The sequence below is a fragment of the Streptococcus cristatus genome (assembly GCF_008369405.1).
Classification (GTDB): Bacteria; Bacillota; Bacilli; order Lactobacillales; family Streptococcaceae; genus Streptococcus; species Streptococcus cristatus_G.
Genome location: NZ_VSJJ01000004.1, coordinates 1 through 57,671 on the forward strand (window position 1 = coordinate 1; position 57,671 = coordinate 57,671).

The window sequence follows — 57,671 nt, forward strand, 5'->3', positions numbered from 1 at the left end:
GTAGCTCAGTTGGTAGAGCAATGGATTGAAGCTCCATGTGTCGGCGGTTCGATTCCGTCTCGCGCCATATCTTTAGAATTTCGGAAGGGTAGCGAAGAGGCTAAACGCGGCGGACTGTAAATCCGCTCCTTCGGGTTCGGGGGTTCGAATCCCTCCCCTTCCATGCTTAACGGGCATAGTTTAAAGGTAGAACTAAGGTCTCCAAAACCTTCAGTGTGGGTTCAATTCCTACTGCCCGTGTTTTGGAATATGGCGGGTGTGGTGAAGTGGTTAACACACCAGATTGTGGCTCTGGCATGCGTGGGTTCGATCCCCATCACTCGCCTATTTCTTTTGATTATTGGGGTATCGCCAAGCGGTAAGGCAAGGGACTTTGACTCCCTCATGCGTTGGTTCGAATCCAGCTACCCCAGTTACTTTGCCGGCGTGGCGGAATTGGCAGACGCGCTGGACTCAAAATCCAGTGTCCGCAAGGACGTGCCGGTTCGACCCCGGCCGCCGGTATAGTATTAAAGACAAGGTTTTCGAATCTTGTCTTTTTTTACAAATTTTTATTTTTGATTTGTTTGAGATTATTTATTTTATAATCATTCTTTTACTTTATCTACAAATTTTTTCTGGCTGTTTAGATACTAGTAAGGATTCTTGTTTGTAATAGTAAATGACTTATCCAAGTCTTTCTAAGGAGAGAAGCAAATGGCAATGATAGAGGTGGAACATCTTCAGAAAAATTTTGTGAAGACAGTCAAGGAACCGGGGTTGAAGGGGGCTTTGCGCTCCTTTATTCATCCTGAAAAGCAGACTTTTGAAGCGGTCAAGGATTTGACTTTTGAGGTTCCAAAAGGGCAGATTTTAGGATTTATCGGGGCCAATGGTGCAGGAAAGTCAACAACCATCAAAATGCTGACAGGGATTTTGAAACCGACATCAGGATTTTGTCGGATTAATGGCAAGATTCCGCAGGATAATCGCCAAGACTATGTCAAAGATATTGGAGTGGTCTTTGGGCAACGCACCCAGTTATGGTGGGATTTGGCTCTGCAAGAGACCTATACAGTCTTGAAAGAGATTTACGATGTGCCAGATTCGCTCTTCCACAAGAGAATGGATTTTTTAAATGAAGTCTTGGATTTGAAGGATTTTATCAAGGACCCCGTGCGAACTCTTTAACTTGGGCAACGGATGCGTGCGGACATTGCGGCTTCCTTGCTCCACAATCCTAAAGTTCTCTTTTTAGATGAGCCGACCATTGGTTTGGATGTGTCGGTCAAGGATAACATTCGTCGGGCTATTACTCAGATCAATCAAGAGGAAGAAACAACCATTCTCTTGACTACTCATGACCTGAGTGATATTGAGCAACTTTGTGATCGGATTTTTATGATTGACAAGGGGCAGGAGATTTTTGACGGAACGGTTAGCCAGCTCAAGGAAACCTTTGGCAAGATGAAGACTCTTTCTTTTGAACTGGTACCAGGTCAAAGTCATCTAGACTCTCATTTTGAAGGCTTGCCTGATATGACCATTGATAGACAAGGAAATAGCCTCAACATTCAATACGATAGTTCCCGCTATCAGTCAGCTGATATTATCAAGCAAACCTTGTCTGATTTTGAGATTCGCGATTTGAAGATGGTGGATACGGATATTGAGGATATTATTCGTCGCTTCTACCGAAAGGAGCTCTAAGATGGTCAAATTGTGGCGACGTTATAAACCCTTTATCAATGCAGGGATTCAGGAGTTGATTACCTATCGAGTCAACTTTCTTCTTTATCGGATTGGCGATGTCATGGGTGCTTTTGTGGAATTTTATCTCTGGAAGGCTGTCTTTGATTCCTCGCAAGAGTCTTTGATTCAGGGTTTCAGTATGGCAGATATCACCCTCTACATCATCATGAGTTTTGTGACCAATCTTCTGACTAGGTCGGATTCTTCCTTTATGATTGGTGAGGAGGTCAAGGATGGTTCCATTATCATGCGTTTGTTGAGACCAGTGCATTTTGCAGCTTCTTACCTCTTTACGGAACTTGGATCCAAGTGGTTGATTTTTATCTCTGTTGGACTGCCATTTTTAAGTGTCATCGTATTGATGAAAATTTTATCTAGGCAAGGGGTTGTAGAAGTGCTGGGATTAACCATCCTTTATCTCTTTAGCTTAATCCTAGCCTACCTGATCAACTTTTTCTTTAATATCTGCTTTGGATTTTCAGCCTTTGTGTTTAAAAATTTATGGGGCTCTAATCTGCTTAAGAATTCTCTGATTGACTTTATGTCTGGGAGTTTGATTCCCTTGACCTTCTTTCCTAAAATCGTTTCAGATATTCTGTCCTTTTTGCCTTTTTCATCCTTGATTTATACTCCAGTTATGATCATTGTTGGGAAATACGATGCCAGTCAGATTCTTCAAGCACTCGTTTTGCAGTTTTTCTGGCTCTTAGTGATGGTGGGCTTGTCTCAGTTGATTTGGAAACGAGCCCAGTCATTCATCACTATTCAAGGAGGTTAGTATGAAAAAATATCAGCGTATGCATCTGATTTTTATCAGACAATACATCAAGCAAATCATGGAATACAAGGTTGATTTTGTGGTTGGTGTGCTGGGAGTATTTCTGACCCAAGGGTTAAATCTCTTGTTTCTCAATGTCATCTTTCAACATATTCCATCCCTAGAAGGATGGACCTTTCAAGAAATTGCTTTTATCTATGGCTTTTCCTTGATTCCCAAGGGACTGGACCATCTCTTTTTTGACAATCTCTGGGCTCTGGGGCAACGCTTGGTGCGAAAAGGGGAGTTTGACAAGTATCTAACGCGTCCTATTAATCCTCTCTTTCACATCCTAGTTGAGACCTTCCAGATTGATGCCTTGGGCGAACTCTTGGTCGGTGGTATCCTACTGGGAACAACAGTGACTAGCATTGCTTGGACTCTTCCCAAATTCTTGCTTTTCCTAGTCTGTATTCCTTTTGCGACCTTGATTTATACTTCCTTGAAAATTGCGACAGCCAGTATCGCTTTTTGGACCAAGCAGTCAGGCGCCATGATTTACATTTTTTATATGTTCAATGACTTTGCCAAGTATCCTATTTCCATTTACAATTCGATTCTTCGTTGGTTGATTAGTTTCATCGTGCCTTTCGCCTTTACGGCCTACTATCCAGCTAGTTATTTCTTGCAGGACAAAGATGGACTCTTTAATATTGGTGGTTTGATTTTGATTTCCCTTGTTTTCTTTGTCATTTCCCTTAAATTATGGGATAGGGGCTTGGATGCCTACGAAAGTGCTGGTTCCTAAGAGGGAAATGTAATGATGGGAGAGATTTAGTTAAAAACTCCATTACTGTCTGAAGAATTTGCAGAAGAGCATTCTTTGTTGATTGTCTATTTAGCAAGATCAGATAGTGAGGTATGAATAAGTGATCAATGAGATGCAGTATAAAGACAAGGTTTGCTGCCTTGTCTTTTCTAATACATTTTAAGGTATCTATCTTTCAAATTTTTGCTTTTGGAATGAATAAATTCTACTTATCTCGCTAAAATGGTAGAATAGGTTTAAGATTTGTCTGATAAGTAAGAAGGAGAGCCTAATGAAATTGAGATTGGAAAATAAAGAATCTGAACGTGTCCAAGAACTTGGAAATTTAATCCGAGCTTATAATCGCTCTAAACGGGAAGCTTCAACAAGTGAGCCACTCAATATCTTTGTCGAAGATGAGGATGGAAATTTAATGGGCGGCCTAGTAGCCGAAACGTTTGGCTACTGGCTTGAAATTGAGTATTTATATGTGAGTGAGGCGTTACGAGGGCAAGGGCTTGGCTCGGATATTTTGCAAAGGGCGGAAGAGGAAGCTCGTGACAGGAAGTGTAAGTATTCATTTGTGGATACCTTCCATTTCCAAGCGCCAGATTTTTATAAAAAGCATGGCTATGAGGAAGTATTTAGATTAAAAGAATATCCTTATACAGGTGAGCGATATTATTATACGAAAGCGTTATAATTTATCCAAGGATAGATAGCAGATTTCTACCTGACAAATGTAGCGATTTTTGGTATAATATCATGAGGTGATTTTATGGCAAATTTGAATAGATATAAGTTTACATTTGGAAGCAAAACCTTAACTTTAACAACAGAACACGATAATCTTTTCATGGAAGAAGTGGAGCGGGTTGCTAAGGAAAAATATAAGGCCATCAAAGAGCAGATGCCTGCGGCAGATGATGAAGTCTTGGCCATTTTGTTGGCGATTAATAGTTTATCTACCCAGCTCAGTCGCGAGATTGAGTTTGATGATAAGGAAAAAGAATTGGAAAGTCTTCGTCACAAAATGCTTAGCGAATTAAGAGAAAAGTCAGCTAATACAGGGGAAAGATAGTGTTTGCGATTATTATTTTACTAATATTAGCTTGGAGCTTTTATATTGGCTACTCGCGTGGGATTGTTCTGCAGGGATATTATGCTGCTATGACGATTGTATCCATGCTGGTGGCTGGAGCTCTATATCAGGGCTTGGCTAAGTCTATCAGCTTGTGGGTGCCCTATGCTAGCGCTGTTAAAGGCAGTTCGACTTATTTCTTTGCAAATTCCCAACTTTTCCATTTGGATAAGGTTTTTTATGCGGGGCTGGCTTACCTACTTGTTTTCAGTCTTGTTTATATAATAGGCCGCTTTTTTGGGATTTTCGTAAATTTAATTCCCTATCCGAATAAGTGGGATACCAAAGTTTTTAATATGGTTAGTGGGGCTATTGCGATCTTCATCTCACTCTTTGTCATCGAGATGGGACTAACTATTTTAGCTACTGTGCCCATGTCCTTTATACAAGACCGCTTAAATTCGAGTTTGCTGATTCGGTTTATTATCAATCACACGCCTGTAACTTCATCCATTTTACATGACCTTTGGGTCACAAAAATTATCGGATAATTAAGACTCAGTTGCCCTGTAGCTGAGTTTCTTTTTCAGTTTAAATCATATAGAAATAGAATGAACATGATGAATCATAAAATTTTAGAAACTTTGGAATTTGAGAAAATTAAGGAGCTTTTTTCTCCCTATCTACTGACTGAGCTGGGAGGGTTGGAGTTAAAGCAGCTCCAGCCAAGCAGTAAAAAAGAATCAATTGCTGCTGCTTTTTTGGAAATGTCCGATATGCGGCAGATTTTTGTGCAACATCCGCACTTTAGTTTGGGAGCGATTCAGGATATTAGGGGCTTGACCAAGCGCCTAGAGCTGGATAGTGACCTGAATATTGAGGAGTTTTTAGCCCTCAAGCGGGTCTTGGCTGTGACGCACGAGCTGGTGTCCTTCTACGAGGACTTGGAAAATGTCCAATTAGAGCGTTTGGATCGCCTTTTTAACAATCTAGTAGAGTTTCCTAGTATTCAGGGAAGCCTGCAAGCTATCAATGATGGGGGCTTTCTCGAAAGTTTTGCTAGTGAAGAGTTGAGTCGTATTCGCCGGAAAATTCAAGAAAATGAAGTTCAGGTTCGAGATATCCTGCAAGAGATTCTCAAAACCAAAGGAGATATGCTGGCAGACCAAGTGGTGGCCAGTCGGAATGGTCGCAATGTACTGCCTGTAAAAAATACCTACCGTAACCGTATTGCAGGCGTCGTTCACGATATTTCAGCCAGCGGTAGTACGGTTTACATTGAGCCGCGGGCGGTGGTCAATCTCAATGAAGAGATTGCTAGCAGTCGGGCGGACGAGCGCTATGAAATTCAGCGGATTTTGCAGGCCATGTCGGATATGATACGTCCCCATGCAACTGAAATTGCCAACAATGCTTGGATTATCGGACATCTGGACCTGGTGCGTGCCAAGGTCCGCTTCATGCAGGAGACAGGAGCGGTGGTGCCAGACCTGTCGGAGGAGCAGGATATTCAACTGCTTAGTGTCCGCCATCCCTTGATTGAAAATGCAGTGGCTAATGACCTGCATTTCGGACCAGACTTGACAGAGATTGTTATTACCGGTCCTAATACGGGTGGTAAGACCATCATGCTGAAGACCTTGGGCTTGGCTCAGATCATGGCCCAGTTAGGTCTGCCGATTCTTGCGGACAAGGGGAGCCGCGTCGGGATTTTCAGTCAGATTTTTGCAGACATTGGTGATGAGCAGTCCATTGAGCAGAGCCTGTCGACTTTCTCCAGTCACATGACCAATATCGTCTCTATTTTAGAGCAGGTTGATAGCGAGAGTTTGGTCCTGCTGGATGAGCTGGGAGCTGGGACTGACCCGCAGGAGGGTGCAGCTCTGGCTATTGCTATCTTAGAAGATTTGCGGCTAAGACAGATTAAAACCATGGCGACGACCCACTATCCTGAGCTCAAAGCCTATGGGATTGAGACGGATTGGGTGGAAAATGCCAGCATGGAGTTTGATACAGATAGTTTAAGGCCGACCTATCGCTTTATGCAGGGAGTGCCTGGCCGCTCCAATGCCTTTGAAATCGCTCGACGTTTGGGCTTGGCAGAAGTTATCGTTGGCCATGCCCAAGAGCAGACCAACACAGACAGTGATGTCAATCGGATCATTGAGCGCCTAGAAGAGCAGACGCTGGAAAGCCGCAAGCGCTTGGATAATATCCGCAAGGTGGAGCAGGAAAATCTCAAATTTAACCGAGCCCTCAAAAAGCTATATAATGAGTTTAACCGAGAAAAGGAAACCGAGCTCAATAAGGCACGCTTGGAAGCCCAGGAAATCGTGGATATGGCTTTGTCAGAGAGCGAGAGCATTCTCAAAAATCTCCATGATAAGTCTAGTCTCAAACCGCATGAGATTATCGAAGCCAAGGCCCAGCTTAAAAAGTTGGCACCTGAAACCGTTGATTTATCAAAGAATAAGGTGCTGCAGCAGGCCAAGAAAAATAGGGCGCCCAAGGTGGGTGATGATATCCTAGTCACCAGCTATGGTCAGCGGGGAACCTTGGTCAAGCAGCTCAAGGACGGCCGCTGGGAAGCTCAGGTCGGTCTGATTAAGATGACTCTAGAAGAGCAGGAATTTAATCTTATCAAGGCTGAAAAGGAGCAGCAGCCTAAGCGCAAGCAGGTCAATGTGGTCAAGCGAACTAATACCAATGGTCCAAGAGCCAGACTGGATCTGCGTGGCAAGCGCTATGAAGAGGCCATGGAAGAGCTTGATGCCTTCATCGATCAGGCCCTCCTTAATAACATGGCTCAGGTGGATATTATCCACGGTATCGGAACGGGTGTTATCCGTGAAGGGGTGACTAAATATCTCCGTCGTAACAAGCAGGTCAAGTCCTTCGGCTATGCCCCGCAAAATGCCGGCGGCAGCGGCGCGACGATTGTCATCTTTAAGTAGGGAAGCATCGGACACTCCGTAGCAAATATTTTCTTTTCCTCTGTGTTTGGTGTACAATATTATCAAAAGTAAGCTATTCAAAGGAGAAGATTTATGGTAGCAGCAGTTACAGATGCAACATTCGCTGAAGAGACAAAAGACGGACTGGTTCTGATTGATTTTTGGGCAACTTGGTGCGGTCCATGCCGCATGCAGGCGCCTATCTTGGAGCAGTTGGCAGGGGAAGTTCATGAGGACGAACTGAAAATCCTCAAAATGGATGTGGATGAAAATCCAAATACTGCCCGCGAATTTGGCATTATGTCCATTCCGACACTTCTGTTCAAAAAAGACGGTCAAGTCGTTAAGCAAGTAGCTGGTGTTCACACGAAGGAGCAACTGAAGGCTATTTTGGCAGAGTTAAGCTAAGAGAGAAGCCTCAGGGCTTCTTTTTGTATATTCAAGATCAAAAACGTTTACATCTTCAAAGTTTTTCATAAAACATTGACAAAAAACGAATATTATTTTAAAATAATAGAAAATTTAGAATAAACACCGAATGAAGTTTTTCAGAAATAAGCGTTTGCGCCTTATGACTGTGAAATGGACGGAACTCTGGAGAGACCATGATTGGCACCGAAGGGGCAAGGCAGGCAACTGCTCAAACTCTCAGGTAAAAGGACAGAGCAAGGGAAGGACAGGAGTCGGTCATTCTCAGGCATCCAGAGTACATGTGTAAACATGTACTTTTCTTTTTCTCGGTGTGGAGAAGGAGCATAAGACTTATGTTGAAGTTGCTGAATCAAATTGATTCATTGGTCTGGGGGCCTCCCCTTTTGATTTTATTAGTTGGAACGGGAATTTATCTGACTTTTCGTCTAAAGTTGCTACAGATTTCGCGTCTTTCTCGAGCCTTTCGCTTAATTTTTGTATCCGGAGAGGATCATCATGGAGACGTGTCAAGCTTTGCTGCTCTTTGTACAGCATTGGCAGCCACGGTTGGAACGGGGAATATTATAGGTGTTGCGACGGCCATAAAAGTTGGTGGACCGGGTGCCTTGTTTTGGATGTGGTTAGCTGCTTTCTTTGGAATGGCAACCAAGTATGCCGAAGGTTTATTAGCGATTAAGTATCGTTCCAAGGATGCCCACGGAGCAGTTGCTGGTGGCCCCATGCACTATATTCTGTTGGGAATGGGAGAAAAATGGCGTCCGCTAGCCATCTTCTTTGCTGTTGCGGGTGTCTTGGTAGCTCTTTTAGGTATTGGAACCTTTACGCAGGTCAACTCCATCACAGAAGCCATGCATAATACTATTCAGCTACCTTCAGCTGTGACAGCCTCTATCTTGGCTATTTTGGTGGCTTTGGTTATTTTCAGCGGCATTCAGTCCATTGCGCGAGTGTCGACCAAGGTTGTGCCTTTTATGGCAGCTATTTATATATTGGGAACCATAACCATTTTGCTTCTTAACTTTGATCGGCTTGGGGCAACTTTGCAGCTGGTCTTCACTTCTGCTTTTAGTCAAACAGCAGCGGTGGGTGGCTTTGCTGGTGCAAGCATGCGGATGGCCATTCAAAATGGGGTAGCTCGTGGCGTCTTTTCAAATGAATCGGGCCTAGGATCAGCACCTATTGCGGCGGCGGCAGCTAAGACCAAGGAGCCTGTCGAGCAAGGCTTGATTTCGATGACGGGAACCTTTATTGATACCCTCATTATTTGTAGCTTAACTGGTCTGACAATCTTAGTCACTGGCGTTTGGAATAGTGATTTGAACGGTGTTAGATTGACACAAGCGGCATTTTCTACGGCATTCTCTAGTTTCGGTCCTGTTCTTCTCACTATTTTTCTGGTTCTTTTTGCCTTTACTACAATTTTAGGCTGGAACTATTACGGTGAGCGTTGCTTTGAGTTCCTGTTTGGTGTCAAATATATTCGCTTGTACCGAATCATTTTTGTCGCTATGGTGCTCTTAGGAGGCTTTATCGAGTTAGAAGCAGTTTGGGTTATTGCCGATATTGTCAATGCCTTGATGGCCTTGCCAAATCTGATTGCTCTTTTGGTCTTATCTCCTGTTATTATTGCTGAGACCAAAAAGTATTTTGACAAAAAGGGCTGAGTTTTTAGTTGCTGGATTTTTGAAAGAAGATTACCTTGCTAAAGCTGCTTTGTCAGCTTTAGTTTTTTTATGGGCGAGAAATCTCTCGTCTTTTGTTATTGGTCAAAACATGGTATAATGAAGTATTAAGATTCTAGGAGGAAATGACATGCGTTGTCCCAAATGTGGCGGAAGCAAATCAAGTGTGGTTGACAGCCGGCAGGCAGAAGATGGAAATACAATCCGTCGCCGCCGTGAATGCGAGGAATGCCAGCACCGTTTTACAACCTATGAGCGCGTGGAAGAAAGAACCCTAGTCGTTGTCAAAAAAGATGGAACGCGTGAGCAGTTTTCTCGGGATAAGATATTTAATGGCATCATCCGTTCCGCTCAGAAGCGTCCAGTATCAAGTGACGAGATTGAAGAGTTGGTCAATCGAATTGAGCAAAAGCTCCGCAGTCAGAGTGAAAATGAAATTGCCAGCGAATATATTGGCTCTCTGGTCATGGATGAGCTGGCCGAGCTGGATGAGATTACCTATGTCCGTTTTGCCAGTGTTTATCGGAGTTTCAAAGATGTTGGCGAGCTGGAAAGCCTTTTGAAGCAGATTACCAAGGGTTCTAAGAAGAAAAAGGAAAAATAATGGCTTATGAAACCAAATGATCATTTTTCTTTTTTGTCTAATAACCAGGTCAGTCAAGATATGAGCGGGCTGACCCGTTATTATCTACCCATTGTGGGTAAGGATGCAGTGGCACTTTATCTTTATCTAGTTTCTTTTTGGGATAATGGAGCTCAGCAGCGACTTTTCAGCCATATTTTAAATCATCTTGATTTTGGTATGGAAGTGTTGGAGAGAAGCTTGGAGCGCTTATCAGCTATTAGGTTGCTAGAGCTTTTCCAGACTGAGACGGGATTTTTCATTCGACTCTATCCAACCTTGTCTGCTGAGGACTTCTTTGCTCATCATGTGTACAGTAGTCTTTTGGAGAAAAAGATTGGTCAGGCGGCAGTAGATAAGCTACGACCGGAAAATCCAGCTGGACAAAAGATCAGTCCTTCTTTTAGCCAAATCTATGGCATGGATGACGTCAGTCCGACGAGAACTAGTCGCCAAAATGATTTTGACTTGACGCATTTTAAACAGAGAATGGCTCAGGATGGCTTGCGTTTTGCAGATGAAAAAGCAGACCTCTTGGACTTGTTTGCCATTGCGGAGCAGAAGAAATGGACTTGGTATGAGACCTATGTCTTAGCGCGTGAAACAGCTGTGTCGCATGTGATTTCGACGAAAAGGATGCAGCAAAAGATTCAGCAAAAGCCAGTTTCGGGAGACTTTTCTCAGCAAGAGCAATCCATTATTCGTGAGGCTAAAAGCAAGCAGCCCTTGCTCTTTTTGGCAGAAATCAAGAAAACCCGTCAAGCGGCCATTACGCGTAGTGAACGGAAGCTGATTCAGGATTTGGCAGAGATGGGACTTTTGGATGAAGTTATCAATATCATCCTGCTACTGACTTTTAATAAGGTGGATTCAGCCAACCTCAATGAAAAGTATGCCTTCAAGGTGGCCAATGACTTTTCTTATCAAAAGGTGACCTCGGCTGAAGAGGCGGTCCTGAAAATTCGCGAGCGCAACCAGCAGACGAATACTCGTCCTGCGCAAGTCAGCCCAGCTTCTGCTAAAAGCAATGTGCCGAACTGGAGTCAGCCGGATTACAAAAATGAAACTAGCTTAGAAAAACAAGCGGAACTAGAAGAACAAAAAAGAAGACTTTTAGCAAGACTGGAAGAGGGAGGCGATTAAATGGAAAAAATAGGACAGGCAATGCCTCATATGAATAAAGTGAAGCAGTTTGATTATCAAAAATTAGTCCAGCAGATTTTAGCAGATCCAGATATCGCTGCCTTTATCAGTCGAGAACAACTGTCTCCAACCGAAATTCAGCGGAGCATTTCTAAGTTCAATCAATACATTACCGAACGAGATCGCTTCCTGCTAGAAGATCAGAATTACATTGCCAAGGGTTATAAGCCGATTTTGGTGAAAAATGAAGGCTATGCGGATGTTGCCTATGAGGAAACGCCTGAGTTGATTGAGCAGGAGAGACAGGAAGCGATTAGAAGCCGTCTCAACCTTATCAATCTGCCAGCTAGCCTAAAAGAAGCTAGTTTGGCCAAAGTGGATTTAGACGATGTCGGTCGCTACAAAGCTTTCGAGCTCTTGACCAGTTTTGTTGCGGACTTTCCGCATTATCAAAAGGCTGTTTATCTCTACGGAGATTTCGGCGTGGGTAAGAGCTACATGATGGCTGCTCTGGCGCATGATTTGTCAGAAAAGCGTAGTGTCTCAACGACTCTTCTCCACTATCCGAGCTTTGTTTTGGATGTTAAAAATGCGATCAGTTCTGGCTTGGTCAAGGACAAAATTGACCAGGTCAAGACAGCTCAAGTGCTGATTTTGGACGATATCGGTGCTGAGCAGTCTAGTCCATGGATGCGGGATGAGATCTTGCAGGTTATCCTCCAGCACCGTATGCAGGAAAATCTGCCGACTTTCTTCACTTCTAACTTTAGTTTTTCAGATTTGGAGCGTCACTTTGCCAACTCTAAGAATGGCGATGAAACTTGGCAGGCTAAGCGGGTTATGGAGCGGATTAAGTTTTTAGCTCAAGAAATACACCTAGAAGGAGAGAATCGCCGATGAATGAAACAATTAAGCTGATGAAAGCTCATACGTCTGTTCGCCGTTTTACGGAGGAGCAGATTTCGGATAAGGAATTACGTGCCATTATCGATGCTGGACGTGCTGCTTCCAGTTGGAAAAACTTCCAGTCCTACTCTATCATCGTGGTGCGCAGCCAGGAGAAAAAAGAGGCTCTTTTTGACTTAGTTCCGCAGAAAGCAATTCTTCAGGCATCAGCCTTTTTGCTCTTTGTAGGAGACCTCAATCGAGCTAAAAAGGGAGCTGCGCTACATACAGAAGATTTTTATCCGGAGGGAACTGAAAATATCCTCATTAGCTCGGTAGATGCTGCTTTGGCAGGGCAAAATACCCTCTTGGCAGCTGAAAGTCTAGGTTATGGCGGCGTTATTATTAGTTTAGTTCGCTACGAAGCTTCAAAAATTGCCCAGCTCTTTAATCTGCCAGACTATACTTATCCAGTTTTTGGTATGGCTTTAGGAAAACCAAATCAAAACCATGCTGTCAAGCCACGCCTGCCCTATGAAGCGGTGGTCTTTGAGGAAGAATACTGTGAGCAGGGAAGCTCAGTTATCGAGGCCTATGACCGTGTGCAGGCTGAGTATGCTGGTGAGCGAGCACAGGATACTTGGAGCCAGCGTTTGGCAGCCCAATTTGGTCAGGAGCCGAATCAAGCGATTGACCAGCTGTTCAAAGAAAAGAAATTAGAAAACTAAGGCGGAGCTCTGCTCTGTCCTAAAGAATGAAAGAGGGAAAACATGGCTTTACCAACTATTGCCATTGTCGGCCGTCCTAATGTCGGCAAATCAACGCTTTTTAATCGGATTGCGGGAGAGCGAATTTCCATTGTCGAAGACGTGGAAGGGGTTACCCGAGACCGAATCTATGCGACGGCAGATTGGCTGAATCGTAAGTTCAGTATCATTGATACGGGCGGAATTGACGATGTTGATGCACCTTTTATGGAGCAAATCAAGCATCAAGCTGAGATTGCTATGGACGAGGCCGATGTCATCGTTTTTGTCGTGTCTGGCAAGGAAGGCATTACTGATGCGGACGAGTATGTCGCTCGCATGCTCTACAAGACCCACAAACCGATTATTTTAGCGGTTAATAAGGTGGATAATCCCGAGATGCGCAATGAAATCTATGATTTCTATGCACTGGGCTTGGGCGATCCATTCCCAGTATCTTCTGTCCACGGGATTGGTACAGGGGATGTTCTGGACGCTATCGTTGAAAATCTGCCAAATGAAGAAGTGGTTGAAAATCCTGATATGATTAAGTTTAGCTTGATTGGCCGTCCCAATGTCGGCAAGTCTAGCTTGATCAATGCCATCTTGGGTGAGGATCGGGTCATTGCCAGTCCAGTGGCTGGTACCACACGCGATGCGATTGATACGGTCTTTACGGACAGTGAAGGTCAGGAATTTACCATGATCGACACGGCTGGTATGCGCAAGTCAGGCAAGGTCTATGAAAATACAGAGAAATACTCTGTTATGCGGGCTATGCGGGCAATCGATCGCTCAGATGTCGTTCTGATGGTGCTGAATGCTGAAGAAGGTATTCGTGAGTACGACAAGCGAATCGCTGGCTTCGCCCATGAAGCAGGAAAAGGAATGATCATCGTCGTAAATAAGTGGGATACGCTGGAAAAAGACAACCATACCATGAAAGACTGGGAAGAAGATATTCGCGACCAGTTCCAGTACTTGTCTTATGCGCCGATTATCTTTGTCTCTGCCTTGACCAAGCAGCGTCTCCATAAGCTGCCGGCTATGATTAAGCAAATCAGTCAGAGTCAGAATACCCGTATTCCATCAGCGGTGCTTAATGATGTCATCATGGATGCTATCGCCATTAATCCGACACCGACTGACAAGGGCAAACGTCTCAAGATTTTTTATGCGACTCAGGTTGCGACCAAACCGCCGACCTTTGTCATCTTTGTCAACGAAGAAGAGCTCATGCACTTCTCTTACCTGCGTTTCTTGGAAAATCAAATTCGCAAGGCCTTTGTCTTTGAAGGAACACCGATTCACTTGATTGCAAGGAAGCGGAAGTAGGGCTTGCTTCAGCCTGTTTACAAAGAAAACAAGGGATATTGCAAGGAATTTATGGAGGGAAGCTTATCCTTAAATCCATAAACTCGCTAGTTCAAAATGTGGAATAGACTGATGAGGGAAACTGAATTGGAAAAATTGAGTTTCTCTCATTTTTTGATGACGAGCTTTCTCCGTCCCAAATCGGATTTGAGCTTAAAAAATGGTTTTTAAAAGAGTTTTAGCCTTAATTATGGTAAAATAATGTCTGAATACTATTAGCTATCAAATGAATTGAATGAGGTCTTTATGATGAAAATCGGAATCGATCAAATCGGTTTTGCGACCAGCAATTATGTTTTAAAATTAGATCATCTGGCTGAGGAGCGGGGCATTGATCCCAACAAGCTCAGCAAGGGATTATTGATGAAGGAGATCAGCATTGCTCCTTTAACTGAGGATATTGTCACTTTGGGCGCAGCAGCGGCTGAGCAAATCTTGACTGTCGAGGACAAGAAGGCCATTGATATGGTTATTGTCGCAACAGAGTCTAGCATCGACCAAAGCAAGGCGACTTCGGTCTTTATTCATGGTCTTTTAGGCATTCAGCCCTTTGCTCGTAGCTTTGAAATTAAAGAGGCCTGCTATGGAGCAACTGCTGCTCTAGACTATGCCAAGCTGCATATCAGACAATATCCAGAAAGCAAGGTCTTGGTCATCGCTAGTGACATTGCCAAATACGGGGCAGAGACGCCAGGCGAGCCGACTCAAGGTGCAGGCGCTGTCGCTATGTTGATCAGTCAAAATCCACGCATCCTTGAATTCAATGAAGATAATGTGGCTCAGACTCGTGATATTATGGATTTCTGGCGCCCAAATTACTCTACGACTCCTTACGTCAATGGTGTTTACTCAACCCAGCAGTACCTAGATTGCCTCAAGACGACTTGGAACGAATACCAAAAGCGTCATGGCTTGGCTTTAGCTGACTTTGCAGCGGTTTGTTTCCATCTTCCCTATCCCAAATTGGCGCTTAAGGGGCTGAATAAAATTATGGATAAAAGCTTGTCTCAGGAGGAGCAAAAAGGCCTGCAAGAAAACTTTGACAAGTCTATTCTCTATAGCCAAAAGGTTGGGAATATCTATACAGGCTCCCTCTTCTTGGGGCTCTTATCCCTCTTAGAAAACTCTGAGAATCTTAAGGATGGTGACAAGATTGCTCTCTTTAGTTATGGTAGTGGTGCTGTCGCTGAGATTTTTAGTGCCAATCTGGTAGAAGGTTATGAGAAACAGCTGACGACTAATCGTTTGGAGAAATTAAATCAACGTCAAGAACTGACGGTTGCTGCTTATGAAGAGCTTTTCTTTGCAGAAGCCCAGCTGGATGAAAACGGCTCAGCTGTTTTTTCTGACTACGATGACCAAGTTTACGCCTTGGTTCAAATAGACCAACACCAGCGTAAGTATATCAAAGTTGAGAAACCATCATGAAAATAAATTGGACTGGATTTTCTAAAAAAACGCCTGCAGAGCGACTAGAGTTTCTGAAAGCCCATGAACTACTCCAGGCTGAGAATTGGCAAAATTTTGCTAATCAGCATCATCTGCCGCTGGAGATTGCCAATCAAATGAGTGAAAATGTGCTTTCTATTCTGGCTTTACCTTATTCGATTGCACCGGACTTTCTCATAGATGAGCAGGTCTATCAGGTACCTTTTGCAACAGAGGAGCCCTCTGTCGTTGCTGCTGCTAGTTTTGCAGCAAAAATCATCAAGCGTAGCGGTGGTTTCAAGACTAAGATTCATAATCGGCAGATGATTGGGCAGGTCGCACTCTATGATGTGCCGGATGTAGCTAAAGCTCTAGAGCAGATCCAAAATGAGAAGTCAGCTTTGTTGGAGTTGGCAAATCAAGCCCATCCTTCCATCGTCAAGCGAGGAGGTGGGGCGCGTGATTTGAGAACGGATTTCCTGGAGGGAGAGACGGACTTTCTAGTTGTCTACCTTGTCGTGGACACTCAGGAAGCTATGGGCGCCAATATCCTTAATACGATGCTAGAAGCCCTAAAAGAACGGTTGGAGGAGTTAACAGGTGGACAGAGCTTGATGGCTATCCTGTCTAACTATGCGACTGAGGCGCTTGTAACAGCCTCTTGCGAAATTGATTTCCATTCACTCAGTCGAGATAAGGCAGAAGCTGAACGAACTGCTCAAAGAATCGCTTTAGCCAGTCAATTTGCAAAGCAGGATCCTTATCGGGCCAGCACGCATAATAAAGGCATTTTCAACGGAATTGATGCAGTTCTTTTGGCGACAGGTAATGACTGGCGCGCTATTGAAGCAGGGGCTCATGCCTATGCTGCTCGCGATGGCCGTTATCAAGGATTGAGTAACTGGAAGGCCAATTTAGAGGAAAGAAAACTCTATGGCCAGTTGACTCTACCCATGCCGGTTGCTGCTAAGGGAGGCTCCATTGGTCTTAATCCAATGGTTGTCGCCAGTTTTGATTTATTGGGGCAACCGACAGCCAAAGAATTAGCTTCGATTATTGCTTCTGTCGGCTTAGCGCAAAATTTTGCGGCTTTAAGAGCGCTGGTGACTACGGGAATTCAGGCTGGCCACATGAAGCTCCAAGCTAAATCTCTAGCTTTATTGGCAGGTGCTCAGGAAGATGAGATTGCTTCTGTCGTTGCAGAACTTCTCAAAGAGAAGCAGTTCAATCAGGCAAAAGCCAAGGAAATTTTAGCCAAAATGCGTAAAGAAAAATGAGAGTGGGACAGAAATCGGTAATTCGTTAGAATTCGATTTCGTCGTCCCACCTCCGCACAGTTGAGTAGGGCTGTAAAAGCTGATGGAATCAGCGTAGTAGAGCCCACTCAAACACTGCGTCTTGCTCGACAATCCAAAGACAATTGAGAGGCTGGGACTTTTGTCCCAGCCTCATTTTTTATAGTGAAGAGGATGTTTCTTAAGGTAGCTGTAAATCTTTAAGACAACCGTCCCGCTAGCCATGCCGATAGAGATGACCAAGGCTAGGATGACGACCAAGGTAGCATGGACCATGGCCTGACTATAATCGCCCGTCACAAAAAAAGCAGTTGTCCGATAGGAAATATAACCAGGTACTAGAGGCGCTAGAATAGCCAAAATAAAGACGACAGCTGGCGTTCTGTAGATGATGCTGAGGATTTGGCTGGCACAGGAACCAATGATAGCAGCCACGAAAGTTGCAATGATAACATTGGTCGGTCCCTTGAGTAGGAGATAGAGTAGCCAAGTAGCCATACCTAAGACTCCGCCAGGAATCAGCATACTCCGCTGGACATTTAGAACGATTAGAAAAGTGATGATTGCCAGTAGGCTGGCAAGGGCTTGCAGTAAGAAAGTCAAGATTGTCATAGGCTTATTTCATAATAAGAAGGGCGACAGAGGTACCTGCACCAAGAGCAAGGGTAATGAGGAGCGATTCAAAGAGTTTACTCATCCCAGAATTGATATGGCTGGTCATGATGTCACGCACAGAGTTGGTCAGGGCGATTCCTGGGACGAAGGGCATGACGGCCCCTGCGATAATTAAGTCTGCTGTTGAATCGAAGCCTGAGTAGCGAGCCCAAATCTGGGCCAATAATCCGAAGACGAAAGCCCCAGCAAAGGCTGATACGAAAGGAATCCGAATATATTTATCGACATAAAGGGAGAAAGAAAAGCCAAATAGGGTTGCTATACCAGCCCCAAGAGCATCGTAAAAATTTCCACCGAACATGATTGAAAAGAAGGGCGCACTGAGCGTAGCAGCTGTAATCAGCTCTTTTTCGCTATAAGGAAGCTTTTTTATTTTAAGTTCCTTTAGTTGTTCAAGCGCTTCTTCCAGATTGATGGCACCACTAACCAGTTGGCGAGAGACTTGATTGACATCACAGACTTTCTCGATATTATAGTTCGTATGGATATTTCGCTTCATTCGAGAAATATTGGTATTTTCAATGGAAAAGAATATGGCAACTGGCATGGCCAAGGCATTGCAGTCCATGATGCCCTGCGAATGGGCGATCCTGATCATGGTGTCTTCGACCCGATAAATCTCTGAACCACTTTGTAGTAGCAAAGTCCCAGCTAGCATGATAACATCGACGGCCAGATTAAGATTTTTTTCATCTGTAGACATTTTCTCAGCCATTGCATCCCCTTTTTCGTTTCACAATAACTCTATTATAACACAAATGCCCTAAGCTATCTCTATAAATCAAAATAAAACCAGCTGATTTTCAGCTGGTTTTACAATTAGGAAAGAGGTTTAGCTAAGTGCATCATCCATTGAAAGGACTTCGTGGAAGACACGTTGTGTCAATTCAGTCTTTTGCTCTGGAGTGAGGTATTTAGTGTTCACACAGTAACCTGAGATACGAACGATAACGTCTTCACCAGACATGATCTTGTCGTAAACATCTTGCAAGTCCATAACGTTCAAGTTAACGTGTTGTCCACCGTTTTCGAAGTAACCATCAAGGATTGTTACCAAGTTATCCACTTGTTCATCACGAGTCTTACCAAGAGCACGTGGAGAAACTTGAGTTGTCAATGAGATACCGTCAGCCGCATAACCAAAGTCAAGGCTAGCAAGTGAGTTCAAGTTTTGCAACCAACCACCTTTAGCTTTGTTAGATGGGTTAGCACCTGGTGAGAAGAATTCAAGTTTAGACAAGTTCACTGAACCATCTTCGTTGAGGTATACACCTTTGTGGACTGGTGAGTTACCAGTTTGTTTAGAGTATGCAACGTTAGATGTGATTGTCAAAAGTGATACAGTTGCTTCAGCGTCTTTGTAAAGTTTGTGGCTACGTAGACGTGTAGTATAAGCTTCGATCAACCATTCTGCCAATTCGTTTGAACGTGGATCATCTTCACCCCAACGAGGGAAGTCACCGATTGTTTCGTAATCGTAGATGTAGCCATTTTCATCACGGAGTGGTTTAACAGTTGCATACTTGATAGCTGACAATGTATCAACAGTGTTAGCAAATCCACAGATACCGAATCCCATGTTAGCACGTTGTTTAGTTGGCAAGAAGGCCATTTGAACAGCTTCGTAGTTGTACTTGTCAGTCATGTAGTGGATGATGTTCAAAGCATCTACGTAAGTGTCAGTCAACCAGTCAAGTGATTTTTCGAAGTTCGCTTTAACTGATTCAAATTCAAGAACTTCGTCACGGATAGGATCGATGTCAAATACTTTGTAGTCTTTATGTACATCGTCGTAACCACCGTTCAAACCAGTAAGAAGAGCTTTCAAAACGTTTACACGAGCACCGAAGTACTGGATGTTGTGGCGTTGTTCTTCGTTTTCTGGGTCAAGTGGAGACACACAGCATGAGATACAGCTCATTTCACCATATCCGTCTTTAGCCATTGTTGTTACACCTTCGTATTGGATAGAAGAGTGTTTGTGGCTCATATGCATACAGTAGCGACGGAATGCGTATGGTAATTTATCAGTCCAAAGCACTGTCAAGTTTGGCTCTGGAGAGTTACCGATGTTGTCAAGTGTGTTCAAGAAACGGTAGTCCATCTTAGTAACACGGTGACGACCGTCGTTACCCATACCTGCCATAGAAGTAGTAATGAAGGTTGGGTCACCAGAGTAAAGTTGGTCGTAAGCTTTCGTACGAGCAAATTTCACTGTACGAAGTTTCATAACGAAATCATCGACAAATTCTTGGATTTCTGATTCAGTGTAAGTACCGCGAGCCAAGTCACGCTCTGCGTAGATGTCAAGAACGATAGGCACACGTCCAAGAGAAGTAGCAGCACCGTTGATAACACGGCAGACAGCCATGAAGGCGATGTTAGTCCATTGGATAGCTTCTTTAACGTCAAAGGCAGGACGGCGAACATCAACTCCGTAAAGGTCACCAAGTTTTACAACTTCACCGAGTGCTTGGTATTGCAAGTTGATTTCTTCGCGCAGACGGATTGTTTCTTCATCAATATCAGTCAAACCGTTCCAGTCGCGAACTTTTTCAGCCATGAGGTAGTCAGCTCCATAGAGAGCAAGACGTGCGTAAACACCGATGATACGTCCACGTGAGTAAGCATCTGGAAGACCAGTTACAGTGTGGGCGTGACGAGCACGGCGGATGTTAGAAGTGTAAGCACGGAAAATACCGTCATTTACTGTTGTAACGTATTTAGTAAAGATTTCATGAACAGCAGGATCTGGTTCGTATCCATTTTCTTTCAAAGTAGTTTCAGCCATGCGGATACCACCTTTTGGCATGAAGTTCAATTTGAAGAGTTCGTCATTTTGGATACCGTAAATCAGTTCGTTGTCCTTGTCAATGTAACCAGCGTCGATACCAGCAATAGATGTTGGACGAGTGTCCATTGGGAAACGAGTTTCTTCGTAGTGAGCTTTTGTTTCTTCTACGATTTTCTTGATGTGGAGTGAGCGTTCAGTAGGACCTGCCAAGAAGCTTTCATCTCCGTCATAAGGTGTGTAGTTAGCTTGAACGAAGCGAGAAACGCTTGCTTTTTCTTTCCAGTCTTCACCTTGGAAACCTTCCCAAGCTTTGTCGAAAATATCTTGAGCTTCAACAACTGTTTTAACAACCATTAGATTTTCCTCTTTATTCTAGCAACATAAACTGTTACATTTATAGTTAAAGTATATCACAAGGTAATCGGTTTCACAAACGAATTTTATCGCTAAAAGAGGCTTTCTTTTATAATACAGATTGTTATTTTGGCATAAACTGTCTTATAAATTTGAAAATGTAAATGAAAATAGTAGGAAGATTTTGACAAACCTAGTTGCAGGATAGTTGTTTTCCATTTTATTTTGATCATACTTACCCAGGACTCAAAGTTTCTTACTTTCTCTGGTCATACTTTTGGATAAAAATCCTTTGAAACTTGCTTTAAAAATGATAAAATTTCTTAAAGAGCTATTCTACTTATAGGAGACGCCATGCTAATTTTTCCGCTAATCAATGACACATCGCGAAAGATCATTCATATTGATATGGATGCTTTTTTTGCTTCGGTCGAAGAGCGGGACAATCCAAAGCTTAAGGGGAAGCCAGTTATTATCGGTAGTGATCCGCGTCAGACGGGTGGACGTGGCGTGGTTTCGACCTGTAATTACGAAGCTAGAAAGTTTGGAGTTCATTCGGCTATGAGCTCCAAGGAAGCCTATGAGCGCTGCCCGCAGGGAATTTTTATCTCGGGGAATTACGAAAAATATCAGGCGGTTGGCTTGCAGATCCGAGAGATTTTTAAGCGCTATACGGATAAAATTGAGCCTATGAGTATCGACGAGGCCTATCTGGACGTGACAGAAAATAAGCTAGGGCTTAAATCTGCGGTCAAGGTAGCCAAGCTGATCCAGCATGATATCTGGAATGAACTGAAGCTGACGTCTTCTGCAGGCGTTTCTTATAATAAGTTTCTGGCCAAGATTGCCAGTGATTATGAGAAGCCGCACGGTCTGACGGTCATTCTGCCTGAAGAGGCAGAGGCCTTTCTAGCACCCATGGACATTGCCAAATTTCATGGGGTGGGTAAGAAGAGTGTCGAGAAACTGCATAAGATGGGTGTTTATACTGGTGCGGATCTGCTCAAAATACCAGAAATGACCTTGATTGATAAGTTCGGCCGCTTTGGCTTTGATCTCTACCGGAAAGCTCGTGGTATCAGCAATAGTCCGGTCAAGTCCAATCGTATCCGTAAGTCGATCGGTAAGGAGCGGACCTATGCCAAACTGCTCTATGGTGAGGAGGACATCAAGAAAGAGCTGTCCCTGCTGGCACAGAAGGTAGAAAATAGCCTGACTAAGCATGATAAGAAAGGACGAACTATCGTTCTGAAAATCCGTTATGCCGATTTTTCAACCTTGACTAAAAGGAAAAGTTTGGCTCTAGCCACTCAAGACAAGGAGCAAATCGAGCGAACTGCGCATGAGATATACGATAGCTTGGAAGAACAACCACGAGGTATCCGGCTGCTAGGACTGACAGTGACGGGGTTTGAATAAATATAAAGGCTTGGTTCATTACCGAGCTTTTTTAGATATAGTTTTTAGTATGAGAGAGTTGCTTGTGACGAGTTTCTAAGTTGGCTGATGATTTCATTGACTATAAAAAAACTTTTTTAAAAATACTGGACATGCTTTTCAGTGTCTGTTATACTGAGATTATAAAATAAAAACCGTCTAGTCGGTTTTTAAAAAGGAGCAAGAATGAAGAAATCTGTAGTATAAAAAACAAGTGAGCATGTCCTCGAGTTGAATCAGGAGCTGGATCGGCAACGTAAAGGCCAAAAAGAGTTTTTGCAGCAGCAGGCAGAAAAACGTAAAGTGCAGTTAGAAAACATGACACGAGGTGAGAATGGCATCCGCTATTCTAAGTGGGGAGTCAAAGCTGGCTATGTCGCCCTTGCTGGTGGTCTGCTGACCTCTGTCTTTAGCCCTTGGCGAGGACTGGGTATTATGGCAATAGAAGGTCTGAGTATTGCCTCTAATCTCTGTCATATCCGGCGTTTGCAAGATCGGGAAAGGAACAAGTGGTAGATATAAAACCTAGATAAATTGGGCGATCTAGAACAGTTTGGAAATAGAAAGCTGCGGCCTTTTCTACTAGCTACTGAGGCAGTGAGGATAGTCTGGGCAGTTTGGCAGCTCATTTTTGCCTTTGCCGCCTTTTGCTTGATTGTTCCTTATAAAAAAGGCCAGTCTATCCTTTACTGCATTTTCTTTCATGGTTTGATAAATATCATTGGCTACTGCTTACTGGCTCTCTATAGTATCTGTCTCTGGTACCAAGTCCATCAAAAGGAGCTATTTATCATCATTTTCAGTCAAAGGATGAGATTATCCTAAAGGTGATGCAGCATCGGAAGGATCTGATGGTGGAAGAAATCGCCCAGACCTTGCAAGCGACCGAGCAGCTGAGCGGAAAGGAACAGCTACAGGCGCTCGTTAAGGCCAATCTGGAGAGCCAGACCATTCATGCCATGGATTCGGTTATGGATGAGTACGATAAGGATGCAGGTTTTGGCCTGGCCATTTTGCAGGACAATCTGAAAATCAGCGCCTCTATTATCGCTTCGATTATCAAGAAGGGGATGGCAGATGGCTCCTTTCAGACTCAGTTTCCGGATGAGGGAGCTGAAGTTTTTCTTCTCTTGCTTAATTTTTGGTTAGTGGGCCAATTCTCAGAGAAAAGTTTTGAAAAGCAGGCTGATCGTCTCTGCTTTATCCGCTTTATGCTGGAATCCATTGGCATTGATATCCTTAGTGACGAGCTGATGGAGCAGACTTTGACATATTTAAAGAGGGGCCGCTAGGTATATTGATGGTTGCGTAAAGTAAAGAACAGTTGAGAATAACTCTCAACTGCTTTTTGTGTTTATGCTCCAAAAATACTGTGAATATCTTCTTCTGTTATCCCAATCATAGGGTCGATTTTCAGGAAATTTTCTTCTGTCAAGACATGGTTTTCCATAGCTTTTTCTACTCTATCCACAGGGATGTGGATAATTTCTTGAGGGGATTCTACATCTCCAAAACGTTCAATCAGATAGGTTTTGCGGGCTGTTCCAGTATTTTTTACGGCGTAGTCAAAGGCCGACTTTTCCCCAAGCAGAATCAGTTTGCTCTTAGCTCGGGTGATAGCTGTGTAGACCAGATTGCGCTGGAGCATGCGGTGGCTGCTTCGAGTAATAGGGAGGATAACCACAGGAAATTCGCTGCCTTGAGACTTGTGGATACTCATGGCATAGGCTAGGCGGATTTTGTACCATTCGCTGCGCTGATAGCTAATCTCGTTGCCGTCAAAGTTGATGGTTAGTTCGTCCTGCTTGGATTCGGTGTACTTAGCCGGCAGCAGGTCGGTGATATAGCCCAAGTCACCGTTAAAGACATTATTTTCAGCGTCATTGACGAGGTGGATGACCCGATCTCCCTGTCGATATTGGCAGTCAGGTGCCTCAAAGGTCAGCTGGTCTTTTTCCACAGGATTGATGAGATTTTGCATGAGGCTGTTAATCTGGTCAATGCCGGCCTGTCCGCGGTACATGGGAGCCAGCACTTGCACATCCTGAGCTGGGATGCCGCTGCGAATAGCGGCGCTAGTAATTCGTTCAATCATGGGCGGGATGTGCTCATTTCGAGCTTCAAAATAAGAGCGATCCGCTTTTTTCTCAGTAAAATCTGCTGGCAGCAGTCCTTTTTGGATCTGACTGGCCAGAGTGACAATGGTCGAATCTTGACTCTGACGGTAAATTTTTTCCAGTTTGGTTTGGGGAATGCTCGGTATTTGCAGTAGGTCAGCTAATACCTGACCAGGACTGACAGAGGGCAACTGCTCCGCATCGCCGACCAAAAGCAACTTGGTATTAGAAGAGATGTTGCTGAGGAGCTGGTTGGCTAGCCAAGTGTCCACCATAGAGAACTCGTCCACGATGATAAAGTCAGCATCCAGATAATCATCCAGATGACTGCTATCATCATCACCAGTCATACCGAGGTGGCGGTGAATCGTAGCGCTGGGCAGTCCAGTCAGTTCATTCATACGGCGAGCAGCCCGACCAGTTGGAGCAGCTAGAAGAATGGGCAAATCGGCCTTCTTTTTCAAATCCAAGCCTCGAAGCTGGCTGTAGACGGCAATGATACCATTGATGACGGTTGTTTTGCCTGTTCCTGGTCCACCCGTCAGGATAAAGACTTTTTGTGTGATAGCGTCGAAAATAGCCTGTTTCTGAATACCATCATAGTAGATGCCTAGTTCATCTTCAGCTTGGCTGATGGCATCGAGGATTTTCTCTTCTTCGAAGCGATCCTGATGGCCTTTTTCCAAGAGGCGGACCAGATTACTGCGGATGCCTTCTTCGGCAAAGAAGAGACTGTTCTCAAAAATTTTAGTTTCGACATTCTGGACCTTGTCTTCCTCAATCAGGTGAGCCAATTCATTAGCTACCAGACTGGGATCTAGTTCTACTTGACGCGAACTTTCCAAAAGTTCAATAGTATGAGCCAATAGGTCTCTGGCCTCCAAATAGGTGTCGCCGCTTTCCATGGATTGGGTCAGGAGGGTGTGAATCAAGCCAGCCCGAAAACGCTCAGGGGCATCACTCTCAATGCCCAACTGCTGGGCCAACTGATCGGCAATTTTAAAGCCGATGCCTTGGATGTCCTCAACTAGTTGGTAGGGATAGTGCTCGACAACTTCCAGCGTTTCTTCCTTGTAAGTTTCTTGGATTTGAAAGGCTAGCTTGTTAGGAATGCCGTAGGCTGCCAGTTTGGCTAAGACCAACTCTGTTCCATAGTTGAGTTGCAGCTTGGCAACAAAGGCTTCTCGATTTTTAGCGGAAAGGCCAGTGATTTCTTTGAGTTTTTCTGGTTCAGCTAAAATCTTGTCAATGGTTTCCTCCCCATAAAGATCCACAATTTTTTGTGCTATCTTGACCCCGATACCTTTAAAGTGGTCACTGGAAAAATATTTAACCAGCCCCTTACTAGTTGGTTTTGCCCTCTCATAGCGGGAAATTTTGAGCTGCTGTCCGTACTTGGGATGCTGAACTAGATTGCCCCAAAATGTATAATCTTCACCTTCGATAACATCGGCCATAGTGCCGGTAACGATAATCTCAAAATCATCAAAATCTTCACAATTCGTGTCTTGGATATCCAAGAGGAGGATTCGAAAGAAGTTGCTGGGATTTTCAAAAATGATGCGCTCAATAGTGCCTGAAAAATAAAATTCTGTCATTATTTATGTATCTGTTTTTAAAAAGCAAACCCAGCTGAGAAGTCAACTGAGTTTGAAGGGGTTATACTCTTAAGTATTAGTAAGTCTTAAATGGTAGCAGCGGCCAGAAGCGGAATTTAGCTTCGCCTTGAATCTGACTGGATTTAAAGGCACCGACCTGACGACTATCCTTGGACACGATCCGATCGTCACCCAAAAGCAGGTATTCGTCATCTAGGAGCTTGATGGTAAAGACTGGGCTGCCCTCTTTGTCCACTGTAAAGGCCTGGGCTTGAGAAGCGAGCTTACGGAAGAAAGTCCCGTTGTCCGTATAATCCTTGCCCACATAGGTAGACTGGAGCTTGTCCTTTTGGAATTTCTTGATGTAGTCTGCTAAATAAGGTTCATCAGTTTTCTTACCATTGATATAAAGGGTGTCGTTCTCGTACTGAATGGTATCACCCGGAAGGCCAATCACCCGCTTGACGACTTCTTTCTTTTTGCCATCGTCATCCTTTTCGGAGGCTACAACAATATCGAAACGATCAATAGACTGGTGTTTCAAAACCATCAAATACTCACCATTGGCTAAGGTTGGATCCATAGAGTGGCCGTCTACCTTGACAGGTGCCCAGAGCAGCCAGCGAGTGAGTAAGATGACGGAGACAATCAGGGTAAAGACTCCCCACTCCTTGAGGAAGGCACGGAAGTCAAAGCGTTTGTTTTTCATAGTCTACCTTTCTAAGAGCTTTTTAGCTTTTTCTGTATTTTTAAAATGAAGTTTAGCGGTATGCTGGAGGCCAGCCATTCCATAGGCTTGGAGGATCTGGCAAGCAACTTGATCGCTCTTGCTCCCAGCCCCGCTCGGAAGGGTATAGCCAAGCTCTTGACTTAGCTTTTCCAGATTTTCCAGAAAGAGATCGCGAGCGATAATAGAGCTAACGGCGACAGCTAGAAACTTCCCTTCAGCCTTTTCAATGAGGTTAACGGGATTTGGGAAATGATTCTTTTCATTTTGCAGGTATTTGTCATAATTCTGCTGGCTGGTAAAGGCATCGATGACAATTTTTTCTGGCGTCAGACCTTTTTGTAACAGCAGATAAATGGCTTGATTGTGAAGAGCCACCTTGACAGATACAGCATTGTAACCAGAGGCAATCACTTCGTTATATTTTTCTGGAGACAAGAGCAGGGCTTGATGTTGGATTTCCTTTTTCAAAATCGGTGCCAACTGCCGAATCTTAAGGTCGGTCAAGGTCTTTGAGTCGCCCACGCCCAGATTACGCAGGAAAGAGTGCTGTTCTGGAGTGACAAAGGAAGCAACAACTGCTAAACCACCAAAGTAAGAGCCATTTCCGACTTCATCAGTACCGATAAGGGAAATGTTCTGAGAGGTCTTGCTTGTTTCCTCGGCTTGATGGCCGAAAAAAGCAGCATAGTGACCAGCTTTTTCTCCTTGGAAAAGAACCTTGCCAGAAGTATAGATGCTGACAGTCGCCTGGTCCAATTTCAGTAGATATTGGATATACTGATTTTTACTGGGCACAATCTTGTCTCGATATTTCTGGACAAAAGCCTGAATTTCTTCTCGGTTAGGACTTAAAGTAATACTTTCCATAGCCCCTATTGTACCACAAAATGAAACTAGGGAGAATGGGAAAAAGAGGATATTTCAAATATTATAAAAAAATTACATATTTTTCCCCTAAACATGACATAAATGTCATGTTGAACCCGATAGGGTTGTTGTATAATATAGGTGTTGAAGCGATGTTTGAATAAAACTGGCCACAAACAATATATTAACAAGGTTAAGAAAGCCTTGTAAAAAAAGAGAACACATATGGAAAACTTTGCTATGATGGACAACCAATTTGTTGCGTTGACTGAAGAAGAAATGATGATGATCGACGGTGGATGGTCATTCTACGGAGTCCCTGTTGATATTTTCACAGTATCATTGGCTATTTTGGGCGGATCATTGGTTTCAGGCTTCTTAGTAGGACTTTTCAACTAATTTAGTATCACTAATTTAGTATCCAAGTAGAAGAAGGTGAATTCTATGAACAAAGATTTTAAATCATTAGATCAAAAATTTATGCCTCTTACTGAAGCTGAATTGGTTGAAGTAGAAGGTGGATGGGTCGGCGGTGACCTTGTACGTGCCGTATTTGATATCGGTCGTGAAGTTGGTCGTGCTGTACGTGGCGTTGCTATTCGTGCATATGGTCGCATCAGAGGTAGAATTGGTTCAAGATCTGGTGGTTCTAGCAATGGTGGCGGTGCTAACAACGGTGGTGCTGCAAGCCCAGACGTTTTTAACTAATATTTTTTGTTTCGACATAAAGCCTCTTGTTCGTCTTGATTTGGACAAGAGGCTTTTTAGTGTAAAAGTTACATTGTGTCTATTTTTTAAGTGATTTTGTGCTTATATAGAGTAAAACGACTGATACCATTGGAAAAATACGCCACATTAGTGTATGATATAGATACCTACTTTTTTGCTTGCTATGAAAATTTTCCCTCCTTAATTTTGTGTTTGTTTTTTGTTGGAGAGAACTGATAAGCATCGAGTTGGCAAGCAACTACGGTTGAAAAAGTAAGTTCACTATTAGGAGTTTTTGTGTAGGGTTATCCTTCATAAAAATAAATTTACACTTTTGTGAATAAAGGAGATTGTATGAGATTTACAAAGCGTCATTATAGAGCTCAAGTTGACGCTAGAGATTGTGGTGTAGCAGCGCTCGCCATGATTTATGGTTATTATGGTTCCTATTATTCTTTGGCCAGTTTGCGTGAAATAGCCAAAACGACCTTGAGGGGAACAACTGCTTTTGGGCTAGTGAAAGTTTCGGAAGAGTTAGGCTTTGAAACACGAGCCTTGAAAGCGGATATGTCTTTATTTGACATGAAAGGGGTTATCTATCCTTTTATCGCTCATGTCATCAAAGACAAGAAGATGCTTCATTACTACGTTGTGACTGGGCATGATAAACATTCGGTTCATATTGCTGACCCTGATCCAGCTGTTAAGATGACCAAGCTTTCTAAGGAACAGTTTGCGCAAGAGTGGACAGGTGTTTCTATTTTCATTGCCCCAGCACCGGAATATAGACCGCATAAGGAAAAGAAAAATGGTCTCTGGTCTTTTGTTCCAATTTTAATAAAGCAAAAAGGCTTGATTGCTAATATCGTTATCGCAACGATGCTGGTTACGATCATCAATATCGTGGGCTCTTACTATATGCAGGGGATTATTGATACCTATGTACCCAATCAGATGAGGAATACCTTAGGGATTATTTCTTTAGGTCTAATAGTTGTCTATATTCTGCAACAGATCCTCTCCTATGCTCAGAATTATTTGCTTCTGATTTTGGGGCAACGACTTTCGATTGATGTGATTTTGTCCTATATTAAGCATGTCTTTCATCTACCTATGTCCTTTTTTGCTACGAGAAGGACAGGGGAAATCGTATCGCGCTTCAATGATGCCAATAGTATCATTGATGCCTTAGCTAGTACCATTCTCTCCATCTTTTTGGATGTCTCCATCGTTGTCGTCATGGCAGTTGTTTTGTTCTCGCAAAACTTCTATTTATTCTTTATTAGCTTGCTCTCGCTGCCGATCTATATTGTTGTGATTTTTGCCTTCATGAAACCATTTGAAAAAATGAATCGTGACACCATGGAATCCAATGCCATTCTGTCTTCTTCTATTATCGAAGATATCAATGGGATTGAGACGATCAAATCCTTGACCAGTGAGGATTTCCGCTATCAAAAGATTGATAGAGAATTTGTGGATTATTTGAAGAAATCATTTGCTTATAGTCGGATGGAGAATATCCAAATTGGTTTGAAGAAGACAGCTCAGCTCTTGCTGAATGTTGCAATTCTTTGGATGGGAGCCCTTTTGGTTATGGACAATAAAATGACCTTGGGGCAGCTGATTACTTATAACACTTTGCTGGTTTATTTCACCAGTCCGCTGGAAAACATTATTAATTTACAGACCAAGCTCCAGACAGCACAAGTTGCCAATAATCGATTGAACGAGGTTTATTTGGTTGATTCTGAGTTTATGGATAAAAAAGCGATTCGTGATTTGAGTATGACCAAGGGCAATATTGAGTTGCGGAATGTCAGCTATAAGTATGGCTATGGACGAAATGTTCTATCAGATATTAACTTGACCATTGAAAGAGGTAGCAAGGTGGCCTTTGTCGGAATTTCTGGTTCTGGAAAGACGACCCTTGCCAAGATGATTGTGAATTTCTATGATCCGAACGAGGGAGAGATTCTGGTTAATAATATCAACCTCAATCAGATTGACAAACATGTCTTGCGGCGTCATATCAATTACTTGCCGCAACAGCCTTATGTTTTTAATGGTACCATCTTGGAGAATGTTCTCCTAGGTGCCAAGCCTGGAACGACTCAGAAAGAGATCATTCGGGCGCTGGAAATTGCCGAGATTCGTGAAGACATTGAACGGATGCCTTTGAATTATCAAACAGAATTGACATCAGATGGTTCAGGGATTTCAGGTGGTCAGCGTCAGCGTTTGGCCTTGGCTCGGGCTCTTTTGACCGATGCTCCTGTTTTGATTCTCGATGAGGCGACCAGCAACCTTGATATCTTGACATAGAAAAAGATTATTGACAACCTCTTAGAGTTGGACAAGACCATTATATTTATTGCCCATCGACTGACCATTGCAGAGCGATCTGAAAAAGTGGTAGTTCTGGACAAGGGCGAAATCGTAGAGCAAGGAACGCATGAGGAGCTGGTTGCTCAGGATGGCTTCTATGCTCATCTGGTAAATAGTTAGAAAGGAGAAAGAAGATGAAAGAACATTACTTAGAGAGTGCCGAATTTTATAATCATAGATATTCTAGCTTTTCTGTGCGCGTGATTTTACCGACTTTCTTCTTATTGCTTTTTGTAGTTTTATTCTCTCTATTTGCTAAAAAAGAAATCACCGTTACTTCAGGTGCCTCTATTGAGCCTAGCAAAATTTTGGCCAGCATCCAATCAACCAGTAACAATGCGATTGTCACTAATAATTTGAAGGAAAACAAGGTTGTTAAAAAGGGGATCTTTTAGTTCAGTATAAGTCTGATAGTGAAAATACTCAAAAAGAAACCTTCTCCTCTCAAGTGGAAAGCTTGAAGGAGCAAAAACGGCAGTTGGAATTGCTGCAGGAAAGTCTGAAGACGGGGACTAGCCAGTTTTCAGGAGAGGATCGCTTCGGCTATGAGCAGGCCTTTAATGACTATAAGAGTCAAGCTGCTAGCATCCGTAGTAACACCGAGCAACAGAATTCGACCATTGCTTCTCAAAATTCAGCGGCTAGTAATTCACAGGCGGAGCTGGGGAATTTGATCAATGAAACCAATGCTAAATTGGCGGATTATCAAACGCTTAGAAATGCTATTCAAAATGGGACAAGTGTCCCTTCGACCAATGCTGGTTATAGCATTTATCAGGCTTATGAGGCGCAAGCCGCTGCTGATAGTCAAGGTCAGCTAAAGAATCAAGTTTTGTCGCAGATTGACAATCAGATTTCGCAGTTTGAATCAGCTCTTTCGGGTTATCGGGTGCAGTATGCAGGTTCCGGTGCTCAGCAAGCCTATTCTGGAAGTTTGGATAGCCAGCTTGAATCCTTGAAAGCTCAACAATTGACTAAAGTTGGCCAAGAATTGACGGCTTTGAATCAAAAGATTTTAGAAGTTGAAAATAATCTTAAGGTGCAAGGTGGTATCACTCAAAAAGGCATGATCACAGCAACTGAAGATGGTGTTCTCCACCTAAATCCTGAAACAGCAGGAGCGAATCTGGTTCCCGAAGGGAAGTTGCTCGCTCAGTTGTATCCTGTTTTGGCCAAGGAAAAAAAGGTCGTTATCACAACCTATGTGACCTCGAAAGATGTAGCTAGTTTGAAAAAAGGTGAGACTCTGCGTTTCACTGCAATGGATGGAAATAATAAAGAATTTGTTCTCAAATCTAAAATTTCAAACATTGACAGCAATGCAACGAAAACGGAAAAAGGAAACTTCTTTAAGGTGGAAGCTGAAATAACCTTAACGGGTGCTCAAGCCAAGAAGGTGCGTTATGGTATTGAAGGTCGTGCGGTTGTCATCACAGGAAGCAAGACCTACTTTGACTATTACTTGGATGAATTCTTAAGAAGAGATTAAGTTGAGAATAACCGATAAGTTTTGATTGAAGTTCTTATCTTGTGAAAATGAAGAAAACCATGGCTGTGACCATGGTTTTTGTTGTTATAAGAGAGGTTTTCTATTGCCAGATGTCCTGTATTTGTGCGATTTGAGCCTGAGCTTGTTTTTCGAAAACCTTGTATTTGTAAGTCAGATCCTGCGCCATCTCTTTGATATTGTCTCGCTGTTCTTGGATAATGGCGATGTTGTGCTGGATGCTAGCTAAATTGTCCTGAATTTTGTCCAAGATATCGGATGTTTCGACGACTTCTTGGTTGATTGTCTTCCGATTTTTGACCAAATGGTAGCTGGCCCAGGCTGCGCCTGTGAAAAGCATGAGATTTGAAAATTTCATAGTCCCTCCCTAGGCTTGAGCAATCTTTTCAGCCACTTGAGCTAAGGCTGGAAAATCTGGTTCGTGGGTTTCAAAGCTGATTTGTAAACCGTCTGTCTCTTCATAGCGAGGAGCTAGGTGGACATGGGTGTGAAAGACAGTCTGTCCAGCAATTTCTTCGTTGTTGTTAAGGATGTTCATGCCCTTGGCGCCTGTCGCTTTCATAACCTTGCGGGCAATGTCTGGGACACGAGCGAAGAGCTGACTAGCACTGTCTGCATCCATTTCCAAAAGATTTCTGAAATGCTGTTTGGGAACGACCAAAGTATGGCCTGGAGTGACCTGAGAAATGTCTAGAAAGGCTACTACCTGGTCATCTTCATAAACTTTAGAAGACGGGATTTCCCCTGCGATAATCTTACAAAAAATACAATCAGCCATAAATGATACCTCTATTCGCTAGATTTTTGTTATAATATAAGAACTATTATACCAGATTTGGAGAAAATATGTTAGAAATCAAAGAGCTTACGGGCGGCTATGTAAATATCCCGGTTTTAAAGGATGTCAGCTTTGAAGTGGGTGATGGTCAGCTGGTTGGTTTGATTGGCCTCAATGGTGCTGGTAAATCCACTACCATCAATGAAATTATCGGTTTATTGACGCCTTACAAGGGAGAAATTCGGATTGATGGTTTGCAGCTGCGAGAAAATCCTAGTGCCTACCGTAAGAAGATTGGTTTTATCCCAGAGACACCGAGTCTCTACGAAGAGCTGACCCTACGTGAGCATATTGAAACGGTGGCCATGGCTTACGATATCGAGCAGGAAGTCGCTTTTGAGCGCGTGGAGCGCTTGTTAACTATCTTCCGACTGAAGGATAAGTTGGACTGGTTTCCAGTGCATTTCTCTAAGGGGATGAAGCAGAAGGTCATGATTATCTGTACTTTCGTGGTAGATCCTAGTCTTTTTATCGTGGACGAACCCTTTTTGGGGTTGGATCCGGTAGCTATTGCAGACCTTATCCAGCTCTTGGATGAGGAAAAGAAAAAAGGTAAATCCATCCTCATGAGTACCCACGTACTGGATTCGGCTGAGAAGATGTGCGATAGCTTTGTGATTTTGCATAAAGGGCAGGTGCGCGCTAAGGGCAATCTGACTGAGTTGCGAGGACAATTTCAGATGCCAGAAGCTAGTCTCAATGACATCTATCTTGCCTTGACGGAAGAGGCTGCCTTATGAAAGAAGTATTTGCTAAACGTAAGCAGGATTTCCGTCAGCGCTGCCTGAAGTATTTGCGCTATGTTCTCAATGATCACTTTGTCCTGTTTTTATTGATTTTTCTCGGATTTCTGGCGGTTCAGTACAATCAATTGCTACGGAATTTTCCTAGTCATTCTTGGCCGATCGTAGCCGGATTAGTCTTATTCTCTGTGCTCATTCTTCCTTTTGGCAGTATTGCAATCTATCTTGAGAAGCCAGATAAGCTCTTCTTGCTGGTGCAGGAGCAGGCGGTTATTGAGTTTGTCAAGGGACAAATCCAGCGTTCTTATCTCTTCTTTGGTCTGCTGCAAACCTTGTTGTTGGTCTTGTTAGCGCCCCTGTTTTTGGCTCTAGGCTTGCCAATCTGGGGCTTTGGGCTGTACTGTCTCCTTATGTTATTGCTAAAATGGCTGGTCTTTCAGTTCAAGGGACGTCGCTTTTTCTTGGTTGACCGCCTCGATTGGCAGTTTGCAATTGCAGCTGAGGAAGGGCGCAAGCAGAAAGTTCTTCGTTTCTTCGCCCTCTTTACAAATGTAAAAGGCATTTCCAATAGTGTCAAAAGAAGAGCTTACTTGGACGGGCTGACGAGGCTTTTGTCTAAGATCCATGCCAAGACTTGGCAAAATATGTTTCTGCGTTCTTATCTGCGCAATGGCGATCTATTCCCTCTGACCTTGCGCCTCCTGCTTTTAGCCTTGCTGACAATTGCTTTTGTTAGCCAGCCTTGGATTGCTGCAGGTTTTGTCGTCCTCTTCAACTATCTGTTGCTCTTTCAGTTGCTGGCTTTGTATGAAGCCTTTGATTATCAGTATCTAACCCAGCTTTTCCCGCTGGATAGCGAGTCTAAAATCAAGGGAGCAAGACTGGTTATTACAGGGATTGGATACAGTGTCTTACTGTTTGAGACGCTAGTAGCAGCGCTTTGTTTTCAGGATAAAATAGCTGTGCTAGCCGTGCTTGGGGCGACGATCTTCTTGTATCTTGTCTATTTGCCATATAAGCTGAAAAGATTGGTTGACTAAAAGAATGAAAATTAGTAAAATAGTAAGGAAACTTTTTAAGGAGGGGAATCATGGTCTTGGTTGATAACGAGCTAGCCCTGACACCAATAGCTGGTAAGAGCGGAAAGGCCTATATGGGAACTTATCCAGACGGGGGGCGAGTTTTCGTCAAGATGAATACGACCCCGATTCTGGCAGGTTTAGCCAGAGAACAAATTGCTCCGCAACTTCTGTGGAGTCGACGCTTGCCAGATGGCAATGTTATGAGTGGCCAAGAATGGCTTTCAGGTGCCATCTTAACACCAAATGACATGTCGAAAAAGCAAGTAATCAATATTTTAACGCGTTTGCATCGGTCGCGCCCTCTGATGACTCAGTTGGCTAAATTAGGTTATATTTTGGAAACGCCGATTGATTTAATCAATAGCTGGCTCAATCAAGCGCCGGTCGTTTTGAGGAACAATCAGTACCTGCAGTCTATTATCCGTGATTTGCGGCAAACGGTTCCTGCTTTCCGCGAGGACTATGCGACGATTGTCCACGGTGATGTACGGCATAGCAACTGGTTTCAGACGGATAGTGGCTTGATTTATTTGGTGGATTGGGATTCGGTTCGCTTGACGGACAGGATGTTGGATGTTGCTCATATATTGAGTCACTATATCCCAGATACCAATTGGCAGGAGTGGTTGACCTACTACGGTTATAAGTACAATGACAAGGTTATCAAAAAACTGTATTGGTTTGGTCAATACTCTTATCTGATGCAGATTGCTAAATATTATGAAAACAATGATTTAGAAAATGTGAACCGGGAGATTTACGCCTTACGCAACTTCCGTTCTAAGTATGGAAAGGTAAGATGAGAGTAAGAAATCGTAAGGGGGCGACTGAACTATTAGAAGCTAATCCCCACTATGTGGTTCTAAATCCAGTTGATGCCAAGGGAAAATGGCGAGAAATTTTTGGAAACGACCATCCGATCCATGTTGAAGTTGGGAGCGGTAAAGGGGCTTTCATTACAGGGATGGCTAAGGCTAATCCAAACATCAATTACATCGGGATTGACATTCAGAAGTCTGTTCTCAGTTACGCTTTGGATAAGGTTTTGGCGGCTGATGTACCCAATATTAAGCTACTCTGGGTGGATGGTTCAGATTTGACCAACTACTTTGCAGACGGAGAGATTGACCGGCTTTATTTGAATTTCTCTGATCCGTGGCCTAAGAAGCGGCATGAAAAACGCCGGCTGACCTACAAGTCTTTCTTGGATACCTTCAAGCAGATTTTGCCAGAAAAAGGAGAAATCCACTTCAAGACGGATAATCGTGGCTTGTTTGAATACAGTCTGGTCAGTTTTTCGCAGTATGGCATGATTCTCAAAGGTGTTTGGCTGGATCTTCATGCCAGCGACTTTGAAGGCAATGTCCTAACCGAATATGAGCAAAAATTCTCTAGCAAGGGTCAGGTTATTTACCGAGTTGAAGCAGAGTTTCAATAAAAATTGAGAGAGTCCTAAGCAGGTTTTCTATCTCAAGTGTCGGATTTTATGACTGACTTTTGTTGGATGGAGCCCTGCAGGGGCTCTTTTATTTTGTTTTGATCATCAAATTATCAAGGTTGTTTTTTTGTTGTTCTCATTCTCTTGAAACGGCGTCGCTAAAGCTTTTTTCTATCCCTATAATATGATATTACACTTTTGTTACAGAAAAAAATTAGACAGTAAAAACATTGATATAATAGGAAAAAGCGGTATAGCTATTGGTATGGTTTAATGTCTAAACTTTGACATTAGAACCACCAATCATATGTTATAAAATACTTTGCTGCTCAGGCGTTAAGGTGTTGAGTAATAGGTGGTTGAACTATATTTTAAAAAGGAGAGATGTTCATGGATAAAAATGCGAGACGCAGATTAAACCGTGCGAGTGCTGAGAAACGACTTCGATACTCAGTTCGTAAGTTTAATGTGGGCGTGGCTTCTGTAGCAGTCGCAGCTTTCATGTTCTTTGGGGGAATGTCGTTTCAGCCGATACGTTAGCTAAGACGGATTCTTCAAGCACCTCTACGGAGAAAACGACCTCTGTGCCGGATTCAGGGAAAGATTCGGGAACGGATGAATCTGATTCTGAGTCGGCCATAGGTAAGGATTCTACCGTAGCTACTGTAGCTGAAAGTAATGCAGTTTCAAGTGCAGCCTCTACAGCATCTTCGACATCTGCTGAAGACTTGTCTAGCAAAGTAGAAGACAAGGCTGTTAAATCAGAAGCTACTTCAAAAAGTGAAGCAGCTTTGAAGGAAGCTACTTCACAAGTATCTAAAGCTTCAGTAGCGACTAGTCAATCAGCTGCTCCTGCAGCTCAGTCTGAGGCTCAAGTTAGCCCAGCTTCTTCAGCTACTGCGGCGTCAACTGCAGTGTCATCTGAAGCAGCTGCAGAATCAACTGCTGCTGTAGAACCTAAGGTATCAGTTGAAAAAGCGGCTAGCCAAGCAGCTAGTTTGGCAACAGCTAGCAAAGCACCAGATGCAGTAGCTAAGAGTGAAGCTAATTCTACATTAGCAGCAGCTCAAAACGAAGTAAATAAAGGTTACGCTGATTTCCGTAAATCAGGAGAAAGCGGCTTCCGTTCGTTTGACCCACAAACAGGAAAAACAACTGTAACGAAAGAAAACTTCCTTGACTACTTCAGATTGAATGGTTCAGCTACCTATAATTCATACGATGGTATCGTAACCCTTACTCCAGATGAAAACTCTAAGACAGGTAACTTCAGTCTGAAGAGTAAGATCAATATGAACCAAAGCTTCAAGCTGACTGGTGGAGTTAACCTTGGTGATAAGACTCAAGAACGTTATGGTGCCGATGGTATCGGTTTTGCCTTCCACACAGGGAATACAACAGACCTAGGTGCCGATGGTGGTAACCTTGGTATCGGTGGTCTGCGTAATGCGAATGGTTTCAAACTGGATACTTTCTGGAACGTGCATACACCGCCAAAAGGAAACCGTTTTGATACTAGCAACACGGACTCATTCCAATATGGTTGGGCAGAAGGCCCTCGCCTAGGACAATTTGGTGCTTGGGTAAGTACTACTCATAAAAAGGTTAAAGGTCAAGGCTGGTTTGCTGATGAGTATGAGCGCTGGTGGGCTGAGACGGATGCTAGCAGTGCCCAACGTCTGGACTCTAGTGACCTAGATGGTCGTTTCCATAATTTTGCTATCATGTATGATGGTACAACCAAGGAATTAACGATTGCTTACGAAAGTAATCTTGGAATTAAGCAATGGAAGAAGAAAGTGAGCTCTTCAGAAGAGATCATGTCCATGGTGGTTACAGCGACGACTGGTAACTACAAAGAACTTGCAACAGTTCAAGATTAAACGTTTTGACTTCTATCAAAGTGCCTCTGTCGACGTACGTTATGAAGATGAGCAAGGTCGAGAAATCGCTGAAGGCTCAGTAACCTATCCACAAGGTGCTTTCAAAGGTAAAGCTTATACCACTGAACAAAAATCAATCCCAGGCTATGGCTTTGTTCGGATGAAAAATGGTAGTTTGCCACCTTCAGGAACTCTGGCTGACTGGGGTACCAACGGTACAGTAACCTACGTTTACCGTAAGGGTGCTACAGATACGAAGACAGAAAAGAAGACTGTCACTCGTAATATTTATTATAAATACAAACCAGGTGTGAAAGGACCGACACTTCCGCCAACTTACACTCAAACAGCTGAGTTCACTCGGACTGTGACAGGTGGTAGACCAGGTCCATGGAGCCCTGCATCTAAGACTTTCAAACCAGTAGATTCTCTAGATGTGCCAGGATATACTCCGGATACCGCAACTGTGCCGGGAATTACAGTAAATCCAGATTCTACTCCAAGTGATGTAACGGTTTACTACGACAAGAATGCTCCAAAAGTAACAACAGAAACCAAAGATGTTACTCGTACAATTGTTTACGAATATGAAGATGGTGTGACTTCAGGTCGTCCAGCTCTTCCACGTGAAGTACAACAAAATGTACGATTCACACGACAAGTGTCAGAAGATGCATTTAGTGGTAAGAAGACATATGGAAACTGGACTCCAAGTACTCGAACTGTACCTGCAGTTGATACACCGGCGATTCAAGGCTTTACACCAAATAAAACTCGTGTAGATTCAGCTTCTGTTTTACCAACAGATTCAAGCTGGCGTGAAATCGTTTCATACCGTAAGAATGATCCAAAAGTAACAACAGAAACAGAAGACGTTACTCGTACAATCGCTTACGAATATGAAGATGGTGTGACTAGAAATCGTCCAGCACTTCCACAACCAGTTGAACAAACAGTTCAATTCACACGACAAGTGTCAGAAGATCCAGTAACTGGTCAGAAAACATACGGTAATTGGACTCCAAATACTCGTACTGTAGATGCGGTTGACAGCCCAGAAGTAGCAGGCTTTACACCAAATAAAGCACGTGTAAATTCAGCTACTGTTTCACCAAGAGACCCAAGCTGGCGTGAAATTGTAAGCTATTCAGCTGCAGATCAAAAGGGAAGCATCGTTTACCGTACAGATGGTAAAAATGGTGTTCCAGCTAAGACTCTTCACACAGACAACGTAACTGGTAAATCAGATACACCTGTCAACTACACAACAACTGCGAAAATCAATGAATTTAAACAGTTGGGTTATGATCTTGTTAGCGACGGCTTTACTAAAGCTGGCGGTCAAAGATTTGACAGTGATAACAATGTAGATCAAACATGGGAAGTTGTTCTTACTCCACGTATTGAGACAAAACAAGAAACAAAAGATGTTACTCGTAACGTTCGTTACCAATACAAGGATGGTGTGACAGCCGGTCGTCCAGCTCTTCCTCGCCCAGTTACTCAAACAACATCATTTACTCGCCCAGTTTCTGTTAACAAGGTGACAGGTGTTGAAACTCCAGGTCAATGGAACAAGCCAAGTGAAGAACTTCCAAAGGTTGATTCTCCAGCAGTTACTGGTTTCACTCCAGACAAACCAAGCGTTCCAGCTTCAACTGTTACTCCTACATCTCCTAACGAAGATGAAGTAGTAAGCTACAGCCAAGATGATCAACGCGGTATCATTGAGTATGTACCAGACGGACTTCCAAAAGTTCCAAACATTCCATATCCAAATGATCCAACAGATCCAAGCAAGCCAGGCACTGACCTTCCAGTGATTCCAAATGTACCAGGTACTACCCCAGTAGGCCCAGATGGTACAACACCATTGACACCGAAAGATCCGAGCGATCCAAGCAAGGGTTACAACCCACCACCAATTCCAAGCGATCCAACTAAGGATACACCAATCAACTTCGTGAAGGATGGTCAAAAAGCGATTATCAGCTTCGTAGACCAAACTGACGGTAATAAGGAATTGACGAAGGTTGTCGAAAGCGGTAAGTCAGGTGAGCCAATCGGTACAACCAACTACGCAGCTCGTCTGAAAGAATTGACAGACAAGGGCTACGAAGTGGTGAACGATGAGTTCAAGGGACCTAAGACCTTCGATAATGACGATAAGAAGGATCAAACCTTCACCGTTACTATGCGTCAGGTTGTAGTACCATTCGATCCGAATAATCCGCCTAAACCAGATACTCCAATGGATCCAAGCAATCCGGATGGACCTAAGTGGACAGATGATAAGATCAAGTCAGCTCAACAAGAAGCTGTGAAAGAATTGAGCCGTACGATCAAGTACGTATACGAAGATGGTAAAGAAGCAGCACCAAGCTTCACAGATAGCGCTAAATTCACGTGTATTCTGAAGATCAACGTCGTAACGAAAGCGATCGTAGAAAAAGGCCTATGGACATCACAAGATGACGTGATCAAGGGACAAACTTCACCAGACATCAAGGGTTACGTAGCGGACAAACCAAGCGTAGCAGATGTGAAGGTTACAGCAGATTCAGCGAAACCAGCAGATGAAGTCGTAACTTACAAGAAGGTAGAAGTTCCACCTGCACCGACACCAACTCCGGAACCAAAACCAGAACCGAAACCTGTTCCACCAACTCCAGCTCCGGTACCAAATAAACAAGTACCGAACAAGCCAGTGGAACCGAAAGTTCCTGGAACTACTGCTCTGCCAAATACAGGTGAGAAATCATCTTCAGCAGCAGTACTTGGTTTAGGAATTGTTGCAACACTCGCAGGTGTTAGCTTGATTGAACCAAGATTGAAAGAAGAAGATTAAGTCTTTCCAGCTTGGATAGTAATCACTGAAGAGTTGTAGACGATTAGTTAACAGCTCGCAAAAATCGATAACTTCTTTACGAAGTTATCGATTTTTTATTTATTTGATTAGCTAACTTTTGTAGTAAGAAATGAGAGAAGACTCTAGTAAAATAGGAGATTTACTGGATGATAATAGGAAACTTCGCCTTTAATTTATTAGCATCCTTCGTTTTACTATAAAGAGAATGTAATGACTGATCTCAGTATTTTAAAAGATATAAGGAACTAGTACTCTAATCTCTTCTATATCTAGTTCGTACTTCAGCAGATAATTTTAAGGAATTGGGGACTTTCCTGTTTTTGTTGGATGATTTTTCGTCTTTCCTGTGTTATAATAAGGAAGATTAAAATTGTAGAATAGTTAAAGGAGAAATTCCAATGGGACGTAAGTGGGCCAATATTGTAGCTAAGAAAACAGCTAAAGACGGCGCAAACTCAAAAGTTTATGCTAAATTCGGTGTAGAGATCTATGTAGCAGCGAAAAAAGGTGAACCAGATCCTGAGTTGAACACAGCCCTTAAGTTCGTTATTGATCGCGCTAAGCAAGCGCAAGTGCCAAAGCATGTTATTGATAAGGCGATTGACAAGGCTAAGGGAAATACAGATGAGACCTTTACAGAAGGTCGTTATGAAGGCTTTGGGCCAAATGGTTCTATGCTGATTGTTGATACCTTGACTTCGAATGTCAACCGGACTGCAGCCAACGTTCGTGCAGCCTTTGGGAAAAATGGCGGGAACATGGGTGCTAGTGGCTCTGTATCCTATCTTTTTGACAACAAAGGTGTCATCGTTTTTGCTGGTGACGATGCAGATAGCATCTTTGAATTGCTTTTAGAAGCAGATGTAGATGTGGATGATGTAGAGGTTGAAGAAGGAAGTATCACAGTTTATACAGCGCCAACTGACCTACATAAAGCAATTGTAGCTTTGCGTGAATCTGGTATCCAAGAATTCCAAGTGACAGAGCTTGAAATGATTCCTCAGTCAGAAGTGGAATTAACAGGAGAAGATTTAGAAACCTTCGAAAAATTGTATAGCGTCCTTGAAGACGATGAAGATGTCCAAAAAATCTACACCAACGTAGATGGCTTCTAATTGAATAACATAAAAATACAGTCTGATTTAGTATAAGCTGCGTTCTAAGGCAGTTTATAAATCAGACTGTATTTATTTTTAGTTAGTTAAGTGGAATTTCTTTAGGAATTGTTCCTGTTCCTCTTTGATAGCTTCTGTGGGATTTTTCACAGCAAGAATCATCTCAATCATTTCAGGACTGGCTTCGCGTACTAGCTGGCTGAGAGCCCAGATGGCCGTAGCGATATGGATAGGGTTTTGCCCCTTATCGATAATTTCCAATAGTTTGGGAATAGCAGAGCGGTCATTAGCATTGGCTAGAGCAATAATGGCATTGCGCTGCAGGATGTTTTTGCCCCGCCAGCTACCTGCTATATGACCAAATTTCTCCTTAAACTGACCATTAGAAAGTTCCAAGAAAGGCAGGAGCTCAGGATGAGCTAGTTCGGGGTCAATCTCAGTTGCAAGCGGATTGTCTAAACCTTTATTATAGGGGCAGCAAATTTGGCAGATGTCGCAGCCATAGATGACTGTTTTAATCTTCTTGCGAAATTCTAGATCCATGATGCCCTTATCTTGGGTTTGAAACGATAGGCAGCGCTTGGCGTTCATAGTCCCATCGCCAATGAGGCAGGAGGTAGGACAGGCTGTTACGCAGCGATTGCAGTCTCCGCAGCCGTAGTCGACAGGCTGGTCAGGTTCAATGTCCAGATTAGTAATGAGTTCTCCTAAAAACATATAGGAGCCGAATTCTTTGGAGATGACCAAGCCGTTCTTGCCGATAAAGCCTATCCCTGCTCGCCGGGCTACAGCGGTGTCGACCAAGGCTCCTGTATCCACCATGCCTTTATATTCAAAGTCGGCAGTCAATTCCTCAATTCCCTTTGCAAGCCGATCTAGCTTGTCCTGTAGGACATAGTGGTAATCCAGCCCCCAGCTGTTGGGAGTGAATTTTCCTCGTTTGTAGGCTGTTTTTTGTGGCTGTTGCTTGAGCTTGTGGGGGTAGGCGACTGCGATAGAGATAATGGTCTTGGCCGAGGCCAAACTCAGCTTGGGCTTAATTCGCTCCTCAATATTCTTGTGTTCAAAGCCTGAATTTCGCCCCTCTTCTACGGCCAAGCGCAGCGACTTTTCCAGATAGTCAAAGTCATTTGCTGTCGTGAAGCCAATTTTAGAAATGCCAATTTCTTTTGATAATTTGATAATTTCTTCTTTGATATTCATTGCTATTATTATATCGAAATTATGAGAATTATGCGAGAAACTACTTCGTGAAAACCATGATTATTTAGCAAATTTTAGTGCAAGAAGAGTTAGGTAGATAAGCGTGTAAATTGAGAAATGACAGCTGTTCAAGCCAATTGCTAAATGGATTATTTCTTGAAAGATATGGGGAAACATGCTATAATGAGAGGAAACATTTATAAACAGAACATAGCGAGTAAGGAATAAAATGGCTAATATTTTGAAAAAAATCATCGAAAATGATAAAGGTGAAATAAGAAAATTAGAAAAGATGGCGGACAAGGTCATGTCCTATGAGGACGAAATGGCAGCCTTGACCGATGAAGAATTGCAAGCAAAAACGGTTGAATTTAAGGAACGCTATGCAAATGGTGAAACGCTAGATCAACTTTTGTTTGAAGCATTTGCAGTTGTCCGCGAAGGAGCGAAGCGTGTCTTAGGTCTTTTCCCATATAAGGTTCAGATTATGGGGGGGATTGTCCTTCACCATGGTGATGTGCCAGAAATGCGTACGGGGGAAGGAAAAACCCTGACAGCGACTATGCCTGTTTACCTGAATGCCTTATCTGGCCAAGGAGTTCACGTTGTTACAGTCAATGAATACTTGTCTGAGCGTGATGCGACTGAAATGGGTGAACTTTATTCTTGGTTGGGACTTTCTGTTGGTATCAACCTAGCATCTAAGTCACCAATGGAAAAAAGAGAAGCTTATGCTTGTGATATCACCTACTCAACCAACTCTGAAATTGGTTTTGACTACCTGCGCGATAACATGGTGGTTCGGGCTGAAAATATGGTACAGCGTCCGCTTAACTATGCCTTGGTTGACGAGGTGGATTCTATCTTGATTGACGAAGCGCGTACACCATTGATCGTGTCAGGACCGATAGCTTCTGATACGAATCAGCTTTATTACAGAGCAGATAGCTTTGTGAAAACACTTCAAAAAGATGACTATATCATTGATATCCCATCTAAGACGATTGGTTTGTCAGATTCAGGTATCGACAAGGCTGAAAGTTACTTTAACTTAGAAAATCTATACGATCTTGAGAATGTTGCTTTAACGCACTTTATCGACAATGCCTTGCGTGCTAACTATATTATGACCTTAGATGTGGATTATGTCGTTAGCGAAAAGCAGGAAATCCTCATCGTTGACCAATTTACTGGACGTACAATGGAAGGCCGTCGTTTCTCTGATGGACTCCACCAAGCGATTGAAGCAAAAGAAGCTGTGCCTATCCAAGAAGAATCAAAAACATCTGCTTCGATTACCTATCAGAACCTTTTCCGTATGTATAAAAAGCTATCAGGGATGACAGGGACTGGTAAGACAGAAGAAGAAGAATTCCGCGAAATTTATAATATTCGCGTAATTCCAATTCCAACTAACCGTCCGGTCCAACGTATTGACCATCCGGATTTGCTGTATCCTAGCTTGGAAGCGAAGTTTAAAGCAGTCGTGGAAGATGTCAAGGAACGCTACAAAACAGGTCAACCTGTCTTGGTCGGTACAGTATCGGTTGACACGAGTGACTATCTTTCTCAAAAATTAGTGGCTGCAGGAATTCCTCATGAAGTCCTGAATGCTAAAAACCACTATAAAGAAGCACAAATCATCATGAATGCTGGTCAGCGTGGTGCTATTACCATTGCGACCAACATGGCTGGACGCGGTACCGATATTAAGCTAGGTGAAGGTGTGCGTGAATTGGGTGGACTTTGTGTCATCGGTACAGAGCGCCATGAAAGCCGCCGGATTGACAATCAGCTTCGTGGACGTTCAGGTCGTCAAGGTGATCCAGGCGAATCACAATTCTACCTATCTCTCGAAGACGATTTGATGAAACGTTTCGGTTCAGAGCGCATTAAGGCCGTGCTAGACCGGATGAATCTGAGCGAAGAAGAGTCCGTCATCAAGTCTCGGATGCTGACGCGTCAGGTGGAAGCAGCCCAAAAACGGGTTGAAGGTAATAACTACGATACTCGGAAGCAAGTCCTCCAATATGACGATGTCATGCGCGAACAACGTGAAATTATCTATTCTCAACGCTATGATGTCATCACAGCAGACCGTGATTTGGCTCCAGAAATCCATGCTATGATCCGTCGGACGATTAATCGGATTGTAGATGGTAGTAGTCATTCAGACCACGATGAAAGAATTGAAGCGATTCTGAATTTTGCTAAATATAATCTTGTACCAGAGGACTCTATCTCAGCTGATGATATAGAAGGTAAATCCAAGCAAGAAATCAAAGATTACTTGATGGAGCGAGCTTCTGAAGTTTATGACAATCAGATTTCTAAGCTTCGGGATGAAGAAGCAGTCCAAGAGTTCCAAAAAGTTCTGATTCTCCGAGTGGTAGATAGTAAATGGACAGATCATATCGACGCCTTGGATCAATTGCGCCAGGCTGTGGGACTGCGCGGTTATGCTCAGAACAACCCAGTTGTTGAGTATCAGGCAGAAGGTTTCCGGATGTTTAATGATATGATTGGCTCTATCGAGTTTGATGTGACTCGTCTCATGATGAAAGCACAGATCCATGAGCAAGAACGTCCACGTACAGAGCACAGTATCAGCACGACAGCTACTCGCAATATTGCTGCCCAAAATCCAAATCTTCCAGAAAATGTTGATTTATCCTCTGTTAAAAGAAATGATTTATGTCCATGTGGTTCAGGTAAGAAATTTAAAAACTGCCATGGTCGCAAGAAGTAGTTTATAAGGAGAGAAGATGACCTTTAAAGCAACTAGTCAACCAATCAATGTAGCAGAAGTGCGTCAGCTTGCTAAGTTAGAAGGTTCTGTTCTGGCTCGTAAGCAAGAACGAGATCGCCAACTAGAAGCTATTATCCGTGGTGAGGATGACCGTATCTTTTTGGTCATCGGTCCTTGCTCCTCAGACAATGAAGAGGCTGTTTTGGAATATGCCAAGCGTTTGGCAGCTCTTCAGGAAGAAGTCAAAGATCGGATCTTTATGGTCATGCGGGTCTACACTGCCAAGCCACGGACCAATGGCGATGGCTATAAGGGCTTGATTCACCAGCCTAATGCGACAGCGGCACCTAGCCTAATCAACGGGATTAAGGCGGTGCGCAACCTGCATTACCGTGTGATTTCAGAAACTGGAATGACGACGGCTGACGAGATGCTTTACCCGGAAAATCTCCCCTTAGTAGATGATTTGATTTCCTATATGGCGATTGGTGCTCGTTCTGTTGAGGATCAGCAGCACCGCTTTGTAGCCAGTGGAGCAGATTTCCCGACTGGTTTGAAAAATCCAACATCTGGCAATCTGAATGTCATGTTTAATGGCATTTATGCGGCTCAAAACAAACAGAGCTTTCTCTTTGCAAATCGAGAAGTAGAGACGAGTGGAAATCCTTTGGCTCATGCGATTCTGCGCGGTGCCATCAATGAATATGGCAAAAACATTCCGAACTACTATTATGATAATCTGCTGGACACAATCGCCCAGTATGAAGCAATGGGACTGGAAAATCCATTTATCATCATTGATACCAACCATGACAACTCTGGCAAGCAGTATTTGGAGCAAGTCCGTATTGTTCGTCAGACTTTGATCAATCGCGACTGGAATGATAAAATCAAGAAGGTTGTTCGTGGCTTTATGATAGAATCTTACTTGGAAGATGGCCGACAAAATGAACCAGAAGTCTTTGGCAAGTCTATCACAGATCCATGTCTAGGCTGGGATAAGACGGTCGAGCTCGTCCATGAGATATACGATACACTAGGTAAATAATATGGCATTTATAGCAAAAGGTCAGGAAATTGACATCGAGCAGATCAAGTCTGCAACGATTTTGTCAGACCAAGCTTTACAAAAGAAAAATCAGCGTGATCAGGAATTGGCTGCCATCATCAAGGGAGAAGATCAACGCTTGCTCTTGATTATCGGTCCCTGCTCATCTGACAATGAGGAGGCGGTGCTGGAGTACGCTCGCCGCTTGGCTGACCTGCAGCAGAAGGTGGCGGATAAGATTTTTGTCGTCATGCGGGTCTATACTGCCAAGCCTCGGACCAATGGTGACGGCTATAAAGGGCTCGTCCACCAGCCGGATACTTCAAAAAGTCCAAGCTTGATCAATGGGTTAAAGGCAGTGCGCCAGCTTCATTACCGAGTCATTACTGAGACAGGCTTGACCACAGCTGACGAAATGCTCTATCCTTCTAATCTAGTGCTGGTAGATGATTTGGTCAGTTACCATGCCGTAGGTGCTCGTTCGGTCGAAGACCAAGAACACCGCTTTGTAGCTTCTGGTATTGATGCGCCGGTCGGTATGAAAAATCCAACATCTGGCAATCTTGGAGTCATGTTTAATGCCGTCTATGCTGCTCAAAATAAGCAAATCTTCCTTTATCATGGTCAAGAAGTGGAAACTCTAGGTAATCCTTTGGCGCATGTGATTTTGCGAGGTGCTTTAGATGAGTACGGTAAGAACAAGCCTAACTTCTATTACGAAAATCTTCTGGATGTGATCAAACGCTATGAAGAAATGAAACTGTCCAATCCTTTTATCCTGATTGATACCAATCATGACAATTCTGGAAAGCAGTATTTGGAGCAGATCCGGATTATCCGTCAGACTCTGATCAACTGTGCTTGGAATGAGCAAATCAAAAAGGCTGTACGTGGATTCATGATTGAGTCCTATTTGGAGGATGGCCGCCAGAATGAGCCAGAAGTCTTTGGTAAGTCCATTACCGATCCTTGCTTGGGCTGGGACAAGACAGAAAAGCTCATTCAGGAAATCTATGAGACCTTAGAAAAAGAAGCTTAAATAGAAAGGATTAGGAGGCTTTGGTAGAAGTCTACTAATGAATATAGGCAAGCTCATACTCTACGAAAATCTAATTTTGATGATGTTAAACCTCTTTGATGCATTTCAGTGTCATTTTCATCGGTTTGCCTTGTCGAAATTAGATTTTCTTTCAATCTCCTTGGGAGAAGGGTCTTGCTTCGTATTCCTAATAGAAGTATGATAAGAGGACATGGAATAGATATAGAAGAGATTTCCAGCATTGGTCGGGCCTACGAGAAGAATGCGCGCTTTGCTGAGAAAATTTTGACGGCTCAGGAGATGGCTCGGTTTGGCTCCTTAAAGGGCAAGCGCAAGCTGGAATATTTGGCAGGTCGCTGGTCAGCTAAAGAAGCCTTTGCCAAGGCTTGGGGAACCGGTATTGGCCCTGTGACTTTTCAAGATTTGGAAATTTTAAATGATGATAAGGGGGCGCCTTATTTTAGCAAGTCCCCCTTTGCTGGTTCGGTATGGCTATCAATCAGTCATGCTGGAAATCTGGTGACCGCCAGTGTGATTTTGGAGGAAGACAATGAAAGCTAGTCTACATAGACCCACTAAAGCAGTCATAGACCTGTCTGCTATTGCATTTAATATTGAGCAAATTGCGGCTCATATTCCTCGGTCGGTCCAGAAGTGGGCAGTAGTCAAGGCCAATGCTTATGGACATGGTGCGGTTCCTGTCTCTCAGCATATTCAGCCCCTTGTAGATGGTTTTTGTGTGTCTAATATTGACGAAGCCCTAGAACTACGAGAAGCTGGCATTGCTAAACCAATTCTTATTTTGGGTGTTTCTTCACTAGAGGCTGTGCCTTTAGCGATCCAGAACCAGATTACCTTGACGGTGGCCAGTCTAGCTTGGCTGGAGGAGCTCTTTAGCCAGCAAGCTAATCTGACTGGCTTGACTGTTCATATCAAGATTGATTCAGGCATGGGACGCATTGGCTTCCGTGATAGTCAAGAAGCCCAGCAAGCAATTAGCCGCCTGCAAGCAGCAGGAGCTGTGGTAGAAGGAATTTTCACTCATTTTGCAACTGCTGATGAAAGAGATGCGAGTCATTTTGTAGCTCAATTAAGTCGCTTTAAAGAGATTTTGAGTGAGTTAGCCTTCTTGCCGCCGATTGTGCATGCTAGTAACTCTGCCACAACTCTTTGGCATAGTGACACGATTATGAATGCTGTTCGGCTGGGAGATATTATTTACGGGCTGAATCCTAGCGGACGAGTGCTGGACTTGCCTTATGAGTTCAAACCAGCTTTGAGTTTAGAATCTGCCTTGGTTCACATCAAAGAAATTCAAGCGGGTGCCCATGTCGGCTATGGGGCGACCTATACCAGTGATAGCCAGCAAATCATTGGAACCATTCCTCTGGGTTACGCTGATGGCTGGACCCGGGATATGCAGGGCTTTGATGTCTTGATTGATGGTCAGCGCTGTCCAATTGTCGGTCGGGTTTCCATGGATCAAATCACGGTACGTTTGCCTCAAGTCTACCCTTTGGGAACGCAGGTGGTCTTGATTGGTAAGAGCGGCGACGAGCTTATCACAGCAACGGATGTGGCGGACAAACGTGGCACGATTAACTATGAAGTGGTCTGCTTAATCAGTGACAGAGTACCGAGAGAGTATAAAAAGTAAAAGACAATTAAGAAGAAGGAAAGGAGACAGGATGAATCTGCATCAGGCTTTGACAGCCCTGCCAGGAGTGGGACCAAAATCGGCTGAAAAATTTAAAAAACTAGGCCTTGAGAGCCTGCAGGATCTCCTGCTCTATTTTCCTTTTCGCTATGAGGATTTTAAGAGCAAGAATGTCCTCGACTTGGAAGATGGAGAAAAGGCAGTTATTTCTGGGATAGTCGCGACTCCAGCTAATGTCCAGTACTATGGCTACAAGCGCAATCGCCTGCGTTTCACAATCAAGCAGGGAGAAGTCGCGATTGCAGTCAATTTTTTCAACCAGCCTTATCTGGCAGATAAGATTGAGCTGGGAGCAACGGTGGCTATTTTTGGTAAATGGGATAAGGCCAAGGCTAGTCTAACGGGGATGAAGGTTTTAGCTCAGGTTGAAGACGACTTGCAGCCTGTTTATCGCGTTGCCCAAGGGATTAGTCAGGCCAGTCTAGTCAAGCTGATTAAGGTGGCCTTTGACCAAGGTCTGGAACAGTTATTGGAGGAAAATCTTCCCCCTATCCTTCTGGAGCGCTACCAGCTTTTAGGGCGCACTCAAGCCGTGCGTGCCATGCACTTTCCCAAGGATTTGACAGAATATAAGCAGGCCTTGCGTCGAGTCAAGTTTGAAGAGCTTTTTTACTTTCAGATGCAGCTGCAGGTTCTGAAGCATGAAACCAAGGATATCAGCCAGGGACTCGCTATCCCTTGGCAGGAAAAAATGTTGGCTCAAAAGAAGGTTGCATTACCATTTTCTCTGACGGAAGCTCAAGAGCGGAGTCTGGAAGAAATTCTCAGCGATTTGCAATCGCCTGCCCATATGAACCGTCTCCTGCAGGGAGATGTTGGTAGTGGTAAGACCGTGGTGGCTGGCTTGGCCATGTATGCCGCCTATACGGCAGGTTATCAGTCAGCTTTGATGGTTCCGACAGAAATTTTGGCTGAGCAGCATTTGGACAGTCTGACTCAACTCTTTCCTGAACTGAATTTGGCCCTCCTAACTGGTGGTATGAAAGCCGCTGAACGCAGAGAGACTTTAGCTGCCATAGAGTCGGGGCAAGTAGATATGGTGGTCGGCACCCATGCCTTGATTCAGGAAGGAGTAGTCTATCATCGACTGGGCCTGGTTATTATTGATGAGCAGCATCGTTTTGGGGTGGACCAGCGTCGGATTTTGCGGGAAAAGGGAAATAATCCAGACGTTCTTATGATGACAGCTACGCCTATTCCTCGGACGCTTGCTATTACAGCTTTTGGCGATATGGATGTCTCCATTATCGACCAGATGCCGGCCGGCCGCAAACCTATCATTACCCGCTGGGTTAAGCATGAGCAGTTGGAAGTGGTCTTGGACTGGATGAAAAAAGAGCTGGCCAAGGGCGCCCAAGTCTACTTCATTTCTCCCTTGATTGAGGAATCAGAGGCCTTGGACTTGAAAAACGCGATTGCTCTAGAGGAAGAACTCAAGGCCTACTTTGTCAATCAGGCTCAAGTGGCCCTCCTTCACGGCCGCATGAAAAATGACGAAAAAGAAGCCATTATGCAGGACTTCAAGGATGGGAAAACGGATATTCTAGTGTCAACTACAGTTATTGAAGTCGGCGTCAATGTTCCGAATGCGACCATCATGGTTATCATGGATGCTGACCGCTTCGGACTCAGCCAGCTTCATCAGCTGCGGGGACGAGTGGGTCGGGGAAGTAAGCAGTCTTATGCCGTTCTAGTTGCCAATCCCAAGACAGAGTCTGGGAAGAAACGGATGAAAATCATGACTGAGACGACAGATGGCTTTGTTCTGGCTGAGGAAGACCTCAAGATGCGTGGTTCTGGTGAAATTTTCGGTACCCGTCAGTCTGGTATCCCAGAGTTTCAGGTAGCGGACATCGTAGAGGACTATCCCATTTTGGAAGAAGCACGCAAGGTAGCCAGCCAAATCGTCGCCAATCCTAGCTGGCGGCAGGATGCCAATTGGCACCTCGTATCCTTACATCTAGAAAAACGCGATTATCTGGATTAGCGAGATAAAGTTTGGATTTATTTGTTTAAGCTTTCTGCAAGAAAATTCTAAGCCTTCCTTAAGCTTTGAGGTCTATAATAAAAGCATCAAAAGAAACGAGGTGGCAAAAATGAAAGTAGCAGTTAAAGTAACCTATAAAAAAGAATTCAAACAGATGCGCCGCGTGAACAAGACTTATGGAATTTAATATTTCCAAGTGAAAGATAAAAGAAGATACCTCTGGAAGAAATTCTGGAGGTATTTTGCTATTGAATCAAGGCTTTTTTACAATTTATGTTATAATATAGAATAACTATGATAAAAGGAGCTCAATTATGTTTCCAGATGACAGTTTGACTTTACATACAGACTTATATCAAATCAATATGATGCAGGTTTATTTCAACGAGGGTATCCACAATAAGCGTGCTGTTTTTGAAGTCTATTTTCGCAAGAATCCTTTTAATAATGGCTATGCCGTTTTTGCGGGCTTAGAGAGGATTGTGGCTTACCTGAATGAATTGACATTCAGTCAGACAGATTTGGACTATTTAGCGTCCTTGGGCTATAACGGAGCTTTCTTAGAGTATTTACGCGATTTCAAGATGCAGCTGACCGTTCGTTCTGCTAAAGAAGGAGATTTGGTTTTTGCTAATGAGCCCATCGTTCAGGTAGAAGGCCCGCTGGCACAATGTCAGTTGGTAGAAACTGCGATTTTAAATATCGTTAATTTCCAAACCTTGATTGCCACTAAGGCAGCTCGCATTCGCTCTGTGATCGAAGATGAGCCACTGATGGAGTTTGGTACCCGTCGTGCTCAGGAAATGGATGCGGCGATTTGGGGAACGCGGGCAGCCGTTATCGGCGGAGCCAATGGCACCAGCAATGTTCGGGCAGGGAAGCTCTTTGATATTCCTGTTTTGGGAACGCATGCCCATGCACTTGTGCAGGTTTACGGTAATGATTATGAGGCTTTTAAGGCTTATGCAAGCACTCATCGGGACTGTGTTTTCTTAGTAGATACCTACGATACGCTTCGGATCGGGGTTCCAATGGCCATCCGCGTGGCACGTGAGTTAGGGGATAAAATTAATTTCCTGGGTGTGCGGATCGACTCTGGAGACTTGGCCTATATTTCTAAAAAAGTTCGCCAGCAATTGGATGAAGCGGGCTTCCCAAATGCTAAAATCTATGCTTCCAATGATTTGGATGAGAATACCATCCTCAACTTGAAAATGCAAAAGGCTAAGATTGATGTCTGGGGTGTGGGAACCAAGCTCATTACGGCCTATGACCAGCCAGCTCTGGGTGCCGTTTACAAAATTGTAGCGATTGAAGATGAGAATGGGCACTTGCGTAACACCATCAAGCTGTCTAACAATGCTGAAAAGGTTTCGACTCCGGGCAAGAAGCAGGTTTGGCGCATTACCAGTCGTGAAAAAGGCAAGTCTGAGGGCGACTACATCACTTATGATGGAGTTGACGTCACCCATCTGGCAGAGCTGGAGATGTTCCATCCGACTTATACTTATATCAATAAGACAGTTAAGAACTTTGATGCGGTGCCGCTCTTGGTGGATATTTATAAAGAAGGCCGGCTCGTTTACGATTTGCCAAGTCTATCTGAGATTCAGGACTATGCCCGCCGAGAATTTGACAAACTCTGGGATGAGTACAAGCGGGTCCTCAATCCACAAGATTATCCGGTTGATTTGGCGCGTGATATTTGGCAGGATAAGATGGACTTGATTGACCAGATGCGCAAGAAAGCCTACCAGACAGGAGCAGAAAAATGAGCCTACAAGAAGAAATCATCCGCCAACTAGGCGTCAAGCCCGTCATTGACCCAGAGGAAGAAATCCGCAAGACGGTGGACTTTCTCAAGGCCTATCTGAGAAAACATCCTTTTTTGAAAAGCTATGTTTTGGGCATTTCTGGTGGTCAGGACTCAACCTTGGCTGGTCGTTTAGCCCAGATAGCCGTAGAAGAAATGCGGACTGAGACAGGAGACGATAGTTATCGCTTTATCGCTGTCCGCCTGCCTTACGGCGTTCAAGCGGATGAAGACGATGCGCAAAAGGCTCTGGTTTTCATCCAGCCTGATGTCAGTCTGACAGTCAATATCAAGGAATCTGCTGATGCTATGACAGCAGCTGTGGAGGCAACTGGCGCCAAAGTTTCTGACTTTAACAAGGGCAATATCAAGGCACGTTGCCGCATGATTGCCCAGTATGCTCTAGCCGGTTCTTACAATGGAGCTGTCATTGGGACCGACCATGCAGCAGAGAATATCACAGCCTTTTTCACCAAGTTTGGGGATGGCGGAGCAGATATTGTGCCCCTTTATCGTCTCAATAAACGCCAAGGCAAACAGCTTTTAATTGCTTTAGGAGCGGATCCGGCTCTCTATGAAAAGGTTCCGACGGCTGATTTGGAAGAAGAAAAACCTGGAATTGCTGATGAAGTCGCTCTGGGCGTGACCTACAATGAAATTGACGACTATCTCGAAGGCAAGTCCGTTTCAGCCCAAGCCCAAGAAACGATCGAGTCTTGGTGGCACAAAGGTCAGCACAAACGCCATTTGCCAATTACAATTTTTGATGAATTTTGGAAGTAAAAAGTTCCAGTAAATCTTTTTAACCCCGGCTAGGAAGCGAGAAAGCAATGAAAAAGGTAGGTACACAGTCCATCGAAACGAAACGTCTTTTGCTAAGACCTTTTGTAGCATCTGACTATCAAGCTATGTACGACAACTGGGCTTCCCGCCCTGATAATCTGTTGCATGTGACATGGGATGCTTACGAGAGTCCCGATATGGCCAAACAATCAATTGCTTGCTGGGCTGAGAATTACCAAAACTTGGATTTTTACAAATGGGCAATCTGCCTGAAAGAAAATCCTAAGCACGTGATTGGTGACATCAGTGTGGTAGACAGGGATGAGACCGTCAATGCTTGCGAGGTCGGTTATATTTTAAGTAAGGACTATTGGGGGCAAGGGTTGATGACAGAAGCGCTGAAAGCTGTTTTGAACTATCTCTTGCTGGAAGCAGGTTTCAATCGTGTGAGGGCTGATTTTGTAACAGCGAATCCAGCTTCTGGCCGTGTTATGGCCAAAGCTGGCATGCGTTACGAAGGAACCTTTCGTCAAGCCGTATTTCATAAGGGAGAAGTCAAAGATTTTTCTGTCTATGGAATCCTAAAATCAGATTTGCAAAGAAAAAGTTAGGCGCGCTTAACTTTTTCTTTGCAGGAATTTTTAAAAGGTCTATAATAGTCTATAGAACAAAGAGGAATTTATGCATTCATTAAAACAAGATTTTACAGATAAGCTTTTTGCGGACTATGAGGCTAATGCTAAATATGCCGCTATGGAAAACGCCATTAGTCACAATGGTCTCTTGACTTCTTTGGAAAAACGGACTGCTGCTGTAGAAAATGCACCTGTTTTCTCACTGGATCTCACCAGAGACAAGGTCAGCGACCAGAAGGCTTCCGGCCGCTGCTGGATGTTTGCAGCTCTTAACACCTTCCGCCACAAGATGATTGCGGGCTTCCAGTTGGAGGACTTTGAACTGTCTCAAGCTCATACCTTCTTTTGGGATAAGTATGAAAAATCCAACTGGTTCTTAGAGCAGGTTTTGGCAACGGCTGACCAAGAATTGACTAGCCGCAAGGTCAAGTTCCTCTTAGATACGCCTCAGCAGGACGGCGGTCAGTGGGATATGGTCGTGGCGCTTTTTGAGAAGTACGGCGTCGTGCCTAAGTCAGTCTACCCAGAGTCCATTTCTTCTAGCAATAGCCGTGAGCTCAATCAGTTGCTCAATAAACTCTTGCGTCAGGATGCGCAAATCTTGCGCGAGCTGGCTCAGAATGGTGCAGATGAAGCTGATCTACAGGCCAAGAAAGAAGCTTTACTACAGGAAATTTTCAACTTCCTAGCGATGTCGCTGGGCTTACCGCCTCGGAAGTTTGACTTTGCATATCGGGACAAGGACGGTAACTACCATAGTGAAACTGCTTTGACTCCGCAGGCCTTTTATCAAAAATATGTAGACCTCAAGCTAGATGACTATGTGTCTATTATCAATGCGCCAACAGCTGATAAACCTTATGGCAAGTCTTACACGGTCGAGATGTTGGGCAATGTAGTCGGCAGTAAACCTGTTCGCTATTTGAATGTAGAAATGAAACGTCTCAAGGAATTAGCTATAGCTCAGATGCAGGCTGGTGAGACCGTTTGGTTTGGCTCTGATGTGGGTCAATCTAGCAATCGCAAGGCTGGTATCATGGAAGCAGGTATGCATGATTTAACCTCTAGCATGGATATCCAATTGACCCAAGACAAAGCAGGTCGTCTTGATTACAGCGAAAGCCTTATGACCCATGCTATGGTACTGGCTGGAGTAGACTTGGATGAAAAGGGTCAAGCTAAAAAATGGAAAGTAGAAAATTCTTGGGGCGAAAAGGTTGGAGATAAGGGTTACTTTGTCGCCAGCGATGCCTGGATGGATGAGTACACTTACCAAATCGTAGTCAGAAAAGACTTATTGACACCAGAAGAACTGGCAGCCTACAATGCTGAGCCAATTGTCCTAGCGCCTTGGGATCCAATGGGAGCCCTAGCGAGTGGCAAAAATACTTTGTATTAAGTACGATAGAATGAGCAATTTCAGAAGGCTATTTATCTAGTTAAACATAAAAAAGAGGCTGGGACAAAAGTCCTAGCCTCTCAATTGTCTTTGGATTATCGAGCAAGATGCAGTGGTTGAGTGGGCTCTGCTAGGCTGATTCCATCAGCTTTTACAGCCCTACTCAACTGTGCGGAGGTGGGACGACGAAATCGAATTCTAACGAATTACCGATTTCTGTCCCACTCTCTTTTTTGCTTTAGCGATGTTCAGCTCCTTGGTTAGAACTAGATGTGCCGTTGGTTGTTCCAGAACTAGTTGAACTTGTTTGGGAATTAGAGTTGCTAGTACTGTCTTCTTCGCTGGATTCGCTTGAGCTTTGACTTGAAGATTCTGAACTTGATTCAGAAGTCGAGCTGGAATACTGCTGGGTATAAGCGCGGTTGTAGGTTGAAGTACCATTGAGATAGAGGTAAGATCCGCTACGGAAAAGTCCGCTAGGTGGTGTCCAGTCTTCATTGCTGTAGCCTGTCAAATAGTGCATCATAGAACGATAAACATCGGTTGCCACCTTAACTCCATCGTCTAGAACGGGAGTGAGGCGGTTTGAATAACCGGTCCAAACAGCCATAGAGTATTGTGGTGTGTAGCCGACAAACAGCTCATCTGGTGTGACAATGCTAGAATAGTAGTAAGGTTTGGTTAGCTTATCAAGCTCATCATCTGCATAATTGGAAGTACCAGTTTTACCTGCTTGATAGACACCTGGAATAGCAGCATTAGTACCAGTTCCAGACTGAAGAACGGTCTTCATCATGTCTGTCATCATGTAGGCTGTCGTTTCCTTCATGGCTTTTGAACCACCATTTGAAAAGACTTTTTCTGTTCCATCGCTAAAGACAACTCGGTTGACATATTGTGGTTTGTAATAAGTTCCGCCATTAGCAAAGGCAGCATAAGCAGCAGCCATCTTTTCACTACTTGCTCCGTATTGGTTGCCAGCCTTGCTTGTATTACTTGAAATGGCATTAGAATAGTGCATTTCAGGATAATTGATGCCAAGACCGTTGAGGAATTTCAAGGAATTATCCAATCCGACTTCTTCCAACGATTTGACGGCTGGGACGTTACGAGATTCTTGGATGGCATATTGGATGGTAATCCAGCCAAAATAGCGTTTATCCCAGTTATAGACTGGAGTGGATGTTCCAGGGAAATAGTAAGGAGCGTCTTGGATG

General features: G+C 43.7%; 48 protein-coding genes, 6 tRNA genes, 3 pseudogenes and 1 riboswitch (1 of these 58 running past the window's edge). Of the genes and pseudogenes, 47 read left to right on the forward strand and 10 right to left on the reverse strand.

Annotated features, from left to right (window positions below):
- The 22 genes and pseudogenes from FXF62_RS04640 to FXF62_RS04745 all read left to right on the forward strand — a co-directional run bounded on the left by FXF62_RS04640 (position 1) and on the right by FXF62_RS04745 (position 16,920).
- A tRNA-Phe gene (locus tag FXF62_RS04640) sits at positions 1–67 on the forward strand.
- Between the two features lie 15 nt (positions 68–82).
- Positions 83–163 (forward strand) — tRNA-Tyr (locus FXF62_RS04645).
- A gap of 6 nt (positions 164–169) precedes the next feature.
- Positions 170–240: transfer RNA gene (locus FXF62_RS04650), tRNA-Trp, on the forward strand.
- A 12-nt stretch (positions 241–252) separates the two neighbouring features.
- Positions 253–325, forward strand: a tRNA-His gene (locus tag FXF62_RS04655).
- Positions 326–341: 16 nt separating this feature from the next.
- Positions 342–413 (forward strand) — tRNA-Gln (locus tag FXF62_RS04660).
- A 7-nt stretch (positions 414–420) separates the two neighbouring features.
- A tRNA-Leu gene (locus FXF62_RS04665) sits at positions 421–504 on the forward strand.
- Between the two features lie 192 nt (positions 505–696).
- Positions 697–1,689: pseudogene (locus tag FXF62_RS04670) on the forward strand (ABC transporter ATP-binding protein).
- Position 1,690: 1 nt separating this feature from the next.
- Positions 1,691–2,509 carry an ABC transporter permease gene (locus FXF62_RS04675; protein ID WP_149517844.1) on the forward strand — a complete coding sequence of 273 codons (819 nt, stop codon included), beginning with the start codon at positions 1,691–1,693 and terminating at the stop codon, positions 2,507–2,509.
- A 1-nt stretch (position 2,510) separates the two neighbouring features.
- Positions 2,511–3,296, forward strand: coding sequence for an ABC transporter permease (locus FXF62_RS04680; RefSeq protein ID WP_149517845.1), 786 nt, complete (start codon positions 2,511–2,513; stop codon positions 3,294–3,296).
- 292 nt (positions 3,297–3,588) lie between these two features.
- Positions 3,589–3,999: a GNAT family N-acetyltransferase gene (locus tag FXF62_RS04685; RefSeq protein ID WP_149517846.1), complete on the forward strand. Its 411-nt coding sequence runs from the start codon at positions 3,589–3,591 to the stop codon at positions 3,997–3,999.
- Between the two features lie 75 nt (positions 4,000–4,074).
- Entirely contained in the window at positions 4,075–4,377 is a 303-nt protein-coding gene (locus FXF62_RS04690; RefSeq protein ID WP_005591116.1) for a hypothetical protein, read from the forward strand.
- On the forward strand, positions 4,377–4,928 hold the full coding sequence (locus FXF62_RS04695) for a CvpA family protein (protein WP_149517847.1): 552 nt from the start codon (positions 4,377–4,379) through the stop codon (positions 4,926–4,928). Before FXF62_RS04690 ends, FXF62_RS04695 begins: the two co-directional genes overlap by 1 nt.
- Positions 4,929–4,997: 69 nt before the next feature.
- Positions 4,998–7,331, forward strand: coding sequence for an endonuclease MutS2 (locus tag FXF62_RS04700; protein WP_149517948.1), 2,334 nt, complete (start codon positions 4,998–5,000; stop codon positions 7,329–7,331).
- A gap of 93 nt (positions 7,332–7,424) precedes the next feature.
- Positions 7,425–7,739, forward strand: coding sequence for a thioredoxin (trxA, locus tag FXF62_RS04705; RefSeq protein WP_045498501.1), 315 nt, complete (start codon positions 7,425–7,427; stop codon positions 7,737–7,739).
- A gap of 176 nt (positions 7,740–7,915) precedes the next feature.
- Positions 7,916–8,005: riboswitch (glycine riboswitch) on the forward strand.
- Positions 8,006–8,095: 90 nt separating this feature from the next.
- The gene (locus tag FXF62_RS04710) at positions 8,096–9,427 is read left to right on the forward strand and encodes an alanine/glycine:cation symporter family protein (protein ID WP_149517848.1); all 1,332 of its coding nucleotides are present in this window, start codon (positions 8,096–8,098) and stop codon (positions 9,425–9,427) included.
- A 148-nt stretch (positions 9,428–9,575) separates the two neighbouring features.
- Positions 9,576–10,049: a transcriptional regulator NrdR gene (gene nrdR / locus FXF62_RS04715; protein ID WP_005591110.1), complete on the forward strand. Its 474-nt coding sequence runs from the start codon at positions 9,576–9,578 to the stop codon at positions 10,047–10,049.
- A gap of 6 nt (positions 10,050–10,055) precedes the next feature.
- On the forward strand, positions 10,056–11,210 hold the full coding sequence (locus tag FXF62_RS04720; RefSeq protein WP_149517849.1) for a replication initiation and membrane attachment family protein: 1,155 nt from the start codon (positions 10,056–10,058) through the stop codon (positions 11,208–11,210).
- Positions 11,211–12,110 (forward strand): primosomal protein DnaI, encoded by a 900-nt coding sequence (dnaI, locus tag FXF62_RS04725; protein ID WP_149517850.1) that lies wholly within the window; start codon positions 11,211–11,213, stop codon positions 12,108–12,110.
- Positions 12,107–12,823 (forward strand): nitroreductase family protein, encoded by a 717-nt coding sequence (locus FXF62_RS04730; protein WP_149517851.1) that lies wholly within the window; start codon positions 12,107–12,109, stop codon positions 12,821–12,823. The genes dnaI and FXF62_RS04730 overlap by 4 nt, the downstream gene beginning before the upstream one ends.
- 42 nt (positions 12,824–12,865) lie before the next feature.
- Complete coding sequence (gene der / locus FXF62_RS04735; protein WP_149517852.1) at positions 12,866–14,176, forward strand: ribosome biogenesis GTPase Der; 1,311 nt, start codon at positions 12,866–12,868, stop codon at positions 14,174–14,176.
- Between the two features lie 288 nt (positions 14,177–14,464).
- Complete coding sequence (locus FXF62_RS04740) at positions 14,465–15,643, forward strand: hydroxymethylglutaryl-CoA synthase (RefSeq protein WP_149517949.1); 1,179 nt, start codon at positions 14,465–14,467, stop codon at positions 15,641–15,643.
- On the forward strand, positions 15,640–16,920 hold the full coding sequence (locus FXF62_RS04745; RefSeq protein WP_149517853.1) for a hydroxymethylglutaryl-CoA reductase, degradative: 1,281 nt from the start codon (positions 15,640–15,642) through the stop codon (positions 16,918–16,920). Before FXF62_RS04740 ends, FXF62_RS04745 begins: the two co-directional genes overlap by 4 nt.
- Before the next feature lie 171 nt (positions 16,921–17,091).
- Here the strand turns inward: FXF62_RS04745 and FXF62_RS04755 are convergent, their stop codons facing one another.
- From FXF62_RS04755 to pflB, 3 genes are all read right to left on the reverse strand, one after another.
- The gene (locus tag FXF62_RS04755; protein ID WP_125373811.1) at positions 17,092–17,550 is read right to left on the reverse strand and encodes a threonine/serine exporter family protein; all 459 of its coding nucleotides are present in this window, start codon (positions 17,548–17,550) and stop codon (positions 17,092–17,094) included.
- Positions 17,551–17,554: 4 nt separating this feature from the next.
- A complete protein-coding gene (locus tag FXF62_RS04760) occupies positions 17,555–18,328 on the reverse strand; it encodes a threonine/serine exporter family protein (protein ID WP_149517854.1) in 774 nt (257 codons plus the stop codon).
- Positions 18,329–18,445: 117 nt separating this feature from the next.
- Positions 18,446–20,761 carry a formate C-acetyltransferase gene (gene pflB / locus FXF62_RS04765; RefSeq protein ID WP_062004071.1) on the reverse strand — a complete coding sequence of 772 codons (2,316 nt, stop codon included), beginning with the start codon at positions 20,759–20,761 and terminating at the stop codon, positions 18,446–18,448.
- Between the two features lie 354 nt (positions 20,762–21,115).
- Here pflB and dinB point away from each other — a divergent pair, with 354 nt between their 5' ends.
- From dinB to FXF62_RS04780, 3 genes are all read left to right on the forward strand, one after another.
- Positions 21,116–22,180 (forward strand): DNA polymerase IV, encoded by a 1,065-nt coding sequence (gene dinB / locus FXF62_RS04770; protein WP_149517855.1) that lies wholly within the window; start codon positions 21,116–21,118, stop codon positions 22,178–22,180.
- Positions 22,181–22,429: 249 nt separating this feature from the next.
- Positions 22,430–22,714 carry a hypothetical protein gene (locus FXF62_RS04775; RefSeq protein WP_262881589.1) on the forward strand — a complete coding sequence of 95 codons (285 nt, stop codon included), beginning with the start codon at positions 22,430–22,432 and terminating at the stop codon, positions 22,712–22,714.
- Positions 22,715–23,025: 311 nt separating this feature from the next.
- Positions 23,026–23,490: a hypothetical protein gene (locus FXF62_RS04780; RefSeq protein WP_262881590.1), complete on the forward strand. Its 465-nt coding sequence runs from the start codon at positions 23,026–23,028 to the stop codon at positions 23,488–23,490.
- A 62-nt stretch (positions 23,491–23,552) separates the two neighbouring features.
- Here the strand turns inward: FXF62_RS04780 and recD2 are convergent, their stop codons facing one another.
- The 3 genes from recD2 to rnhC all read right to left on the reverse strand — a co-directional run bounded on the left by recD2 (position 23,553) and on the right by rnhC (position 27,510).
- The gene (gene recD2 / locus FXF62_RS04785) at positions 23,553–25,913 is read right to left on the reverse strand and encodes an SF1B family DNA helicase RecD2 (RefSeq protein ID WP_149517856.1); all 2,361 of its coding nucleotides are present in this window, start codon (positions 25,911–25,913) and stop codon (positions 23,553–23,555) included.
- A 76-nt stretch (positions 25,914–25,989) separates the two neighbouring features.
- Positions 25,990–26,622: a signal peptidase I gene (gene lepB / locus FXF62_RS04790; protein WP_149517857.1), complete on the reverse strand. Its 633-nt coding sequence runs from the start codon at positions 26,620–26,622 to the stop codon at positions 25,990–25,992.
- A 3-nt stretch (positions 26,623–26,625) separates the two neighbouring features.
- On the reverse strand, positions 26,626–27,510 hold the full coding sequence (gene rnhC / locus FXF62_RS04795) for a ribonuclease HIII (RefSeq protein WP_149517858.1): 885 nt from the start codon (positions 27,508–27,510) through the stop codon (positions 26,626–26,628).
- Positions 27,511–27,735: 225 nt separating this feature from the next.
- Here rnhC and FXF62_RS04800 point away from each other — a divergent pair, with 225 nt between their 5' ends.
- From FXF62_RS04800 to FXF62_RS04815, 4 genes and pseudogenes are all read left to right on the forward strand, one after another.
- Positions 27,736–27,909, forward strand: coding sequence for a Blp family class II bacteriocin (locus tag FXF62_RS04800; protein ID WP_149517859.1), 174 nt, complete (start codon positions 27,736–27,738; stop codon positions 27,907–27,909).
- Between the two features lie 81 nt (positions 27,910–27,990).
- Positions 27,991–28,218, forward strand: a complete 228-nt coding sequence (locus FXF62_RS04805) for a hypothetical protein (protein ID WP_231913924.1) — start codon at positions 27,991–27,993, stop codon at positions 28,216–28,218.
- Between the two features lie 354 nt (positions 28,219–28,572).
- Positions 28,573–30,726, forward strand: a pseudogene (comA, locus tag FXF62_RS04810) (peptide cleavage/export ABC transporter ComA).
- 14 nt (positions 30,727–30,740) lie between these two features.
- A pseudogene (locus FXF62_RS04815) lies at positions 30,741–32,095 on the forward strand (bacteriocin secretion accessory protein).
- A 100-nt stretch (positions 32,096–32,195) separates the two neighbouring features.
- On the opposite strand, the gene FXF62_RS04820 reads toward FXF62_RS04815, so the two are convergent.
- Complete coding sequence (locus tag FXF62_RS04820; RefSeq protein ID WP_149517860.1) at positions 32,196–32,471, reverse strand: hypothetical protein; 276 nt, start codon at positions 32,469–32,471, stop codon at positions 32,196–32,198.
- Positions 32,472–32,480: 9 nt separating this feature from the next.
- Positions 32,481–32,891, reverse strand: coding sequence for an HIT family protein (locus FXF62_RS04825; RefSeq protein ID WP_149517861.1), 411 nt, complete (start codon positions 32,889–32,891; stop codon positions 32,481–32,483).
- 68 nt (positions 32,892–32,959) lie between these two features.
- Here FXF62_RS04825 and FXF62_RS04830 point away from each other — a divergent pair, with 68 nt between their 5' ends.
- The 8 genes from FXF62_RS04830 to FXF62_RS04865 all read left to right on the forward strand — a co-directional run bounded on the left by FXF62_RS04830 (position 32,960) and on the right by FXF62_RS04865 (position 42,081).
- Positions 32,960–33,691 (forward strand): ABC transporter ATP-binding protein, encoded by a 732-nt coding sequence (locus tag FXF62_RS04830; RefSeq protein ID WP_149517862.1) that lies wholly within the window; start codon positions 32,960–32,962, stop codon positions 33,689–33,691.
- The gene (locus FXF62_RS04835) at positions 33,688–34,734 is read left to right on the forward strand and encodes an ABC transporter permease (protein WP_149517863.1); all 1,047 of its coding nucleotides are present in this window, start codon (positions 33,688–33,690) and stop codon (positions 34,732–34,734) included. The genes FXF62_RS04830 and FXF62_RS04835 overlap by 4 nt, the downstream gene beginning before the upstream one ends.
- Before the next feature lie 50 nt (positions 34,735–34,784).
- A complete protein-coding gene (ccrZ, locus tag FXF62_RS04840) occupies positions 34,785–35,579 on the forward strand; it encodes a cell cycle regulator CcrZ (protein WP_149517864.1) in 795 nt (264 codons plus the stop codon).
- Positions 35,576–36,214, forward strand: coding sequence for a tRNA (guanosine(46)-N7)-methyltransferase TrmB (gene trmB, locus FXF62_RS04845; protein ID WP_149517865.1), 639 nt, complete (start codon positions 35,576–35,578; stop codon positions 36,212–36,214). Before ccrZ ends, trmB begins: the two co-directional genes overlap by 4 nt.
- Before the next feature lie 390 nt (positions 36,215–36,604).
- On the forward strand, positions 36,605–36,754 hold the full coding sequence (locus FXF62_RS10990; RefSeq protein WP_187984234.1) for a YSIRK-type signal peptide-containing protein: 150 nt from the start codon (positions 36,605–36,607) through the stop codon (positions 36,752–36,754).
- A 44-nt stretch (positions 36,755–36,798) separates the two neighbouring features.
- Positions 36,799–38,097: a lectin-like domain-containing protein gene (locus FXF62_RS04855; protein ID WP_149517867.1), complete on the forward strand. Its 1,299-nt coding sequence runs from the start codon at positions 36,799–36,801 to the stop codon at positions 38,095–38,097.
- On the forward strand, positions 38,078–40,945 hold the full coding sequence (locus tag FXF62_RS04860; RefSeq protein WP_149517868.1) for a mucin-binding protein: 2,868 nt from the start codon (positions 38,078–38,080) through the stop codon (positions 40,943–40,945). The genes FXF62_RS04855 and FXF62_RS04860 overlap by 20 nt, the downstream gene beginning before the upstream one ends.
- A 419-nt stretch (positions 40,946–41,364) precedes the next feature.
- Positions 41,365–42,081 (forward strand): YebC/PmpR family DNA-binding transcriptional regulator, encoded by a 717-nt coding sequence (locus FXF62_RS04865; protein WP_149517869.1) that lies wholly within the window; start codon positions 41,365–41,367, stop codon positions 42,079–42,081.
- Between the two features lie 78 nt (positions 42,082–42,159).
- Here the strand turns inward: FXF62_RS04865 and queG are convergent, their stop codons facing one another.
- Positions 42,160–43,284 carry a tRNA epoxyqueuosine(34) reductase QueG gene (queG, locus tag FXF62_RS04870; RefSeq protein WP_149517870.1) on the reverse strand — a complete coding sequence of 375 codons (1,125 nt, stop codon included), beginning with the start codon at positions 43,282–43,284 and terminating at the stop codon, positions 42,160–42,162.
- A gap of 229 nt (positions 43,285–43,513) precedes the next feature.
- On the opposite strand from queG, the gene secA reads away from it, so the two are divergent.
- The 10 genes from secA to pepC all read left to right on the forward strand — a co-directional run bounded on the left by secA (position 43,514) and on the right by pepC (position 56,454).
- Positions 43,514–46,033, forward strand: a complete 2,520-nt coding sequence (secA, locus tag FXF62_RS04875) for a preprotein translocase subunit SecA (RefSeq protein WP_149517871.1) — start codon at positions 43,514–43,516, stop codon at positions 46,031–46,033.
- Positions 46,034–46,049: 16 nt separating this feature from the next.
- Positions 46,050–47,081, forward strand: a complete 1,032-nt coding sequence (locus FXF62_RS04880) for a 3-deoxy-7-phosphoheptulonate synthase (protein WP_149517872.1) — start codon at positions 46,050–46,052, stop codon at positions 47,079–47,081.
- Position 47,082: 1 nt separating this feature from the next.
- Positions 47,083–48,120 carry a 3-deoxy-7-phosphoheptulonate synthase gene (locus FXF62_RS04885; RefSeq protein WP_149517873.1) on the forward strand — a complete coding sequence of 346 codons (1,038 nt, stop codon included), beginning with the start codon at positions 47,083–47,085 and terminating at the stop codon, positions 48,118–48,120.
- Positions 48,121–48,318: 198 nt separating this feature from the next.
- Positions 48,319–48,681: a holo-ACP synthase gene (acpS, locus tag FXF62_RS04890; RefSeq protein WP_187984242.1), complete on the forward strand. Its 363-nt coding sequence runs from the start codon at positions 48,319–48,321 to the stop codon at positions 48,679–48,681.
- Entirely contained in the window at positions 48,671–49,777 is a 1,107-nt protein-coding gene (gene alr / locus FXF62_RS04895) for an alanine racemase (protein WP_149517875.1), read from the forward strand. The genes acpS and alr overlap by 11 nt, the downstream gene beginning before the upstream one ends.
- A gap of 31 nt (positions 49,778–49,808) precedes the next feature.
- Entirely contained in the window at positions 49,809–51,824 is a 2,016-nt protein-coding gene (recG, locus tag FXF62_RS04900) for an ATP-dependent DNA helicase RecG (RefSeq protein ID WP_149517876.1), read from the forward strand.
- 314 nt (positions 51,825–52,138) lie between these two features.
- Positions 52,139–53,599 (forward strand): nicotinate phosphoribosyltransferase, encoded by a 1,461-nt coding sequence (locus tag FXF62_RS04905; RefSeq protein WP_149517877.1) that lies wholly within the window; start codon positions 52,139–52,141, stop codon positions 53,597–53,599.
- Positions 53,596–54,420, forward strand: a complete 825-nt coding sequence (gene nadE, locus FXF62_RS04910) for an ammonia-dependent NAD(+) synthetase (protein ID WP_149517878.1) — start codon at positions 53,596–53,598, stop codon at positions 54,418–54,420. Before FXF62_RS04905 ends, nadE begins: the two co-directional genes overlap by 4 nt.
- A 47-nt stretch (positions 54,421–54,467) precedes the next feature.
- On the forward strand, positions 54,468–55,031 hold the full coding sequence (locus FXF62_RS04915; protein WP_149517879.1) for a GNAT family N-acetyltransferase: 564 nt from the start codon (positions 54,468–54,470) through the stop codon (positions 55,029–55,031).
- Positions 55,032–55,101: 70 nt separating this feature from the next.
- Entirely contained in the window at positions 55,102–56,454 is a 1,353-nt protein-coding gene (pepC, locus tag FXF62_RS04920) for an aminopeptidase C (RefSeq protein WP_149517880.1), read from the forward strand.
- A gap of 238 nt (positions 56,455–56,692) precedes the next feature.
- Here the strand turns inward: pepC and pbp1a are convergent, their stop codons facing one another.
- Positions 56,693–57,671, reverse strand: partial view of a penicillin-binding protein PBP1A gene (pbp1a, locus tag FXF62_RS04930; protein ID WP_149517881.1) — the 3' portion only. 1,178 nt of this gene lie beyond the right edge of the window; 979 of the gene's 2,157 nt are visible here — the last part of the coding sequence; the start codon falls outside the window, past its right edge; it ends in the stop codon at positions 56,693–56,695.

Coding starts and splice junctions, on each gene's coding strand:
- FXF62_RS04675 (WP_149517844.1), top strand. CDS start 1,691: ATGGTCAAATTGTGGCGACGTTATAAACCCTTTATCAATGCAGGGATT.
- FXF62_RS04680 (WP_149517845.1), top strand. CDS start 2,511: ATGAAAAAATATCAGCGTATGCATCTGATTTTTATCAGACAATACATC.
- FXF62_RS04685 (WP_149517846.1), top strand. CDS start 3,589: ATGAAATTGAGATTGGAAAATAAAGAATCTGAACGTGTCCAAGAACTT.
- FXF62_RS04690 (WP_005591116.1), top strand. CDS start 4,075: ATGGCAAATTTGAATAGATATAAGTTTACATTTGGAAGCAAAACCTTA.
- FXF62_RS04700 (WP_149517948.1), top strand. CDS start 4,998: ATGAATCATAAAATTTTAGAAACTTTGGAATTTGAGAAAATTAAGGAG.
- trxA (WP_045498501.1), top strand. CDS start 7,425: ATGGTAGCAGCAGTTACAGATGCAACATTCGCTGAAGAGACAAAAGAC.
- FXF62_RS04710 (WP_149517848.1), top strand. CDS start 8,096: ATGTTGAAGTTGCTGAATCAAATTGATTCATTGGTCTGGGGGCCTCCC.
- nrdR (WP_005591110.1), top strand. CDS start 9,576: ATGCGTTGTCCCAAATGTGGCGGAAGCAAATCAAGTGTGGTTGACAGC.
- FXF62_RS04720 (WP_149517849.1), top strand. CDS start 10,056: ATGAAACCAAATGATCATTTTTCTTTTTTGTCTAATAACCAGGTCAGT.
- dnaI (WP_149517850.1), top strand. CDS start 11,211: ATGGAAAAAATAGGACAGGCAATGCCTCATATGAATAAAGTGAAGCAG.
- FXF62_RS04730 (WP_149517851.1), top strand. CDS start 12,107: ATGAATGAAACAATTAAGCTGATGAAAGCTCATACGTCTGTTCGCCGT.
- der (WP_149517852.1), top strand. CDS start 12,866: ATGGCTTTACCAACTATTGCCATTGTCGGCCGTCCTAATGTCGGCAAA.
- FXF62_RS04740 (WP_149517949.1), top strand. CDS start 14,465: ATGAAAATCGGAATCGATCAAATCGGTTTTGCGACCAGCAATTATGTT.
- FXF62_RS04745 (WP_149517853.1), top strand. CDS start 15,640: ATGAAAATAAATTGGACTGGATTTTCTAAAAAAACGCCTGCAGAGCGA.
- FXF62_RS04755 (WP_125373811.1), bottom strand. CDS start 17,550: ATGACAATCTTGACTTTCTTACTGCAAGCCCTTGCCAGCCTACTGGCA.
- FXF62_RS04760 (WP_149517854.1), bottom strand. CDS start 18,328: ATGGCTGAGAAAATGTCTACAGATGAAAAAAATCTTAATCTGGCCGTC.
- pflB (WP_062004071.1), bottom strand. CDS start 20,761: ATGGTTGTTAAAACAGTTGTTGAAGCTCAAGATATTTTCGACAAAGCT.
- dinB (WP_149517855.1), top strand. CDS start 21,116: ATGCTAATTTTTCCGCTAATCAATGACACATCGCGAAAGATCATTCAT.
- recD2 (WP_149517856.1), bottom strand. CDS start 25,913: ATGACAGAATTTTATTTTTCAGGCACTATTGAGCGCATCATTTTTGAA.
- lepB (WP_149517857.1), bottom strand. CDS start 26,622: ATGAAAAACAAACGCTTTGACTTCCGTGCCTTCCTCAAGGAGTGGGGA.
- rnhC (WP_149517858.1), bottom strand. CDS start 27,510: ATGGAAAGTATTACTTTAAGTCCTAACCGAGAAGAAATTCAGGCTTTT.
- FXF62_RS04800 (WP_149517859.1), top strand. CDS start 27,736: ATGGAAAACTTTGCTATGATGGACAACCAATTTGTTGCGTTGACTGAA.
- FXF62_RS04805 (WP_231913924.1), top strand. CDS start 27,991: ATGCCTCTTACTGAAGCTGAATTGGTTGAAGTAGAAGGTGGATGGGTC.
- FXF62_RS04820 (WP_149517860.1), bottom strand. CDS start 32,471: ATGAAATTTTCAAATCTCATGCTTTTCACAGGCGCAGCCTGGGCCAGC.
- FXF62_RS04825 (WP_149517861.1), bottom strand. CDS start 32,891: ATGGCTGATTGTATTTTTTGTAAGATTATCGCAGGGGAAATCCCGTCT.
- FXF62_RS04830 (WP_149517862.1), top strand. CDS start 32,960: ATGTTAGAAATCAAAGAGCTTACGGGCGGCTATGTAAATATCCCGGTT.
- FXF62_RS04835 (WP_149517863.1), top strand. CDS start 33,688: ATGAAAGAAGTATTTGCTAAACGTAAGCAGGATTTCCGTCAGCGCTGC.
- ccrZ (WP_149517864.1), top strand. CDS start 34,785: ATGGTCTTGGTTGATAACGAGCTAGCCCTGACACCAATAGCTGGTAAG.
- trmB (WP_149517865.1), top strand. CDS start 35,576: ATGAGAGTAAGAAATCGTAAGGGGGCGACTGAACTATTAGAAGCTAAT.
- FXF62_RS10990 (WP_187984234.1), top strand. CDS start 36,605: ATGGATAAAAATGCGAGACGCAGATTAAACCGTGCGAGTGCTGAGAAA.
- FXF62_RS04865 (WP_149517869.1), top strand. CDS start 41,365: ATGGGACGTAAGTGGGCCAATATTGTAGCTAAGAAAACAGCTAAAGAC.
- queG (WP_149517870.1), bottom strand. CDS start 43,284: ATGAATATCAAAGAAGAAATTATCAAATTATCAAAAGAAATTGGCATT.
- secA (WP_149517871.1), top strand. CDS start 43,514: ATGGCTAATATTTTGAAAAAAATCATCGAAAATGATAAAGGTGAAATA.
- FXF62_RS04880 (WP_149517872.1), top strand. CDS start 46,050: ATGACCTTTAAAGCAACTAGTCAACCAATCAATGTAGCAGAAGTGCGT.
- FXF62_RS04885 (WP_149517873.1), top strand. CDS start 47,083: ATGGCATTTATAGCAAAAGGTCAGGAAATTGACATCGAGCAGATCAAG.
- acpS (WP_187984242.1), top strand. CDS start 48,319: ATGATAAGAGGACATGGAATAGATATAGAAGAGATTTCCAGCATTGGT.
- alr (WP_149517875.1), top strand. CDS start 48,671: ATGAAAGCTAGTCTACATAGACCCACTAAAGCAGTCATAGACCTGTCT.
- recG (WP_149517876.1), top strand. CDS start 49,809: ATGAATCTGCATCAGGCTTTGACAGCCCTGCCAGGAGTGGGACCAAAA.
- FXF62_RS04905 (WP_149517877.1), top strand. CDS start 52,139: ATGTTTCCAGATGACAGTTTGACTTTACATACAGACTTATATCAAATC.
- nadE (WP_149517878.1), top strand. CDS start 53,596: ATGAGCCTACAAGAAGAAATCATCCGCCAACTAGGCGTCAAGCCCGTC.
- FXF62_RS04915 (WP_149517879.1), top strand. CDS start 54,468: ATGAAAAAGGTAGGTACACAGTCCATCGAAACGAAACGTCTTTTGCTA.
- pepC (WP_149517880.1), top strand. CDS start 55,102: ATGCATTCATTAAAACAAGATTTTACAGATAAGCTTTTTGCGGACTAT.